Annotated in this window: 32 protein-coding genes; 15 read left to right on the plus strand and 17 right to left on the minus strand. The window is 72.0% G+C overall.

The features are described from left to right. Nucleotides 1–104 precede the first annotated feature (104 nt). Nucleotides 105–1,589 (plus strand): acyltransferase, encoded by a 1,485-nt coding sequence (locus AB0C15_RS18070; RefSeq protein ID WP_357353227.1) that lies wholly within the window; start codon nt 105–107, stop codon nt 1,587–1,589. Between the two features lie 67 nt (nt 1,590–1,656). On the opposite strand, the gene AB0C15_RS18075 is transcribed toward AB0C15_RS18070, so the two are convergent. From AB0C15_RS18075 to AB0C15_RS18085, 3 genes are all read right to left on the minus strand, one after another. Beyond that, nucleotides 1,657–2,904, minus strand: coding sequence for a putative sulfate exporter family transporter (locus AB0C15_RS18075; protein WP_357353229.1), 1,248 nt, complete (start codon nt 2,902–2,904; stop codon nt 1,657–1,659). After that, nucleotides 2,904–3,050, minus strand: a complete 147-nt coding sequence (locus tag AB0C15_RS18080) for a hypothetical protein (RefSeq protein ID WP_357353231.1) — start codon at nt 3,048–3,050, stop codon at nt 2,904–2,906. The genes AB0C15_RS18075 and AB0C15_RS18080 overlap by 1 nt, the downstream gene beginning before the upstream one ends. Before the next feature lie 367 nt (nt 3,051–3,417). Further along, entirely contained in the window at nt 3,418–5,292 is a 1,875-nt protein-coding gene (locus tag AB0C15_RS18085) for an adenylyl cyclase (protein WP_357353234.1), read from the minus strand. 317 nt (nt 5,293–5,609) lie between these two features. Between AB0C15_RS18085 and AB0C15_RS18090 the strand changes: the two genes are divergently transcribed. Beyond that, nucleotides 5,610–8,651 (plus strand): BTAD domain-containing putative transcriptional regulator, encoded by a 3,042-nt coding sequence (locus AB0C15_RS18090; RefSeq protein WP_357353236.1) that lies wholly within the window; start codon nt 5,610–5,612, stop codon nt 8,649–8,651. 7 nt (nt 8,652–8,658) lie between these two features. On the opposite strand, the gene AB0C15_RS18095 is transcribed toward AB0C15_RS18090, so the two are convergent. The 6 genes from AB0C15_RS18095 to AB0C15_RS18120 all read right to left on the minus strand — a co-directional run bounded on the left by AB0C15_RS18095 (nt 8,659) and on the right by AB0C15_RS18120 (nt 16,937). Next, nucleotides 8,659–9,270, minus strand: a complete 612-nt coding sequence (locus tag AB0C15_RS18095) for a dihydrofolate reductase family protein (RefSeq protein WP_357353238.1) — start codon at nt 9,268–9,270, stop codon at nt 8,659–8,661. Nucleotides 9,271–9,286: 16 nt separating this feature from the next. Beyond that, nucleotides 9,287–9,847 (minus strand): hypothetical protein, encoded by a 561-nt coding sequence (locus tag AB0C15_RS18100; RefSeq protein WP_357353240.1) that lies wholly within the window; start codon nt 9,845–9,847, stop codon nt 9,287–9,289. Nucleotides 9,848–9,864: 17 nt separating this feature from the next. Continuing rightward, on the minus strand, nt 9,865–11,646 hold the full coding sequence (locus tag AB0C15_RS18105) for a S9 family peptidase (RefSeq protein ID WP_357353242.1): 1,782 nt from the start codon (nt 11,644–11,646) through the stop codon (nt 9,865–9,867). 63 nt (nt 11,647–11,709) lie between these two features. Next, nucleotides 11,710–13,488 carry an N-acetylglutaminylglutamine amidotransferase gene (locus tag AB0C15_RS18110; protein ID WP_357353244.1) on the minus strand — a complete coding sequence of 593 codons (1,779 nt, stop codon included), beginning with the start codon at nt 13,486–13,488 and terminating at the stop codon, nt 11,710–11,712. Between the two features lie 99 nt (nt 13,489–13,587). Next, on the minus strand, nt 13,588–16,257 hold the full coding sequence (locus AB0C15_RS18115) for a carboxylate--amine ligase/circularly permuted type 2 ATP-grasp protein (protein ID WP_357353246.1): 2,670 nt from the start codon (nt 16,255–16,257) through the stop codon (nt 13,588–13,590). Between the two features lie 113 nt (nt 16,258–16,370). Next, complete coding sequence (locus tag AB0C15_RS18120) at nt 16,371–16,937, minus strand: DJ-1/PfpI family protein (RefSeq protein WP_357353248.1); 567 nt, start codon at nt 16,935–16,937, stop codon at nt 16,371–16,373. A gap of 52 nt (nt 16,938–16,989) precedes the next feature. On the opposite strand from AB0C15_RS18120, the gene AB0C15_RS18125 reads away from it, so the two are divergent. Further along, the gene (locus tag AB0C15_RS18125; protein WP_357353250.1) at nt 16,990–17,934 is read left to right on the plus strand and encodes a DJ-1/PfpI family protein; all 945 of its coding nucleotides are present in this window, start codon (nt 16,990–16,992) and stop codon (nt 17,932–17,934) included. A 113-nt stretch (nt 17,935–18,047) separates the two neighbouring features. Here the strand turns inward: AB0C15_RS18125 and AB0C15_RS18130 are convergent, their stop codons facing one another. Together AB0C15_RS18130 and AB0C15_RS18135 are read right to left on the minus strand one after the other, a co-directional pair. After that, nucleotides 18,048–19,418 carry a cellulase family glycosylhydrolase gene (locus AB0C15_RS18130; RefSeq protein ID WP_357353252.1) on the minus strand — a complete coding sequence of 457 codons (1,371 nt, stop codon included), beginning with the start codon at nt 19,416–19,418 and terminating at the stop codon, nt 18,048–18,050. Between the two features lie 111 nt (nt 19,419–19,529). Continuing rightward, nucleotides 19,530–20,132 carry a dihydrofolate reductase family protein gene (locus tag AB0C15_RS18135; protein ID WP_357353254.1) on the minus strand — a complete coding sequence of 201 codons (603 nt, stop codon included), beginning with the start codon at nt 20,130–20,132 and terminating at the stop codon, nt 19,530–19,532. A 202-nt stretch (nt 20,133–20,334) separates the two neighbouring features. Here AB0C15_RS18135 and AB0C15_RS18140 point away from each other — a divergent pair, with 202 nt between their 5' ends. Further along, the gene (locus tag AB0C15_RS18140; RefSeq protein ID WP_357353255.1) at nt 20,335–21,312 is read left to right on the plus strand and encodes an aldo/keto reductase; all 978 of its coding nucleotides are present in this window, start codon (nt 20,335–20,337) and stop codon (nt 21,310–21,312) included. Here the strand turns inward: AB0C15_RS18140 and AB0C15_RS18145 are convergent. After that, complete coding sequence (locus AB0C15_RS18145; protein WP_357353257.1) at nt 21,306–22,070, minus strand: DUF2071 domain-containing protein; 765 nt, start codon at nt 22,068–22,070, stop codon at nt 21,306–21,308. The genes AB0C15_RS18140 and AB0C15_RS18145 overlap by 7 nt on opposite strands. 37 nt (nt 22,071–22,107) lie before the next feature. Continuing rightward, a complete protein-coding gene (locus tag AB0C15_RS18150) occupies nt 22,108–23,283 on the minus strand; it encodes a winged helix DNA-binding domain-containing protein (RefSeq protein ID WP_357353259.1) in 1,176 nt (391 codons plus the stop codon). A 270-nt stretch (nt 23,284–23,553) separates the two neighbouring features. On the opposite strand from AB0C15_RS18150, the gene AB0C15_RS18155 reads away from it, so the two are divergent. From AB0C15_RS18155 to AB0C15_RS18165, 3 genes are all read left to right on the plus strand, one after another. Next, a complete protein-coding gene (locus tag AB0C15_RS18155; RefSeq protein WP_357353261.1) occupies nt 23,554–24,477 on the plus strand; it encodes a sigma-70 family RNA polymerase sigma factor in 924 nt (307 codons plus the stop codon). Nucleotides 24,478–24,589: 112 nt separating this feature from the next. Beyond that, complete coding sequence (locus AB0C15_RS18160) at nt 24,590–25,474, plus strand: alpha/beta hydrolase (RefSeq protein WP_357353264.1); 885 nt, start codon at nt 24,590–24,592, stop codon at nt 25,472–25,474. A 200-nt stretch (nt 25,475–25,674) separates the two neighbouring features. Then, nucleotides 25,675–26,136 carry a DUF5709 domain-containing protein gene (locus AB0C15_RS18165; protein ID WP_357353266.1) on the plus strand — a complete coding sequence of 154 codons (462 nt, stop codon included), beginning with the start codon at nt 25,675–25,677 and terminating at the stop codon, nt 26,134–26,136. 53 nt (nt 26,137–26,189) lie between these two features. Here AB0C15_RS18165 and AB0C15_RS18170 read toward each other — a convergent pair whose 3' ends face one another. Then, nucleotides 26,190–27,770, minus strand: a complete 1,581-nt coding sequence (locus tag AB0C15_RS18170) for a DHA2 family efflux MFS transporter permease subunit (protein WP_357353268.1) — start codon at nt 27,768–27,770, stop codon at nt 26,190–26,192. Between the two features lie 358 nt (nt 27,771–28,128). Here AB0C15_RS18170 and AB0C15_RS18175 point away from each other — a divergent pair, with 358 nt between their 5' ends. Next, nucleotides 28,129–29,553: an aldehyde dehydrogenase family protein gene (locus tag AB0C15_RS18175; protein ID WP_357353270.1), complete on the plus strand. Its 1,425-nt coding sequence runs from the start codon at nt 28,129–28,131 to the stop codon at nt 29,551–29,553. Nucleotides 29,554–29,804: 251 nt separating this feature from the next. Beyond that, nucleotides 29,805–30,638, plus strand: a complete 834-nt coding sequence (locus AB0C15_RS18180; RefSeq protein ID WP_357353272.1) for a helix-turn-helix transcriptional regulator — start codon at nt 29,805–29,807, stop codon at nt 30,636–30,638. Here the strand turns inward: AB0C15_RS18180 and AB0C15_RS18185 are convergent. Further along, a complete protein-coding gene (locus tag AB0C15_RS18185) occupies nt 30,546–31,448 on the minus strand; it encodes an AraC family transcriptional regulator (RefSeq protein WP_357353274.1) in 903 nt (300 codons plus the stop codon). The two genes, AB0C15_RS18180 and AB0C15_RS18185, sit on opposite strands and share 93 nt — an antisense overlap. A 50-nt stretch (nt 31,449–31,498) precedes the next feature. Here AB0C15_RS18185 and AB0C15_RS18190 point away from each other — a divergent pair, with 50 nt between their 5' ends. Together AB0C15_RS18190 and AB0C15_RS18195 are read left to right on the plus strand one after the other, a co-directional pair. Then, nucleotides 31,499–31,921 (plus strand): DUF2000 domain-containing protein, encoded by a 423-nt coding sequence (locus AB0C15_RS18190; protein ID WP_357353276.1) that lies wholly within the window; start codon nt 31,499–31,501, stop codon nt 31,919–31,921. Between the two features lie 95 nt (nt 31,922–32,016). Then, nucleotides 32,017–33,630: a lectin gene (locus tag AB0C15_RS18195; RefSeq protein ID WP_357353277.1), complete on the plus strand. Its 1,614-nt coding sequence runs from the start codon at nt 32,017–32,019 to the stop codon at nt 33,628–33,630. 51 nt (nt 33,631–33,681) lie between these two features. Here AB0C15_RS18195 and AB0C15_RS18200 read toward each other — a convergent pair whose 3' ends face one another. Further along, nucleotides 33,682–36,213: an FtsX-like permease family protein gene (locus tag AB0C15_RS18200; protein ID WP_357353279.1), complete on the minus strand. Its 2,532-nt coding sequence runs from the start codon at nt 36,211–36,213 to the stop codon at nt 33,682–33,684. Continuing rightward, complete coding sequence (locus tag AB0C15_RS18205; RefSeq protein WP_357353281.1) at nt 36,210–36,968, minus strand: ABC transporter ATP-binding protein; 759 nt, start codon at nt 36,966–36,968, stop codon at nt 36,210–36,212. The genes AB0C15_RS18200 and AB0C15_RS18205 overlap by 4 nt, the downstream gene beginning before the upstream one ends. 146 nt (nt 36,969–37,114) lie before the next feature. On the opposite strand from AB0C15_RS18205, the gene AB0C15_RS18210 reads away from it, so the two are divergent. The 4 genes from AB0C15_RS18210 (at nt 37,115) to sthA (ending at nt 41,695) form a co-directional block, all read left to right on the plus strand. Continuing rightward, nucleotides 37,115–38,308, plus strand: coding sequence for a histidine kinase (locus AB0C15_RS18210; protein ID WP_357353283.1), 1,194 nt, complete (start codon nt 37,115–37,117; stop codon nt 38,306–38,308). Continuing rightward, the gene (locus AB0C15_RS18215; RefSeq protein ID WP_357353285.1) at nt 38,305–38,943 is read left to right on the plus strand and encodes a response regulator transcription factor; all 639 of its coding nucleotides are present in this window, start codon (nt 38,305–38,307) and stop codon (nt 38,941–38,943) included. The genes AB0C15_RS18210 and AB0C15_RS18215 overlap by 4 nt, the downstream gene beginning before the upstream one ends. A gap of 275 nt (nt 38,944–39,218) precedes the next feature. After that, a complete protein-coding gene (locus AB0C15_RS18220; RefSeq protein WP_357353287.1) occupies nt 39,219–40,238 on the plus strand; it encodes a cellulose binding domain-containing protein in 1,020 nt (339 codons plus the stop codon). Between the two features lie 53 nt (nt 40,239–40,291). After that, entirely contained in the window at nt 40,292–41,695 is a 1,404-nt protein-coding gene (sthA, locus tag AB0C15_RS18225) for a Si-specific NAD(P)(+) transhydrogenase (RefSeq protein WP_357353289.1), read from the plus strand. Nucleotides 41,696–41,828 lie beyond the last annotated feature (133 nt).

Below are 41,828 nucleotides of genomic sequence, written 5' to 3' on the forward strand. Positions count from 1 at the left end.
CAAAAATCCGGACAAACCTCCTTTGCCCACTGATAATTGGCACATCGATCGGCAGCGCTCCGATCCGTCGTTCCGAACAGCTCAGTGATCAGAGGAGTCGTCAGGTGCAGCCGAAGTTGGACGAGCAGCGTTCCGCGACGCTGCAGGGCAGATACTCCGCCCAGCACAACGCTTTCGGCGTCCTTCGCCTGGCGTTGGCGTGCGGCGTGATCATCGCGCACGCCGGCCCGCTCGGCTTCGGCCAGCACAACCTCGGTGCGGCCACCTTCGGCCGGCAGAGCGACCTCGGCACCCTGTGCCTGTACGGGTTCTTCCTGATCTCCGGATTCCTCATCACCGACAGCGCGCTACGCTCCACGCTGCGCCAGTACGTCCGCGCCCGCCTACTGCGGGTCTTCCCCGGGCTGTGGGCCTGCCTGCTGGTCACCGCGCTCGTCTTCGCGCCGCTCGCGGCGCTCTACGAGAACGGCACCCTGGACGGCTTCTGGGGGCACCCGGAGGGACCCTTCGACTACGTCACCACGAACATCCTCGCCTCGATGGAGCAGTTCCCCATCTCCGGGCTGCTGGCCGAGACACCGTACGGACTGATCGTCGGCGGGCCGAGCGCCTTCGACGGGTCACTGTGGACACTACGCTACGACCTGGCGTTCTACGGGATCGTCGGCATCCTGGTGGTCACGTCGGTGCTGCACCGGGCCCCTCGTGCCGTGCTCGTCCTGACCGGCATCTGCTACGCCCTGATCCTGCGGGACTTCTTCACGGCACCGACCTGGAGCGCGCGCCCGCCGCAACACGGTGCGATCGGGCCGTTCCCGCTGCTCGGCGCGTTCGCCGCCGACTGGACGCTGATGCTCGGCTTCCTGTTCCTGCTCGGCGCCGCCGCCCGCCTGTACGCCCACCGCATCCCGATGAACAGGGACCTGGCCGTGCTGGCCGGCGTCGCGTTGGTCGGCTCCCTGTGGCTGGGCGGCTTCTTCGCGGTGGGTCTGCCCGCGTTCGCCTATCTGGTGCTCTTCGCGGCCGTCGCGCTCCCGAAGCGGCTGTCGGGCATCAGCCGCCGGCACGACTACACGTACGGCCTCTACATCTACGGCTTCCCGGTCCAGCAGATGGTCGCCCTGTTCGGCGGCGCCCGCTTCGGAATGGTCGGTTACATCCTGTTGAGCCTGCTCGGCGCCCTCGTGTTCGCCGTCCTCTCGTGGCATCTGGTGGAGCGTCCCGCCCTCGGGTTCAAGACCGGCAGCGGCCGCGCCCGGCACCGGCGCGCGAGCCGCACCCCCAGCCGTCGACCCCTGCCCATCCCCAGCCCGGTGAGCGTGGCGGATGCCGAGGCGCGTACCGGCACCGGCGGCACCGGTCGGCACAAGGCCGGCGCCCGGCACAGCCGCTCCACGAAGGACATCCTGGCCACGGCGGCCAAACCGCGCCGCGTCAAGCGGCCCACCGGAACAGCGGCGTCGTTCCTGGCGGTGCCGAAGCGACCCGGGAAGGACCTCCCGTTCGACCCGGTGCCGACACCCACCTCGCACACCCGAGCGGGTCGATCGCACCGCGCACCGACCACCTCGGTGACACCACCGGGCTGACCGCGACGGGGGCCGGAGCCAGCGTGGCTCCGACCCCGTCACCGTCGGCCCGGACGGCTGTGCCGACTCAGACCGAGAAGTTGCGGAACAGCAGGGACGCCAGGGCGAGCGCCAACGCCAGGTTGAACACCGTGGCACTCGCGAACACCGCCACCGGCCGCCAACCCGCCTCCCGCAGCGACGCGACCCGGACCTCCAGACCGATGCTGACGAAGGCCAGGATCAGGAACCACACCCGCAGGTCGTTGACGATGGCGATGGTGGCCTTGCCGTCCGCACCGGCCGAGTCGAGGTACCAGGTGGCGATGACCGAGGCCGCGATGAAGCCGAGGACGAACTTCGGGAACCGCGTCCACAACTCGCCGATCCCCGGCCGGGCCGCGCCGGGCCGTCGTTCCACTCGCAGGGTGAAGTACGCGGTGAGCGCGACCGCGACCACACCCATCAGGGCATTCTGGGTGACCTTGACGATGCTGGCGATCTGCAGCGCCTCCTCGCCGGCGAGGGCTCCCGCCGCGGTGACCGCGGCGGTGGTGTCGATGTTGCCACCGATCCAGGCGCCGGCCACGGCGTCGGAGAGCCCGAACACGTCGGCCAACCAGGGCAGGACGAAGATGGACGGCAGCGCGAAGACGATGACCAGACTTGCCGTGTAGGCCAACTGCTCCCGACGCGCCCGCACCGCGCCGGCAGCGGCGATCGCCGCGCTGACCCCGCAGATAGACACCGCCGACGCGAGCAGCGCCCGCAGCTTGTCGTCGAGACCGAACCTGCCGGCCAGCCACCAGGTGAACAGGAAGACCCCGCTGATCAGCAGGATCGCCTGGGCGATCGCCGGGCCGGCGGCACTGGCGATGACGGCCAGGTTGATCGACGCGCCGAGCAGCACCAGGCCGGTCTTGATGAAGAACTCGGTCCGGAAGGCGGCGGCGATCCGGTCCCGCCACCCGAGCAGGGTGACGGCGACGTTGCCGAGCAGGCCGAGCAGGATCGCGTAGACCGGGTACTCGATCGCCGCTCCGATGTCCTCGACGGCCGTGCCCTCGGCCCAGGCCGGGACGTTCTGCTCCAGATAGCGGGTGAGCGCGGCGAGACCGAGCACGACCAGTAGGCCGAGCGCCGTCCACGCCCAGAAGGTGCCGTCCCGCGCCACGTTTGTCGGCTCGGTGCTGCGCGACGAACTGCTGGGCTCGCCCACGCCGTCCGCGGGTGCGCCGTCGACGTGGGTCTCGTTCTCCACGCGCGTCTCATCGTCGACGCGGGGAGCGTCGGTCGTGCCGGGCTCGCTGCCCGTGCGGGTCGCGTCGGCGGTCATCAGGGCACCAGCCCGGCGGGGACGGCACCGAGCAGGACGAGGGCGAGCAGGGTCAGCCCGAGGATGGTCGCCACCCAGTCCTCGTTGAACGCGAGCCGGGTCTCGCCGGATGTCGGTGGGGTGGACGGTGACTGGTCGGCTGTCATGGCGTACCTCCATGGTCGTGAACCGATCCGGCGGTGCCGGATCGGTCGGGAGTGCGGTGGCGACCGTGCGGAGCCGCGCCGGTGCGCGGGGGTCACGGGTCGGTGCGTGAGCCGGCGGCGTGGCCGGAGAGGGAGTGCGGTGCTGCGGCGCTCAGTCGGTGCCCGGTGTGCCCGGACAGAGCTCGCTGGCGGTGCGCATCAGGTCGACGACCAGACGCGAGGTGAGGAGCGGCCCTACCGGCATTCACCTATTTTCCTACCGGATCGATAGGAATTCAAGCCCATCGACGCGGAATCTCCCCGGCCCGCACCACACGACGGTGCCGGAGCCGACGCCGGCTCCGGCACCGTCGGTACGCCCGAAGCGCTACGAGGTCGGGTACTCGGTCAGGTAGACCGGAGCGCCGACCTTGGTCATGTCGGCCGCGTCCCCGACGCCGTTGACCACGTGGTCGATCGTGCCGGCGCTGAGGTTGACGGTCATGATGTGGTGCAGCCGCACCCCCGGCCGCTTCGGCACCTCGAAGCCGTTCTCTGTGTGGATCGACGGGTTGTTCTGGTTGAAGACGTACACCCCGCCGCCGTACAGGGTGTGATGACGCACCCGGTCACCGACCTTGTAACCGGCCCAGCCCTCGACCGGGCCGTTCATCCAGTCGGCCTGCGTCGGCGGGTCGTACGGCAACTCGTTCTGGTAGAGGATCGTCGTGCCGTGCTCACCGTTCCAGACCGTGTTGTACCGCTGGAAGTGCTCGACGAACAGGCCGGTCGCGGTCACGCGGTCGCCGTTGATGACGGCACCGTAGCGACCGGTGTTGGTGCGCCAGCGGTCGGTGTCACCGTTGACACCCTCGGTGAAGCCCTCGACGCCATGGTCCCCGCGCCACACCCAGGTGTGGTCGATGAGCACGTCGTCGCTGTTGACCTCCAGTGCGGTGTCGGTCCGTCCGATGTGCGGGCCGCCGACCCGGAAGTACACGTCGGAGAGGGTGGTCGGGTTGTGCGCACTGCTCGCGTCGCGGCCGTGCCCGCGCCCGACCCGCAGCAGCACCGGCGACTCGACGGGGCCGGCGTCGATCGTGACACCGGCGACGATCACGCCGGGAACACCCGCCACGTCCAGCGGGATCGCGCCGTCGACCGCGGTGAGCGTGGCGTGCCCGATCCCGAGCACCACGGTGTTCGGGCGCCGGACCTCGATGCTGCGCGCGATGTCGTACGTGCCCGGGGTGAGCAGCAGGTGCTTGCCACGCGCCAACTGACTGTTGATGACGCGTACCGAGTCGGTCGGCTTGGCGACGAAGAAGTCGTCGATCCCGATGGTGCGCCCCGGGGTGATGCCGTCGGCCCAGGAGACGCCCCGGCTGTCGCGCTGCGCGGCGGGCACCCGGACCTGGTAGCGACCCTTGCCGTCGACGAAGAGGTAGGGCTTCTCCCGACTGATCGGGGTGGTCTCCAGGGTGGTGTACGGCGGGTCGGGGAACGAGGCGTCGTCCGGCGCGCCCTCGACCCCCGCGAACACCTGGTTCCAGACCGCGTTCGACCAGCCGCCGACCTCGCTGTTGCGGGTCAGCCACTGCTGCTGTGAACCGTTCGTCGTGGCCGGCAGCCGCGAGTCGGCGATGAACCCGCCGCTGGCGTACTGCGGCCCGGCGGTGCAGTAGTCCATCAGCGACAGACCGCCGCCGCCGATGTTCAGCCGGCGCATCGACACCGCCTGGGACACCGCCCAGAAGTTCGCCGACGACCGGCAGCCGTCCTGGCCGGCCGCGTTGATGGTGAGCGAGAGGTTGGACAGGGTGCGCCAGAAGTTGACGAGTGCGAGGCAGTTGCCGGTGCCACCGTCGGCGAGGCAGCGGTTGTAGACCTCCAGTTTGCCGTTGACGGTGACGTCGGTGGGCGACGCGCCCAGGCCGGACACCTCGGTGTAGTAACCGACCTTGGCCTGCAACGGCTGCGTGGCCGTGCCGTACGTGCCCGGCTTGAACAGGTAGGCGTGCCGGTCGGTGCCCATCTCGTTGTCGACCTGCCGGGCGTGCGCCGCGTCGAGGGTCTGCTGGATCTCGGCGACCGGCATGGACGGGTCGAAGATCGTCACGTTCGGGCCGAAGTCGGGTGCGCCGTGCGTCGGGCGGCCGGCGCTGGCCGCCGTGCTGGTCATCGTGACGGCGGTGGTCGCCAGAACGGCGAGCAGGAGGGTACGACCGGATCTCCGGCGCACCCGTCGGGACGGGGCTGTCATGTGGTTCGTCCTCTCCGCTGGCCGGGGACGTACGCCCGACACAGCTGGGGCGGTGAGAGCGCTCTCTGACACCTGCGGCCGACGGTGGGGTCGCACCGAAGGGTTGACATGTTTCTACCCCCTGAGCCGCCCGCACGCCATGACCACGAACGGCGAACCCGTCTCCGACCCGCGCGATCTTGCACTTTGTGTCGCCGTGCTGCGGCTTTCACGACATATGTCGCCGCAGAAAGTGCAAGATCGCCGGAGCAGAGGCGCGGGCGCGGCGGGTGCGGCACGGATCAGCGCCGGCTTCGGGTCGGGCTGCCAGCGCTACGATGATCGCCGTGCAGTTCGGGGTGCTCGGGCCGCTCGCCGTGACCACCGACGCCGGCGAGCCGGTGGTGGTGCCCGGCACGAAGGTCCGGGCGTTGCTGGCCGACCTCCTGGTCAACCGCAACCAGGTGGTCTCGGCGGACCGCCTCATCGACGACCTGTGGGGTGACGACGCCCCGGCCAACCCGGCCGGCGCGCTCCAGGTGCGGGTGTCGCAGCTACGCAAGGCGCTCAACGATGCCGAGCCCGGTGCCCGTGAGCTGGTGGAGTCCCGACCACCCGGGTACCTGCTGCGGGTCGACGCGGTCGACGTCGCCCGCTTCGACGAGTTGGCCCGCTGCGCCGACGCCGAGCGGCTGGCCGAGGCTCTCGCGTTGTGGCGCGGCGAGGCGTACGCCGACGTGGCCGACGCCGAGTTCGTCCGCGCCGAGGTGGGCCGCCTCACCGAGCAGCGACTCGTCGTTCAGGAGCGGTTGGCGCAGGCCCGGTTGGCCCGGGGTGAGCACGACCTGGTGGCCGCGGACCTGGCCGAGTTGGTCAGCAAGCACCCCTTGCGCGAGGGCCTGCGGGCGGTGCAGCTGCGCGCGTTGTACGCGGCCGGCAGGCAGTCCGAGGCGTTGGAGAGCTACGCCGAGCTGCGGGCCCGGCTCGCCGACGAGCTGGGCCTCGACCCCGGCCCGGAGCTGGTCGCCCTGCACCGCGGGATCCTCGAACAGGACGCCGGTCTGAGCGCACCGCCGAAGGCGGCGTTCATCCGGAACAGCCTGCCCGCCGCGCTCGACGAGCTGGTCGGGCGCGACGAGGCACTTGCCGAGCTGCGGGCGCTGCTGCCGGGGCACCGGCTGGTCACGCTCGTCGGGCCGGGTGGCGTGGGCAAGACCCGGCTGGCCACCGAGACGGCGCGCGCGGCGTCCTACCCGGACGGCGTCCAGCTCATCGAGCTGGCCCCGCTCCCGGCCGGTGACGGCCGCGTCGCCGAACAGGTGCTCGGCGCGCTGGGTGCCCACGAGGCCTCCGGCCCGACCCAGTCCCCCGCCGAGCGGCTGGTCACGGCCCTGCGGCACCGGCAACTGCTGCTGGTGTTGGACAACTGCGAACACGTCGTCGAACCGGTCGCCGAGCTGGTCGCCCGGCTGCTGCGCGACGTGCCCGGGGTGAGCGTGCTGGCCACCAGCAGGGAGCCGCTGGGGCTGACCGGTGAGCTGCTCTGGGAGGTACCACCGCTGCCGGTGCCGGACGACGGTGACCCGGACGCGGTCCGGCGCTCGGCGGCGGCCCGGTTGTTCGTGGCCCGCGCCGCCGCCCAGCAGCGCGGCTTCCGCCTCGACACGGAGACCGCCGCCGCGGTGGCCCAGTTGTGCCGCCGCCTCGACGGTCTGCCGCTGGCGTTGGAGCTGGCCGCGACCCGGGTCCGGGCGCTTGGCGTACGCGGGGTGGTGGACCGGCTCGACGACCGGTTCCGGCTGCTCAGCACCGCGCAGCGGGACGTGCCGCCCCGGCAGCGGACGCTGACCGCGGTGATCGGCTGGAGCTGGGATCTGCTGGACGAGCCCGACCGGGTGGTGCTCGCCCGGCTGGCGGTGTTCCCGGACGGCTGCACCCCGGAGGCCGCCGAACAGGTCTGCCAGACCGACCTGGACGCCCTCGCCCGGCTGGTGGACCGCTCGCTGGTGGTGCTCGACGACTCGGGTGTGGCCCCCCGCTACCGGCTGCTGGAGTCGGTGGCGGCGTTCTGCCTGGACCGCCTCACCGACGCCGACGAGGTCCGCGCCCGGCACGCCACCTACTACACCGAGCTGGCCGAGCGGGCCGACCCCGAGCTGCGCGGCGCCGACCAGCGACGCTGGCTGGCGCTGCTCGACACCGAGCTGGCGAACCTGCGCTCGGCGCTGGCACACGGTGGCGGGCTGCGCCTGGCGACCGCGCTGAGCTGGTACTGGTTCCTGCGCGGCCAGCTCACCGAGGCCCGGCGGGCGCTCGCCGTGCCCGGCGATCCGGAGCAGGAGGTCCGCGCGGCTCCCTGGCGCGTCGGCTTCGCCCTGTCGCAGGGCGAGGTGATCGCGCCGGACGACGTACGCGCGGCGGTGGCCGCCGACCCGGGCAGCCACGCCGCCTGGTTCGCGGCCAACGCGGCGATCGAACACGGCGACCTGGCCCTGGTGTCGGAGCTGCTGCCCACCGCCCCGGCCGACCCGTGGACCGAGGCCGCGGTGTTGACCTCTCTCGCCCACATCGCGCACGCCAACGGCGACCAGAGCGCCCTGGAGCGCACCGCCACCCGCAGCGCCGCGCTCTTCGCCGACCTCGGCGACAGGTGGGGTCGGCTCCGGGCGACCGAGTGGGTGGGTGGGTTGGCCGACATGCGGGGCGAGCACGAGCGCGCCGCCGCGCTGCACCGGGAAGGGCTGCGGTGGGCCGAGGAGTTGGCGCTGTGGCCGCAGGTCTGCGCCGAGCTGTCCTGGCTGGCGTGGCTCGCCGTGCAGACCCGCGACTACGCCCAGGGCCGGGAGCTGGCCGAGCGCGCGTACGACCTGGCGGTGGAGCAGGGCTCACCCGGCGCGGTGATCTTCGCGGAGATGAGCCTCGGGCTGGCCGCCCGCCGCGACGGCAAGCTCGACCTGGCCGTCACCCACCTCAGCCGCCTCGCCGACCTGGGCCGGGGTGAGAGCCAACCCGCGCTCTACCTGCCGATGATCCTGGTCGAGCTGGGCTACGCGGTCGAGTTGGGCGGTGACCCGGACGCCGCGCTGGCCCTGCACGTCGAGGCGTTCGAGGCCGCCGAGGCGATGGCGACGATGCGCGACGCGGTCGGCCCGCTGGAGGGGATGGCGGCGGCGGTGCGTTCCGCCGAGGTCGCCGCCCGGCTGCTGGGCGCGGCGGCCGCCGCCCGGCTCGCCACGCAGTCCCCCGCCGCCCCGGCCGAACTCGACGAGATCGACCGGGTGACCGCGCGTCTGCGGGCCGAACTCGGACCGGACCGCTTCGACTCGCTGCTCGCCGAGGGCGCGCGGCTGAGCCCGAGCGAGGCTCGGGCCCAGCTCTGACCGGTGCTCAGCGGCTCACCTTCGGCTGGTACCAGGCGACGATCACGCCGCTCTTGTGCACCCGGGTGTCGACCAGGTCGAACGACGCCTTGACGTCGGTCAGCGGCGTGGTGACGCTGGGGCCGCCCTCGAGCACGGGGTGGATCCAGAACCGGACCTCGTCCACCAGGCCCGCCCGGAGCAGTTCGGCGGTGACCGAGCCGAAGCCGTACTGGATGATGTTCTTGCCCGGCTGGGCCTTGAGCGCGGTGACCGCCTCGACCAGGTCGCCCTGGAGCACCTCGGTGTTGTTCCAGGTGGGGTTGGTCAGGGTGGTCGAGGCGACGTACTTCTTGACGTTGTTGAAGTACGCGGCGCCCGTGCTCGGGTCGCTCTCGTCCCGGGTCGGCCAGGCGGCGGACATGCCGTCGTAGGTGGCCCGGCCCATCAGCATGGCGTCGGCCTCCTCGGTCTGCGCGCCGGCGAGGCTGGCGGCCTCCTCGTCGAAGTACGGCATGGTCCACATCGGGTTCTCGATGACGCCGTCGAGGGTGATGTAGGTCGAGTTGATGAGCTTGCGCATCGGGATCTCCTGGGTGTTTGTCGTGCTCTGCGGTGACACCCAGAACTCTGCCGGCACCCGCTTACGATTCGCTTCAGGTGCCCTTACCGGCGTCGTCGGCGGGGCCCGGGCCGGTCAGCGGGATCGGCAGCGCCTGCGGGGTCACCGTGCCACCACCTGTCGAGTGGGCTGGAGCGGGGAGGTCACCGACCCGGCTGTGCAGCCGACCACGCCCCGCCGGCCCGGCCCGGCGGGTCACCTCGACGGTCACCATCCGCACCGGCGGTGGCGGTGCGGCGAACCGCCCGACGCCCCACCGCACCCAGATCGGGATCCGGCCGGCGTCCGCCTCGGCGCGCAGCTTCTGCACCGTACGGGCCCGGTCGGTGTGGTCGACCTCCACCACCAGGGGTGGGCCGTCGGGGCGGGCACACGCCACGTCGAGGACCGAGTGTCGCTGCTCCAGCGGCGGTGGCAACGGCAGCACGCTCGGCGCGCGCCGATAGACCCGCCAGCCCTGGGCCTCGGCCCACCGCACCACCGAGTCGATCACCCGTGCGGTGACCTCGTCGGTGTCCAGGTCGACGAAGGTCAGCTCGGCAAGCCAGCGACCCAGGTCCGCGGCCAACCGCTCGCCCTGCGCCGCGACGTCCATCGGCGCAGGATATCGCCTCAGCCGATGACGGTCACGGTGGCGCAGAGGTGCCGGGTCAACCAGCCGGTGGTGGCGGTACGGGCTGCCTCCGCGTTGGCCCGGGTCAGGAAGTCGTGGCCCTCACCGGTGAGCACCAGGTGCCCGTGCGGCACACCCCGCTCGGCGAGGGCCTGGGCGACCTGTGCCGACTCGCCGGCCGGAACGTTCGTGTCGTTGGCGCCGTGGATCAGCAGCACCGGAACGTCCAGCCGGTCGACGTGGGTCATCGGAGAGAGGTCGCGCAGCAGCTCGGCGTCGCGCTGCGGGTCGCCGTACTTGCTGACGGCCGCCGCGGCGATCCACGGCTCGGTGCCGGCGAAGAAGGTCCGGAAGTCGGAGATGCCGCACTCGGCGACGCCTGCGGCGAACAATCCGGGGAAGTTCACCAGCACCGCGAGGACCAGGTAGCCGCCGTAGGAGCGGCCCAGCACGCCGAGTTGACCGGGCCGGGCGACACCGGCGTCGACGAGGAAGTCGGCGCAGGCCGCCACGTCGGCGATCGCACCGTAGCGGCCGGCGAGGTTGTCGGCGGCGACGAACGAGCGGCCGAACCCGGAAGACCCGCGGACGTTTGGCGCGAAGACCGCGACGCCCTGCGCCACCAGGGCCTGAAACAGTGGGTGGTAGCCGGGACGCTCCTGCGCCTCCGGGCCACCGTGCAGGCTGATCGCGGTGGGCCAGGGGCCCGGCCCGGCCGGGCGGTAGAGCCAGCCGGAGAGCGGCAGCCCGTCGCGGGCACGCAGGTCGACAAGTTGCGGCGCGACACCGGCGTCGTCCCTGCGCGGGGCGGTGTCCGGCCGCAGCGGGCGCGGCGTGCCCGTCGACGGGTCGACGAGCCACACCTCCCGGGGTTGCACCGGCCCCTGCGCGGTGAGGCAGAGCAGGCCGCCGTCAGCGGCGAAGACGGTGTCGTCGAGCACCTCACCGGGGGCGGCGACGGCCCGCTGCACACCGCTTGCGACGTCGAGCAGGCTCAGCTCGCTGCGCCCGCCGTAGGTGTTCCACAGCAGCGCGCAGCGGTGCCCGTCCGGGCTTGGCGTGACATGTTCCAGCTCGGCGTCTCCTCGCCCGGCGAGCCGGGCCGGCGGCTGCTCCGGTCGGGCCAGGTCGACGCGCACCAGCGCGGCGAGCTCGGAGTACGCGTCGGTGCGGGCCAGCACGCTGGTGCCGCCCGGGCCGAACCAGCCCTGGTCGGTACTGCCCCGCCCGGTGTCCGGCAACAGCCGCCGTCGCTCCCCGGTGGGCACGTCGAGCAGTTCGAGCCAGCGGGCGTTGCGGGGCCCGCGACGCAGCAGCGCCACCCCGGCGTCCGGGGTCACGTCCAGGAGGGTGAGCAGGTCACCCTGGGCGAGCACCCGCCGGTGCCCGGTGGCCGCGTCGACCAGGAGTGCCTGCCCGTGCTCGTCGGTCTCGGTGACCATCATCAGCGCGCCGCCGGGCAGCCAGCCGGCCAGGGCCGCGCTGCGGCGGCCGAACCCGGCGACCTGGTGGCGTCGCGTGCCGTCCGGGCGCAGCACCCACAGCTCGGTGCGGGGCGCGCCGCCGGGGGCGACGACACAGGCCAGCCACTCGCCGTCCGGGGACCAGCTCAGCGCCAGGACCGGCTCGTCGCCCACCGGCAGCGCGACGGGTGCCCCCACGTCGGCCTCGCAGACCCAGACGCCGGGCGTGCCGGCCCGGTCGGAGAGGAACGCCACCAGGCGACCGTCGGGGGACGGCGCCGGGGCGAAGTCCTCGCTTGCGGGCACCGGCGTGGACATCGGCCGGTGGATTGCGGGTCGGGTCCGCCGATTGGTGCGCGGCGGCTCAATCCGTACGCTCATCTAAACCCCGATCCGCTGCAACCAGAGCTCCAGCAGCCCGAGCTGCCAGAGCGCGTTGGAGCCCAGCGTGGTCCGCCGGGCGTTCGGTGCTTCCAGCAACTCCTCCAGGTAGTCCTTGCGGAACAGGCCCCGCTCGCGCGCCGGACGGGCGGTCAGCGCGTCCCGCACGTCGTCGAGCAGCGGGCCGGAGAGGTGCCGGATCGCGGGCACCGGGAAGTACCCCTTCGGCCTGTCGATCACCTCGTCCGGGACGATGCCCCGGCTCGCCGCCTTCAGCACGCCCTTCCCGCCCTCAGCCAGTTTCATGCCCGGTGGACAGGCGGCGGCCAGTTCGACGACCTCGTGGTCGAGGAACGGCACGCGGGCCTCCAACCCCCAGGCCATCGTCATGTTGTCGACCCGCTTGACCGGGTCGTCGACGAGCATCACCAGGCTGTCCAGGCGCAGCGCCGCGTCCAACGCGGTGTCCGCGCCGGGCGCCCCGAAGTGCGCGGTGACGAACTCCAGGCTGGCGTCGTGGTCGAGCATCCACTCGGGCGCCAGGTGCCCGCCGAGCGCGTCGTGGCGACGATCGAAGAACACCCGGGCGTACGCCTCGACGGCGTCCGCGCGGGCCACGTTTGCCATCGGTGGGTACCAGTCGTAGCCGGCGAGGATCTCGTCGGCGCCCTGCCCGGACTGCACCACGGTGATCCGCTGCGACACCTCCTCGGAGAGCAGGTGGAACGCGACGCAGTCGTGGCTGACCATCGGCTCGCTCATCGCCGCGATGGCCTGGTGCACGGCGGGGACGAACCGTTCGGCGCCGATGCGGATCTGCTGGTGGTCGGTGTCGAAGTGGCGGGCCATCAGGTCGGAGTAGTGGAACTCGTCGCCGCTCTCCCCCGCCGCCGCCTCGAAGCCGATGCTGAAGGTGGCCAGCCCGGTCTGGCCCTGCTCGGCCAGCAGGGCGACGATCAGGCTGGAGTCGAGACCGCCGGAGAGCAGCACACCGACCGGTACGTCGGCGACCATCCGCCGTCGTACGGCGGTGCGCAACGCCGCCATGAGCCGCTCCTGCCACTCGTCGGCGGACATGGCGGGCGCGGCGGCCCGGTTGAACTCCGGCCGCCAGTAGGTGGTGTCCGTGCTCCGGCCGTCCGCGGTGATCACCCGCACGGTGGCCGGCGGCAGCTTACGGACCCCGGCGAGGATCGTGCGCGGCGGCGGCACCACCGAGTGGAAACTCATGTAGTGGTGCAGCGCCACCGGGTCGAGGTCGGTGTCCACGTCACCGGCGGCGAGCAACGCCGGCAGCGTCGAGGCGAAGCGCACCCGGCCCGGCCCCTCGGCCAGGTAGAGCGGCTTGATGCCGAGCCGGTCCCGGGCCAGCACCAGGGTGTGCGTCTCCAGCTCGACCAGGGCGAAGGCGAACATCCCGTAGAACCGCTCGACGCAGGCCGTCCCCCACCTGTGGTACGCCTTAAGGATCACCTCGGTGTCCGAGGTGGACCGGAAGGAGTAACCGGCGGCGGTCAGCTCGTCGCGCAGTTCCCGGTAGTTGTAGATGCAGCCGTTGAAGACCAGGGCCAGGCCCAGCTCGGGGTCGACCATCGGCTGCGCGCCGGCGTCGGACAGGTCGATGATGCGCAGCCGGCGATGCACCAGCGCCACCGACCCCTGCTGCCACCGACCCTCCCCGTCCGGGCCCCGGGAGGCCAGGGCGGGGAGCATCCGTTCGACGGCGGCCAGGTCAGGTGACGCCCCGTCGAGGCGGAACTCGCCTCCGATACCGCACATGGCACTCACCTCTCGTCGGCTGGATCCGCTCGGGGCCGCTGACCGGTCCAGGCTTGGCGGGCCGGGTTGCGTACCGATGACGGATGGGTCAAGCGTGAGTTACACCGACGGTTCGTCGGCTCCACCGAGCAGCCAGGTGTCCTTTGAGCCGCCACCCCGGGACGAGTTGACGATCATGCTGCCGGCCGGCGCCACCCTGGTCAGCGCCACCGGCGCGACCTCGGCGGTGTCCCCGAGGAACACGAACGCCCGCAGGTCGACGTGGCGGGGGGCGAGCGCGTTGCCGTCGAAGACCGGGTGGGTGGTGAGCGCGACCATCTCCTGGGCGATCCACCGGTGCGGGGCCGCGAGGATCTGCTCGCGTACGGCGTCCAACTCCTCCGCCTCGGCGCGGGGGCCGATCACCACCCGGTCACCGCCGTACCCGTCGACCGGTTTGAGCACCAGCTCGTCGAGCCGACCCAGCACCTCGGCCCGCTGCTCGGGCAGCCCACACAGGTACGTCGGCACGTCCCCCAGCAGCGGCTTCTCGCCCAGGTAGTACTCGATCAGCCGGGGCACGTACGCGTACAGCGCCTTGTCGTCACCCACACCGTTGCCAAGCGCGTTGGCGAGCGTGAGCCGCCCGGCGTGCACCGCGGCGAGCAGCGGCCAGCCCAGCGGCACGCCGTCCGCGCCCGGCGCGTGCAGCAGCGCCTCCTCGTCCATCCGCAGGTAGATCACGTCGACCTCGCGGCGGCAACCCTCGCGGACCAGCCGGACCCGACCCTCCTCCACCAGCAGGTCACTGGTCTCGGTCAGCGGCACACCCATCTCGTCGGCCAGCAGCCGGTGCTCGAACCACGCCGGATCACCCGGACCGCTGCTGAGCACGACCACGGCGGGATCGTCGGCGGCGGCGGGCGCGGCGGCGACAAGCGCCCGGTACAGCATCGCGGGCGTCTCGTCGGCGGGCAGCAGACCCTCCGGCACCGGCAGCTCCGGCAGCACCGCCTGGGTCAACCGACGGTTCTGCACCGCGTAACCGATGCCGGAGGGCACCCGTAGGTTGTCCTCCAACACGTACCAGCCGCCGTCCGGGTCCCGGACGAGGTCGGTGCCGGACACCTGGGCGCGGGTGCCCCGCCGGCCCATCAACGCCCCGGTCGGGCGCAGCCCGGGTGAGGACTCCACCACCCACGCCGGCACCACGCCGTCGGCCACCACCGCCCGGTCGGCGTAGACGTCGCGCAGGAACGCGTCGAGGGCGCGGGCGCGCTGCACCAGGCCGGTACGCAGGGTCCGCCAGTCGTCGGCGGGCACCACCCGGGGCACCAGGTCGACCGGGAAGAGCCGGGTGCTCGCCTCGCCGGCCACGCTGAACGTCACGCCTCGGGCCCGCTGTTCCTCGTCCCGGTCGTGTTCGCGTTGACGCAGGGCGCCGGCACCGAGCCGGCGCAGGGCCGCGAGGATCGGGGCGTACGCCGGTTGCGGTCCGGTCGGTCCGAAGACCTCGTCGGCGTCGTCGGCGTACGCGGACAGCGCCGGCGGTGTCGGCGCACCCGGCAGCGGGCCGCGGACCCGGCCCCGGGTCTCGTCGAGCAGCAGGTCGACCACGTCGGCCAACCGACCACGTCGCTCGTACGCCCGCCGTTGCCGCGCGGCGGAGCTGCCGCGTTCCAGGGCGTAGCGGGTCAGCTCGCTGACCTGCTCCCAGTCCCCGGTGGCCTCCAGTTGGGGGCGCAGGTCGCTCACCAGGCGGCGGACCGCCTGGGCGGCCGGCACCGGTCGGGCCGACCGGGGCAGGTCGAGCAGATCACCTTCGAGCCCGGAGCGGGCCGCCCGCCACAGCGCGGCGCGCAGCACGGGTGGTCGTACGGCCGTGCGCTCCACCCCGGCGCGCAGGGCGGCGACCTCCCGCCGGACGAGCGCCCGGAACAGGCCGGTGAGCAGGACGATGGTCTCCACGTCGGCGTTGGCGTCGGTGATCCGCAGCTCCACCGTGGGCACGTGCGCCGACGGCCGGACATCGAAGTAGATCATGGCTGGATCGGTGATGGTCTCCGAGGAGATCAGCTCGGCGACGAGCGCCTCGTGGTCCGCGGCGCTCGTCACCTCGCCCGGGTCGCCGGCGGTGGGCCACCGTTGCCAGACCAGGGACCGGACGCTGGCGTAGCCGCTGTCCTGGCCCATCCAGTACGGCGAGCTGGTGGAGAGGGCGAGCAGCACCGGCAGCCACGGCTGGACCCGGCGGGTGACCGCCACCGCCAGATCCCGGTCGGAGACACCGACGTGCACCTGCGCGCCGCAGATCAACTGCTCCCGGGCGAGCATCTGGTACTCGTCGAGCATCCGCCGGTAGCGGGAGGTGGGGGTGACGCTGGGGTCGCCGTCGGCGCGCAGCGGGACCGTGCCGGCCGCCACGATGCCCAGGCCCGCCCGGTCGGCGACCTGGACGGCGGCCTGACGCAGCCGGGTCAGCTCCACGCGGATCTCGTCGAGGGTGCGGCAGACCGCCGTGTTGGTCTCCACCACGCTGCGGTGTAGCTCGGCGGTGAACGAGGTCGCCGGCAGCCGGTCGAGCAACTCCCCGGCGCGGGGCACCAACTCCCGGGTGTGCAGGTCGACGACGTGAAACTCCTCCTCCACCCCGATCGTGGCCAGGTCCGCCGGGTCACCGTCGTCAAGCGACAGGACCGAGTTCGTACGGGGGGTGGGCAGCGCCCGGCCGTTGCCGGACCGGCCCACCGACCCGTCGTACGTCGGCGCGTTCGTGGTGTTGTCGGCCATGGTCACCCCGGTTCGCGTGTCGGTGGTCTCGACTGTCCGACGAGCGTTCCCAGGCTTGGTACCGGGGGTGTTTCCAGCGCGTTAAGGTGACGCGCCCGTTCTGTCCGGGCTGGTCAGCGTGGCGCAGCCCGGTACTCGATGGTCGCGGCGACCCGCTCGGCGGTGGCAGTGCCGAGCTCCCGTTGCGTGAGCCACAGCCCCAGGTCGAGCCCCGCCGAGAGCGCGCCAGCGGTGACCCGGTCACCGTCGTCGACGACCCGCTCGTCGAGGACGGTGACGTCGTGGGCGCGCAACTCGTCGTACGCGTTGCGGTTGGTGGTCGCCCGCCGACCCGTCAGCAGGCCGGCCGACGCGAGCACCAACGCACCGGTGCACACCGACGCCATCCACCGCGCCGACGGTGCCAGCGCGGCCAGCCTCGCCGGCAGCTCACCGCGCCGCGCCTGCGCCCAGGCGCCCTCGGCGGCCCGGTTCAGCCACCCGCCACCCGGGACGATCACGCCGTCGGCCTGATTCAGCACCTCGGGGACCTGGAGTTGGACACCACGCATGCTGGTGACCAGCCCCGGCCGTTCGACGGCGACCAGCGCCACGTCGAAGCCGGCCATCGACAACACCTCGAACGGCCCGAAGACGTCCAGTTCGTCGAAGCCGTCGAACACCACGATCTCGATTCGCACCCGGTCAGACTCCCCCCTCGGGCGGGCGGCGACGAGTGGCATTCTTGCCATCATGCGTAAGGGATCCGCCACTCATCGGGTGGCCGTCCTCGCCCTACCGAGGGTCGTCGCCTTCGATCTGACCATCGCGACGCAGGTGTTCGGCCATGAGGGCCACGGCCGGTACACGATGACGGTGTGCGCAGTGGACGGTGGTCCGGTCTCCACCACCACCGCGGGCCTGGACCTGACCGTCGCCGCGACGCTCGACGCGCTCGACGACGCCGACACGGTGATCGTGCCCGGATTCCGCCGTGGCCCGGCACCGCCGCGTGCCCTCGAAGCGCTGCGGCACGCACACCGCCGGGGCGTCCGCATCGCGTCGATCTGCACCGGCGCCTTCGCGCTGGCCCAGGCCGGTCTGCTCGACGGCCGCCGCGCGACGACCCACTGGGCGCACGCCGACGCGCTCGCCCACGAGCATCCAGGGATCTTCGTGGACGCGAGCGCGCTGTACATCGACGAAGGTGAGGTGCTCACCAGCGCCGGACTCGCCGCCGGTCTCGACATGTGCCTCTACCTCGTCTGCCGCGACCATGGGCAGGCCGCCGCCATCCAACGGGCCCGTCACATGGTCACACCACTGCACCGAGCCGGCGGTCAGGCCCAGTTCATCCCGGTCGGCGTTCCGGGTGAGGGCGACGAGTTGGCCGGGGTCATCACCTGGGCGAGCAGCAACCTGCACCGCCCGATCACCGTCGCGGACCTTGCCCGGCAGGGTGTGATGTCCAGCCGTACGCTGCACCGCACCTTCCAGAGTCGGTTCCGGATGAGCCCACGAGCCTGGCTGATCCAGCAACGGCTGCGCGCCGCCTGCACCCTGCTGGAAGACGGCGAGGTCACCGTCGACGAGGTCGCACGGCGCACCGGCCTGGGCACGGCGACCAACCTCCGTGCCCATTTCCAGCGTGCCTTCGCCACCACCCCTACCGCGTACCGGCGGGCCTTCACACCCTGATCCTCCGACGGTGGTCGCGGTGGCGGCCGGTGATGTCGGGGCGTCCCGCCGGCCTGGACACCCCGACATCAGCCGTCTCGATTCGATCACCCACTGTCAAGCAGCGGCCGGGGTCACCTCATGTTCGTCACCACGAACGGCGCGTGGCCGTGCAGATAGTTGGTCCACCCGCCGGTCACCGGCGCTCCCGGGCTGAGCAGGTTCGTGGTGTCGGTGCCGACGTCGAGCTTCCAGGCCGTCCAGGAGATGCCGTTCTGCTTCATCCAGTCGATCCAGGACTGCGCCTCCGGTAGGCAGGCCCGGCCGTCGAGGCCGCCGTCGGCGTTGCTGGCGCCCCACTCGGTGACGAAGAGCGCCAGACCCGCCCGGATGGCCGCGTCACCCTTGGCGCGCAGCGACGCCCCGTGCGTGCAGGAGTAGAAGTGCAGGGTGTACATCAGGTTGGTGCCGCTGACCGGGCTGGCCGCCGCGACGTCCACGTCCTGTGACCAGGTCGGGGTGCCCAGCACCACGATGTTGTCCGGGTCGGCGGCGCGGATCGCGGACACCACCGCCTGGTGGTACGGCTTGATGACATTGGTCCAACTGACCTGCAGGGGCTCGTTGTACGGCTCCCAGATGACGTTGGGCAGGTGGCCGTACCGGCGGGCCAGGTCACCGAAGAACGCCACCGCCTGCGACTGGTTGTTCTGCGCCTCGTGCGCGTGCCAGTCGACGATCACGTACACCCCGGCGGTTACCGCGTTGTTGATGATGGTCTCCACCTGCGCACGCGCCTTGTTCGGGTCGCTCAGGTACGCCCCCGCCGGCTCCACCCCCATGGCCGCGCGGATCACCTGGAGGTTCCAATTGTCCCGCATCCAGCGCAGCGCGCTGAGGTTCTCGGCGTACGGGGCGGTCTCCCAGTTGAGCCACATGCTGCTGATACCGCGTAGCTGCACCCGGGTGCCGGACCTGTCGCACATCGTGGTGCCGCACACCCGCAGTTGCCCGTGCCGCTCGACTGGCGTGCCGGTGGTCGGCGGTGGTGTGGTGGGCGGCGGGGTCGTGGGCGGCGGCGTGGTCGTGGGCGGCGGCGTGGTCGGGGGTGAGCCGCCGGCGCAGGACGCGCCGTTCACGGTGCAGTTGACCGGGGTGCCGGTGCCGTTGACGAGGAAGCCGAAGGCGGTGGAGGCGCCGGCGGCGAGGGTGCCGTTCCAGGACACGTTGGCGAAGGTGTAGTGGCTGCCCGAGGTCGTCTGCTGCGCGTTCCAGGACTGGCTGATGGTCGAGGAGGACGGCAGGTCGAACTCGACCCGCCAGCTGGTGATCGGTGCGGAGGTGTCGTTGGTGACGGTGACCTGCCCCTGGTAGCCGTTGCCCCAGTTGTTCGTCACGGAGAACACGGCGGTCGCCGCGCTGGCCGGGGTGGCGGCGACGATCGCCACCCCACCGGCGAGCAGGCCGGCGACGGCCAGAGTCGTGACGAGTCTCAGTGTGCGCATGCGGAACCCGCTTCGGATCGACGGTGGTGGTCTGCGGCGGGGCGGCGCCTGCGCGCACCATATCGATCGTCGACTATGGAAGCAAGGTAGAGGCACTTGCCCCGGCTGCGCTCAGGCCGCTCGGCGTACCCGGTAGGCCAGGTGGGTGACGCCGTCGCCCTCGACGACGCTGAACGGGCCGTCCAGCTGAAGTGGCGCGATCTTCAGGTCGGCGAAGAGCGGGATCCCGCTGCCGAGCAGGACCGGCACGAGGTCGACGTGCACCTCGTCGAGCAGGCCGGCCTCGACGACCTGGGCGGCGATGGTGCCGCCGTTGACGCCGACCTCCTTGTCGCCGGCGATCGCCTTGGCCCGGGCGATGGCGCTCTCGATGCCATCGGTGACGAAGACGAAGGAGTCGTTCTCGGGCGCCCAGCCCTCCGGCACGCCGTGGGTGACCACCACGACTGGCACGTCCAACGGATGCCGGCCACCCCACCCGCTGGTGATGTCGAAGAGCCTCCGGCCGACGACGAGCGCGCCGGTCCGCTCGGTGAGGGCCCGCAGGTGCCGGGCACTCACTGCGGACGTCCGAAAGGTCAGCTCGGGGTCGGCCGTCGGCGTCTCGACGTCGCCGTTCTCGTACCACTGGAAGAGGTACTCGAAGCCACCGTGGGACGCGTCCGCGATGTAGCCGTCCAACGACATCGTCGCCCCGGTCGTCACCTTCGTCATCGATCCACTCCTCGGTCCGTGCCGTGTCGGCTCGTCGGCGAGGCCGGCTGCCTCCGGCCCTCAACCAATGGTCGAAGCCGGCGCGACAGTTCTCGACACGTCCGCCGACCTTTTCCAGTGTCGGCCGTCGCCGTCATCGGCGCAGCGTGTTGTCCGCCGTCGGCGGGTGCGGGTCGGCCGGTCCGGTCGTAGCGTGGGGCGCATGCGAACCACCACGCTGGGCAACACCGGTCCCGAGGTCGGCGTCATCGGCCTCGGCTGCATGGGCATGAGCCACGGCTACGACATCACCGGCCCCCGCGACGACGACACGTCGATCTCCGTCATCCGACAGGCACTGGACCTGGGCGCGACGCTTGTCGACACGTCGGACGTGTACGGCCCGTACACAAACGAGGAACTGGTCGGGCGGGCGCTGGCCGACGGTCACCGGGAGCGGGCCGTACTGGCCACGAAGGTCGGCCTGGTGGCCACCTCCCCCACCGGTGGCCCCGGCAACTCACCGACGATCGGCAACAACGGCCGCCCGGAGCACATCCGCACGGCGATCGACGAGAGTCTGCGCCGGCTCGGCACCGACCACGTCGACCTCTACCAGTTGCACCGCGTCGACCCGGCGGTGCCCATCGAGGAGTCCTGGGGCGCGATGGCCGAGGTCGTCGCGGCCGGCAAGGCCCGGCAGATCGGGCTGTCCGAGGTGAACGTGACGCAGGTGGTGCGGGCCCAGGCGGTGCACCCGGTGGCGTCGGTGCAGTCCGAACTGTCACTGTGGACGCGCGACGTCTTGACCGAGGTGTTGCCGTACTGCGCCACGCAGGGCATCGCCTTCCTCCCGTTCTCCCCACTGGGTCGCGGTTTCCTCGCCGGCCGGATCACCTCGTTCGACGACCTGCCCGCCGACGACTTCCGGCGCGGCCTGCCGCGCTTCCAGCAGGACGCGCTGCGCGCCAACCTCGCCATCGTCGCCCGGGTCCGGGAGATCGCCGACCGGGCCGGCGTCAGCCCCGCGCAGGTCGCCCTCGCCTGGGTGCTCGCCCAGGGTGAGCAGGTCATTCCGATCCCCGGCACCAAGACACCGAAGTACCTGGTGGACAACTGCGCGGCCGCTGACGTGCGGCTCAGCGCCGAGGACCTGGCCGACCTGGACGCGCTGCCCGCACCCGAGGGCAGCCGCTACTGAGACTCCGGCGGCCCGGCAGCACGCGGCCGGGCCGCCACCGGCGGGCCGAACCTGACCCCGACACCTGGCGAGTAGAGCACGCTCACCGGCGGCCCGACCGGTGCCGGCAGCCCGGCAGCGGCCACCAGCTCGTCATCGAAGTGCAGCACCTCGGCCCGGTGCAGGGGCCAACTCGGATGCCAGTTCGGCAGGTGCAGCGTGCGCCCGTACGCCCGGGTGTGCAGCCCCCAGCGGGCGGTGAGGAAGTGTTCGAGCGGCGTCGGCTCGACGATCCGCTCCCCCACCCGCACCACCATCCGGCTCGTCGTACCCGCCGGGCCCGGCCAACGCCGCCGGCAGCGGTAGCTGCGACGGTCGCCCTCGCGATCCATCCGCATCGACGACCAGAGGTACGGTAGGCGCAGCGTCGCCCGTGCCACCAGCACCGGCAACAGGCGGGAGGCGTCGAGCGACCGGAAAACGACCGCTCGTCGGCCGGCGTCGTCGACCGAGTAGAGCCGGACGTTTGTCTCTGCGAAGGTGCCGAAGTACGGCACCCCCGGGCCACGGCCGAAGCCCAGCGCGACCATCCGGAAACCGATCAGGCCGACGTAGCTGACCCCGTCCACGGTGTCCGGACGGGTGCCGGCGGGCAGCAACGGCGCGACGAGGGCCGGAGCGACCGCCCAGTGCAGGAAGGTGAGGTCCTCCCAGCGCTGGCGCAGGAGCGCCCAGGGGAACGCCTGCCGGGGCGCGTGGTCGACCGGTTCGGGGTGCACACCCTCATCCTGGCCCAGGCGGTGGGCCGGCGTGGTCTCAGGCGTGCGGACCGACGCTGACGGTGCCGATGGTCAGCGACGCCCTACCCTCCAGGATGTCGCCGATCCGTTCGACCTCCTCCCCCAACGCCCGCTGCCGGGCGGCACTCAGTGTCTGTAGCGGTTCGACCGTGATGTGGATCGAGCGGCCGGAGCGGCGTTGGTGCCACACGCCGGCGACCACCCCGTCGACAAGCAGCACGGGATAGTTGCCGGCCTGGCCGCCGTTGAGCGCCCGCTCGGCGGCAGCGCCGGGGAAGAGCCGTTCGCGGGGGTGGCAACCGACCGTGTACGCGTCGAAGTACGGCAGCAGTCGCAACCCGGACGGCCGGTCGTCGGTGAACTCGGTGTCGTCGGCGTTCACCCAGGCCCGGCTGCCCTCCACCGCCACCTCGGTCAGATCTGCCGAGTCGAACAGCCCTGTCGCCCACCTCGGCTGCACGGCCATCCACCTGGCGAACTGTGCCGGGGTGGCCGGCCCGTACGCGTGCAGGTAGCCGCGGACGAGGGCGGCCAGGGCGGCGGGACCGGGCATCGGCGTGAACTCGGGCAGCCACCGGGCCGGGCTGGTGTACGTGCTGGCCCGACCGCGATTCGGCCCGAAGCAGATCACGCCGCCCCGCGTCGCGGCGGCCATCGCGGCCATCCACCGCGGCCATCTGTCCTGGAACGCCTCCATGACCAGGTCGCCCGCCCACGGGCCGGTGCGGGCCACGATCTCCTCGGTCAACTCGACGCTGGTCAGGTCGGTCTCGGCGACCGCGTCGGCGATGGCGGCGAGGACCTGATCGGTCTGCCGGGGGGTCAGCAACGCCACACTCCGCTCCCCGGGCGGGGCCGGAAACGCGGACAGCGCGCCGATCCACATCGGCAGGTCCGCCGCGGCGAGCAGGTGCACGGTGCCGCGCGGCCCACGGGTCTTGACCAGGGTGCGGTCGGACCACAGTGCCCGGCGCACCAGCTCGCGGGTGGCGCCCGGCACCCGCAGCCCGATGGACAACTCGGCGGCAGACGCGATCTGGGCGTGCGCGCCGCACATCGCCGACACCACGTCGGCGAGGCGTCCGGCACCCGGTGCCACGTCCGGGCCCGTGGTGGCGTCCGCCGCCGGTGCGGCGAGCCGGTGCCGCGCAAGACGTCGAGCGGACACCTGCGCCCAGCTCAGCTCCGTCATCGCGGGCAGCCGTCACATTTGCGGACGTCGACCGGGCACCACCGGAGTGCTTCGACAGCGCAGGTTCTCATGCCGCCCACGTTACGAGCGACGTGTGTCACTTCCGGCGACCGTCGCCGGCCCTGGGCACGGTGAGCCCCGACTCTTCCGCGCTTCCGGCTCGGAGCGGAGACGTTCACGCGCCGTAGGCTGGTAGCGGCGACAGGCACCGAGCAGGCGGCTCAAATCCCCTCAGGTGTGATGATTCGGGACCTGCGGGAGGACGTACTCGTGACGCAGAGCGACGCCGAGCTGATGGTGCTCGCGCAGGCGGGAGACGCGGCTGCGCTCGGGGCGCTGCTGACCCGGCACGAGGCCGGGATGCGTGCCGTCGCGCTGAGCGTCCTCGGTTACGGGCCGGACGCCGAGGACGCGGTGCAGGACGCGATGGTCGTCGCCCTGCGTCGCATCGGCGAGGTCCGCGACCCGACCGCCGTCGGCGGCTGGCTGCGGGCCATCGTCCGGAACAACAGCCGGATGGCGTTGCGGGGCCCCCGGGCCGTTCCGGTCGCCGAGCCGGAGTGGTTCAGCCGCCCGGCCGACACTCCCACCCCCGAGGAGGCGCTGGACCGGGCCGCGATGCGCGACTGGGTGTGGGACTCCATCGGCCAACTGTCCGAACCTGACCGGCTCGTCACCCTGCTGCGGTACTTCAGCGACGCGTCCTCGTACGAGCAGATCGCGGCCGTGTGCGGCGTGCCGGTCGGCACCGTCCGCAGCCGCCTCAGCCATGCCCGTCGCGCGCTCGCCGGCGGCCTCCGCACAGCGGCGAGCACGGCCCATGCGGACGTCGCCGCCTCCAACGACTCGCACTGGCGTGCCGGCCGCGACATGATCACCACGGCGATGGACGGGGACTTCGAGCGGGTGGTCCGCGAAAGCTGGTGGCCGGACGCCGAGATGATCGTGCCCGGCGGTCCCCGCGGTGGCCGTGACCTGGCGATCCACGGGATGAACCGCGATCTGGCCGCCGGAGTACGCCAGCGGCTGCGCAACGTGGTGAGCAGCGGCGACGTGCTGATCTGGGAGACCGACCTGATCAGCCCGCCCGACGACCCGGAGCACTGCCCACCCGCGGCGCTGTGGTTGCAGGTGCTGCGCGAGGGCCGGGTGCGCCAATTCACCCTCTTCCACCCGGTTCCGGCGCTGGTCTGAAAAACATCCCCGACCGAGCGAACTTTCCCCTCGGCCCGTGCATCTGGTCCGCGTCAGGGACCAGTCACCGCGTCGGCGGACGCCGCGCGGATCTCGGATCGGGAGAGCAACAATGAGTTCCACCAGCCACGACGCCAGCGCCCTCGCGCCGGGCGCGCACACCATCACCGTCGACGGCGTGTCACAGGTCTACCACGTCGCCGGCACCGGCCCGGTCTGCGTGGCGCACTCCGGCGGACCGGGCATCGAATGGTCCTACCTACGCGCGCCCGGCTTGGAGGAGCACTTCACGATGGTGTACGTGGAGCCGGTGGGCACCGGTGCCTCCGGACGCCTCGACAACCCCACCGATTACCGTCTCGACGCCTATGTCCGGTTCCTCCACGCGATCGTCGCGCACCTCGGCGAGCCCCGGGTGTATCTCCTCGGACACTCGTACGGCGGGTTCGTCATCCAGCGGTACGCCCTCGACCACCCGGACCGGGTCGCCGGTCTCGCCCTGTACGACACCTCGCCCGTCACCGGGGCGGAGTTCTGGGCCGAGGCGGTGGCCGGTGTCGCCGCGTACCCGCAGCGGCACCCGGACCGACCGGAGGCGGCGGCGATCCCGGCGTTCTTCGAGCAGCTCCACGCGGCGACCGACGACGAGTCGTTGGGCGCTGCGCTGCGCGCCGTTCTGCCGGTGTACTTCGCGGACTTCTGGGGCCGACAGCACGAGTTCGCCCCCCTTCAGGCCGGCGTCCGGATCTGGGCGGAGCCGGCAACCGCCCAGGATCCGGCCCCATTCGACATCCGGGACAGGCTCGGTGAGATCACCGTGCCCGCCGTGGTGATCGTCGGGGCGTACGACTTCATCTGTGGGCCCCGCTGGGCCGCCCAGCTGCACGCGGGGCTCGCGGACTCGCGACTGGTGACGCTCGAGCGGAGCGGACACTTCGCGCACATCGAGCAGCCGGCCGAGTTCACCGACGCCGTGGTGGAGCTGCTGAAGCGGTGACGCACGGCGGCGCCCGTCCCGCCGTCAAGATCCGCGCACGATCAGCGATGGTGCTGCCTCCCGCGCCTCGGAGGCCGCAACAACCGGGATGTTGCGGCCTCCGAGGCGGGTTCGTCACAGCGGGCAGGCCTCGGGGTGCGGTCGCGTTGCACGGTCATAGGCTGGGCACTTTGCTGCAGCGTGACGAAGAGGAGACCGCCGTGAGCCAGACCGAACGTGTGGATTCCGTCGACGAGTGGAACGTGGTCGAGGACGACGGGGTTCTGGACGCCTCCGACACCCTCGACGACGACCGGGTCGGCGACCCCCTCGACACCGGCATCGTCGCCGAGGACCACTGGACGGCGGCGAACCGCTTCGGCACCACGCCCGCCGAGGAGCGGGCCGGCGAGTCCCTGGAGCAACACCTCGCCCAGGAGGTGCCGGATGTCGACCCGTACGCCGAGGGTGGCGACGACGAGGACGAGCTGACCCGCCGGGGGTACGAGTCGGAGGCGCGTGCCGGTCGACTCGTCGCCTACGACGAGGGCGTCCGCGAGGACGACGAAGCCGAGTCGGTGGCGTGGGACGCCGGCATCGACGCGGGTGCCGCAAGCGCGGAGGAAGCGGCGATCCACGTGGTGGAGGACCCGGACGGGCCCGGCGACGGTCCGCTGCGCTGACGCGTACCCGCCGGGCCCGACACCTCGCGGGGTGCCGGGCCCGGCGGCGTCGGTCAGTGGATGACGACCGGCGTCTTGACCTGCTCGCCCTGCGGGTCGTCGAGCTGTGCCGGCTGACGTCGGCGCGGCAGGAACGCCGCCGGGATGATCGTGAGCACGACAAGCGCGAACGCGACCCAGAACGTGCTCGCGAACGACTTGGCGGCGAAGTCCAACCCGCGCTCGATGATCGACGGGTCCACCGGCATCTGCTGGAGCAGCTCCGGCCGCTGCTGGGACGCGATGGCCAGCCCGGCCTCGGTGATCGGCTTGCCGCTCTGGTCGACCAGACCGGGGATCGGCCGGGAGCCGTTCAGCTCGTTGGTGAGGATCACCGACATCACGGCGGCGCCGACCGACCCGCCGATCTGCTGGAGGATGTTGACGAGCGTCGAGCCGCGCGCCACCTCCTGCGCCTGCAACGTCCGCAGCGCCGAAGTCATGATCGGCATCATCGTGCCGCCCATGCCCAGGCCCATCACGAACAGCGACCCACCGAGCATCCAGTACGAGGTCTGCGGGTCGACCTGGGTGAAGCCGAAGAACCCGACGACGATGAGCCCCAGCGCGAACGGCACGGTACGCCCGATCGGCACCCGGTCGGCAAGCGTGCCGGCGATCGGCATGGTGATCATCGCGCCGATGCCCTGCGGGGCCATCAGCAGACCAGCGGCCAGCGTCGACTCACCGCGCACCTGCAGGAAGTAGCTCGGGAACAGCAGGCCGGCGCCCATGAAGGCGATGATGAACACGAACATCGTCACCGACGCGATGGTCAGGCTGCGGTTGCGGAACAACCGCAGGTCGAGCAGCGGGTGCCGGGGCTTGAACGAGTAGAGCACGAACGCCACCACCAACGCGCCGCCGACAAGCATCGGGGCCCACACCTTGGTCTCGGCGAAGGTGCCCACCTCCGGCAACGACGAGATGCCGTAGAGGAACAGGGCGAGGCCCGGCGAGAGCATCAGCATGCCGACGAAGTCGAACGACTCGGACGGCTCGGGCGCGTCCTTCGGCAGCGCGAACTGCGCGTAGATCAGCCCGACGACACCGATCGGCAGGTTGATCAGGAAGATCCAGTGCCAGCTCGCGGTGTCGATCAGCCAACCACCGAGGATCGGACCACCGATCGGCCCCAACAGCATCGGGATGCCGAGGACGGCCATCAGCCGGCCGATCCGGTGCGGGCCGGCGGCCCGGGTCATGATGGTCATGCCCAGCGGCATGAGCATGCCGCCGCCGAGGCCCTGCAGGACCCGGTAGCCGATCAGCTCGCCAATCGTGTCGGCGGTGGCGCAGAGCCCGGACCCGATCGTGAACAGGGCCAGCGCCACCATGTAGAGCCGCTTGGTGCCGAACCGGTCCGCCGCCCACCCGCTGAGCGGGATCACGGTGGCAAGGGCGAGGGTGTAGGCGGTCATCGTCCAGGCGACGCGGGCGTAGGACGCGTCGAACTCACTCTGGAACTTGGGCAGCGCCACGCTGACCACTGTCACGTCGAGGATCGACATGATCGCGCCAAGGACGACGACGCCCGCCACCTTGAGCACCGCGGCGTCGAGTTTGTCCGATGTCGCGACGGATTGCTGTGTCACTAACTCTCCTGAAGTCGATTGAGCCGGCCGATGGTGGGCGGTGGCGGCGATGCCGCGCCTACCGGGCGCGGGGCGCGACGAGCCTGGGCAGGGCGCGCGGAGGCAGACTAACTGCCAGGTGTGACGATTCGCCGCCGGATTTCGTGACCGCCGGAGCGCGTATCCGAACGGCCGTCCAATTGCAGCCGCTCGTCGGGGTGGCGGTCTGCCTCAGACGGTGACCACCGGCACACCGGGTGCCGCCACCGCCGGCCGGATCGTCCTCGCGCGTCGACCGGGGCCGACCTCAGCCAGGGATCGCGGAACCCTGGATGAACCGCACCTGGTTGGGCTTCGGCGGCGGTGCGACTGTCGGCCCATGACACCTTCCACCCACACCGTCGCCGGTCACTGGATCGGTGGCGAGACCGTCACCGGCTCCGCCGGCACCCTTCCCGTCGTGAACCCGGCCACCGGCGAGGTCGTCGCCGAGACCCCGGCCGGCAGCGCCGCCGACGTCGACCGCGCCGTCGCCGCCGCGCGGGCGGCCTTTCCCGCCTGGTCGGCAACCACCCCGCAGCACCGGGCGGACGTGCTGCGCCGCCTCGGCGCCGGCCTCGCCGCCCGGACGGAGGAGATCGCCCAGGCGATCACCGCCGAGATGGGCTCCCCGATCGGGATGTCCCGGACCGCCCAGGTGGCGTTCCCGGCCGCGGTGGTCGAGTCCGTCGCCGGCCTGGCCGACGACTTCGCCTGGACCGAGGAGGTCGGCAACTCGCTGATCGTCCGCGAGCCGATCGGGGTGGTCGGCGCGATCACGCCGTGGAACTTCCCGCTCCAGCAGATCGTCTCCAAGCTGGCCCCGGCCCTGCTCGCCGGCGACACGATGGTCTTCAAGCCGTCCGAGAACGCTCCGCTGACCGCCCGGATCCTCGCCGAGGTGACCGCCGAGGCGGGCGTACCGGCCGGCGTCTTCAACATCGTCTACGGCACCGGCGCGACCGTCGGCGAGGCGATCTCCGCCCACCCGGACATCGACATGATCTCGTTCACCGGCTCCACCCGCGCCGGGCAGCGCATCTCCGCGGTGGCCGCGACGACCGTCAAGCGGGTCGCGCTGGAACTGGGCGGAAAGGGCGCGAACATCATCCTCGACGACGCCGACCTGCCGACCGCGGTCGAGCGAGGGCTGATGATGGCGTTCAGCAACGGCGGTCAGGTCTGCGGCGCGTGGCCCCGGATGCTGGTGCCCGCCTCCCGGCAGGACGAGGTCGTGGCGCTGGCCGTCGAGGCCGCGAAGCAGTACACCGTGGGCGACCCCGGCGACGAGGCCACCCGGATCGGCCCGATGGCCTCCGAGGCCCACCGGCAGAAGGTCGTCGGCTACGTCGAACGGGGCATCGCCGACGGCGCCCGGCTCATGTTCGGCGGGCCGGAGCGGCCCGAGGGGCTGCCCGTCGGGGCGTACGTCCAGCCGACGATCTTCGCCGACGTCGACCCGACCTCCGCGATCGCCCAGGAGGAGATCTTCGGCCCGGTGCTGACGATCATCCCGTACGCCGACGAGGACGAGGCCGTCGCCATCGCCAACGGCACGGCGTACGGCCTGAACAGCGGCGTCTTCGGCGAGCCGGAGCACGCCCTCGCCGTCGCCCGGCGGCTGCGCGTGGGCCAGGTCGACGTGAACGCCGGCCACTGGAACCCCCTCGCCCCCTTCGGCGGCTACAAGCAGTCCGGCAACGGTCGCGAGTTCGGCCGGCTGGGCCTGGAGGAGTTCCTGGAAACCAAGTCCATCCAGCGCTGACCCCCCGCCCCCCGCGCCCCGCGCCCCGCGCCCCGCCCCCCGCGCCCACGCCCGCGCCCGCGCCCGCGCCCGCGCCCGCGCCGATCTTGCACTTTCGGATGCCGATGTGGGGCATTTCGCCCGTTATGGCGCGACAGAAAGTGCAAGATCGCGAAACCCGGGGGCGGGGCGGGGGTGGAACAGCGGGCCTGGGCTGCCGTGTTGTTCTCGTCGTGCCGGTCGACAGCCGGCACCCACCGATCGGAGTCACCGTGGACCGCGCTCAACTCGCCAGCTTCCTGCGCACCCGCCGCGAAGCTCTCCAGCCCGAGGACGTCGGGTTGCCCAGGGGCCCACGGCGGCGTACGGGAGGGCTGCGGCGCGAGGAAGTCGCCACGTTGAGCGGGATGTCCACCGACTACTACAGCCGGTTGGAGCAGCAGCGTGGGCCGCACCCCTCGGAGCAGATGCTCGCCGCGCTGGCCCGTGGCCTGCGGCTGTCGCTCGCCGAACGGGACCACCTGTTCCGGTTGGCCGGGCACGCCGTGCCACACCGTGCGGTACGGGCCGACCACGTCAATCCGGGGATGATGCGGATCCTCGACCGGATGCACGACACCCCGGCCCAGGTGGTGAACCACCTCGGCGAGACCCTGGCGCAGACCGGGCCAGCCGTCGCCCTGCTCGGTGACGAGACCCGGTACACCGGGCTGGCGCGCAGCGCGCACCACCGCTGGTTCACCGACCCGACGGTCCGGCGTTTGCACCCGGCCGAGTACCACGAGACGCAGAGTCGGCTGCTCGTGGCGCACCTGCACGCGGCGTACACCCGGGACGGGCGCGGATCGCGGGCCGCGGCGCTCGTCGACGACCTGCTGGCCCGGAGCGCCGAGTTCGCCCGGTTGTGGCGGGAGCACCCGGTGCCCGCCGGCTACTGCCCGCCCAAGCACTTCGTGCACCCTGAGGTCGGCGCGTTGGAACTGCACTGCCAGACGCTTGTGGACCCGGACCAGTCACAGACGCTGTTGGTCTTCACCGCCGCGCCCGGGTCGCCGAGCGACGAGAAGCTGCGGCTGCTCTCCGTCATCGGCGCCCAGCTCGTCTGACGACTGCGCGCTGCGGGCCGGGTAGCGGGCTGGGCTGACGCCCAGGTAGCGCCGGAAGTGGCGGGTCAGGTGGGCCTGGTCGAAGAATCCGGCCGCGACGGCGGTCTCGACCGGCCGCTGCCCGGCGAGGAGCAGGCGGCGCGCCAGCTCGACCCGGCGGCCGGTCAGGTACGAGTGTGGTGGCACGCCGTGCGTCCGGGTGAACGTCCGGACCAGGTGGGTGGGGTGCGCGTGCAGCAGGGCGGCGGCCTCGCTCAGCGTGACGCCCTCGACGGTCCTGGCGTCCAACAGTTCCCGCAGGCGCACCGCGAGGCCGCGTCCTGGCGGTTGCACACCGACTGGCGAGCGGCGGCGGAGTTGGCGGCGCAGCCGGTCCAGGATGAACGCGAGTCGACTTTCGGCCTCGAACTCGTCACCGGGTGCGGCGAGCGCCCGGTGCAGGTGGTGGATCCGGTCGCGGAGGTGCGGATCGGCCAGGTCCGGTTCGTCGACGGCCCGGCCGCCCAGCTCGGCGTCGAGCGCCGTGGTGTCGAGGTACAGGACCCGCTTGCGGAAGCCGCCCGGGGTGGCGGAGCTGCCGTCGTGCGGCACGTACGGCGGCAGCAGGGTGACCGATGTGCGCAGCGCGCCGTGCCGGTGCCGGTCGAGGTCGAAGCGGACCGCGCCGTCGTCGACGATCAGCAGCGTCCACACCTCGTGGATGTGCCGAGGGTAGGCGTGGTCGACGAAATGGGCGTGGAAGACCTCGGCGACCCCGGCTACCGTGGGTCGCCACGCGCTGACGTGCGAGCCCGCCGGGCGGGTGGCCACGCTAAGAACGTACAAGACCGCTAGGCGCCGGGGCGGGCAGGCTCGACGCCATGACCGAACCGATCCGCTTTCCCACGAAGATCGCCGTCCTGCTCCGTGACGACCTGGCGAGCTGGCAACGGCTGAACGTCACCGCCTTTCTGGTCAGCGGCATCGCGAGCACGTTGCCGGAGCTGCTCGGCGAGGAGTACCGCGACGCGGACGGCACCCGCTACCTGCCGATGTTCGGCCAGCCGGTGCTGGTCTTCGCCGGGGATCGCGCGGCGTTGGTCGACGCGCACTCGCGCGCCCTCGCCCGTGGTGTGCGGGTGGCGATCTTCACGTCCGAGTTGTTCGCCACCGGCAACGACCGGGACAACCGTGCCGCCGTGCGCGCGGTCGGACGGGAGAAGCTCGACCTGGTTGGCCTGGCGTTGCACGCGCCCCGCGCCGTGGTGGACAAGGTGCTCAAGGGTGCGTCCATGCACCCGTAACGGCATTCGTGGCGACGAAGACATTGATATCGGTCCGTACGGCTGTAATGATTAACACACTTTACAGTTGTTTCGTCGCCCGGAAGGACCCCCACATGGCGCGCCGACTGGCCGGGCTCGCGCCCCGCCGCCCCCGCATCAGGCTCACCTCCGCGCTCGCCGCGGCCCTACTCGCCGTACCGGCCGGCCTGGTCGTCGGCGCGACACCGGCGACGGCCGCCGCGACGGGCACCATCACCGGGTACGGCGGCAAGTGCGTCGACGTGGCCGCCGCGAACCCGGCAAACGGCACCGCCGTCCAGCTCTACGCCTGCAACGGCTCGACGGCGCAACAGTGGACGGTCGCCGACGACGGCACGATCCGGGCGCTGGGCAAGTGCCTCGACATCGCCGCCGCCAGCACCGCAAACGGTGCCCGGGTGCAGATCTACGACTGCAACGGCACCGCGGCGCAGCAGTGGTCGGCGAGCGCCGGGCAACTGGTCAACCCGACGTCGGGCAAGTGCCTCGACGCGACCGGCCAGAGCTCGGCCGACGGGACGCCGTTACAGATCTGGAGCTGCACCGGCACCGCCAACCAGACCTGGGCGCTGCCCACCGGCGGCGGCACCACACCACCGCCGTCGAGTGGGTTCAGCCACCCCGGCGTGCTGGTCAGCCGGGGCCAACTCGACTTCGTCCGGAGCCGGGTGCAGGCCGGCGCGCAGCCCTGGGCTGCGGCGTACAACCAGATGATGGGCAGCCGGTACGCCTCGCTGTCGCGCACCCCGGCACCCCGTTCGGTGGTCGAGTGCGGTTCCTACTCCAACCCGAACAACGGCTGCACGGACGAGCGGGAGGACGCCATCGCGGCGTACACCGACGCGCTGGCCTGGTACATCACCGGCGACGCCAGGTACGCGCAGAAGTCGATCCAGATCATGGACGCGTGGTCGGCGACGATCACCGCACACACCGGCAGCAACGGCCCGCTGCAGACCGGCTGGGCCGCCTCGGTCTGGCCCCGGGCCGCCGAGATCATCAAGTACACGTACACCAGTTGGCCCAACGCCAACCGCTTCGCCACCATGCTGCGCAACGTCTACCTGCCGGTGGTGCGCAACGGCTCGAACAGCAACGGCAACTGGGAACTGACCATGATGGAGGCCGCCGTCGGCATCGCCGTCTTCCTGGACGACCGGAGCGCCTACGACGCGGCGGTCACCCGCTTCCTCAACCGCACCCGGGCCTTCATCTACCTGCCCAGCGACGGCGCGTTGCCGTACACGATGCCCGGCAGCGGCCTGGACACCAGCTCCGAGATCATCGGCTACTGGCAGGGCCAGTCCACCTTCGTCGCCGGCCTCGCCCAGGAGACCTGCCGCGACTTCGTCCACACCGGGTACGGCATCTCCGCCATCTCGCACGTCGCGGAGACCTCCCGGATCCAGGGACGGGACCTGTACCCGCAGGTCGGTGAGCGGCTGCGCCAGGCGTTGGGCTTCCACTCGCGCTACCAGCTCGGCGAGGCGCCGCCGTCGTGGCTCTGCGGCGGCAGCCTCACCCGGGGCCTCGGGCCGATCACCGAGGTCGGCTTCAACGCGATGAGCACCCGGTTGGGCAACGTCATGACCAACACGCAGACCCTCACGCTGCAACAACGTCCGGCGGGAACGAACAACCTCTTCGTCGCCTGGGAGACGCTCACCCACGCCAACAACCCCAACTGACCACGCTGCCGTGGGGTGGCGCCGAGTGCGTGGCGCCACCCCACGGCGTGCTCAGTTGTCGGCGCCCAACGCCACCACCGGGCTGACCCGCGATGCCCGACGGGCCGGCAGCACCCCGGCCAGCGCGGTCAACAGAACCAGGGCCACGAACAGCCCGGCCAGCGGCAGCAGCGGCGCGGTCAGCGGTGCCTCGATCCCGAGAGTTCGAACCGCCAACCAGGCGTACGGGATGCCGAGCACCAGGCCGATCGTCGCGCCGATCACCCCGTACAGGCCGGACTCGACGGTCAGCATGGTCCGCAGGCCGGTCCGGGACAGCCCGATCGCCCGGAGTAACCCGGACTCGCGGACCCGTTCCACCACCGAGAGCGCGGTCGTCGAGCCCACGCCGACGACCGCGATCAGCACGGTCAGCCCGACCAGCCCGACGGCGATCCAGACCAGGGTGCGCACCAACGCGTCGTTCCGGTCGCGTTCGTCGGCGAGCACGGTGAGGCCCACCCCGTCGCTGCCTCCGATCGCCTGGCGCAGGGCCCGCACGCCGGCGGTGCGACCGTCCTCGCCGGTCGCGGCGGCGTCGGCCAGCAGACCGGTGTACGCGGCTGACACGTCGAGCCGGTCCAGGTCGGCCGGGTCGGCGAGGATGCCCGCGTGCAGCGGGCCGTCACCGGGCAGGATCGCGACCACCCGCACGTCGACCCTGCTGGTGGCGACGGCGAGCGCGACGGTGTCACCGACCCGCAGATCCGCGTCCCGCGCGACCCAGCTGTTGAGCACGATCCGGCCGGGGCCACGATCGGCCAGGGTGCCCTGGGCGACGTCCAGGTCGGCGGTGGTCGGCAGCGCCGCCAGATCCAGGTCGCTCGTCGGATAACCGGACTCGACGTGGCCGAGCCGGTCGGCGCCGCGCAGCAGCGTGGCGTCGCCGACCATCCGGTACGGCACCACCCGGGCCAGCGCGCCGGTGGCCGCCTCGGCCCGGGTCACGACTGCCGGCGGCAGCGTCCCACCGTTGCTGGTGACCTCGAAGTCGGTCGGGGCCGAGAGCGCCATCTCCCGGTCGGCGAGGATCTGCAGCGACGCGCCGCCGATGACCACTCCGGAGATCAGGGTCACGCCCAGCGCGACCACGACGGAGACCGCAGCCGCCCGGCGCGGCGCCCCGCCGATCCCGCCGACCGACATCCGCCCGAGTGGGCCGAACTGCCGCAGCGGCCAACCCACCACGGCCAGCACCGGGCGCACCAGCAGCGGCCCGAGAGCCACCAGGGCACAGAACGCCAGCGCACCGGACGCGACAAGCAGGAGCAGGGGCATCGTCGGGTCGTAGGTCGACTGGTCCGGATCCGGCAACAGACTGATCGTCGCGACCGCCGCCAGGACCGCGCCGACGGCCAGGAGCAGCCCGAAGACCAGGCGCAGCACGCCGATGCCACGCCGACCGGCGGTGGTGCTCGACGTGCGCAGCGCCTCCAGTGGGGAGACCCGGGCGGCGGAGAGCGCCGGTGCCAGCACGGCCAGCACGGTGACCACGACGGCGCCGATCACCACGGCGACCGCCGCCGCCAGCGGCAGGCCCGGCGAGGAGACCGCGTGGCCGGTGCCGCGCAGGACCGCCGGCAGCGCGTACCCGAGGGTGAGCGCGGACGCGACCCCGACGACGCCGGCCACCAGCCCGGTCAGGGCTCCCTCGGCGGTCAGGGCCGCCACCAGCGTGCCGCGACCCGCGCCGACGGCCCGCAGCAGGGCGAGCTGCCGCATCCGCTGGGCGAAGACGATGCGGAACGTCGAGGTGACCACGAGCGCCGCCGCGACGACCGCGATGGAGACGAACACGCCGACCAGGAGGAAGAGTTTCCCGACCTGCTCGGCTGCCGCGTTGGCCTCGGACTCGCGCACCTCGGCGCCGGAGCGGATCGGCTGGCCCGCGACCGCCGCGGTCACCCGTTGACGGACGACCTCCGTCGCGGTGTCGGGGGCCACCCGTACGTCGACGCGCTCCACCGCCGTCAGGCGCGCCCAGGCGATCACGGCCCCGTCCGGGGCGTACGCGTCGTAGCCGGCGTCGGCCGCGGCGTCCACCAGGCCGGTCACGGTGAGCGGGGCGGGCGCGGTGAGTTCGCCGCCCACGGCGCGGGTGGTGGTGCCGACCGACAGCCCGAGCCGCTCGGCGGTACGCGGGGTGATGGCGATCTCGCCGGGCTGGTCCGGGTAGCTGCCCTCGATCAGACGAACGGTGCTGAGCGGGCCGGTGCCGGGATCGGCCTGGAGGTTGAGGTAGTCCTCGCCGATGGAGACCCCGGTCGCGACCCGGGCCACCACGTCGGCCACCCCGGGCACCGCCCGGATCTGCCGCAGGTCTTCCACTGTCGGTGGCGGCACGTCGGTGCTGCCGATCACCAGATCGGTGACGGCCGGGGTGGCGCTGAGGTTGTCCCGCACGGTCCGTTCGGTGATCTGCTGGACCAGCACGGTGCCGAAGACGACGAACGACGCGACCAGGATCGCCAGGCCGGTCAGGATCAGCCGGCCGGGCCGTCGGGCCGCGGCGGTCGTCTGGGTACGCAGCACCGTCGCCCTCATGCGTGGGCCGCCAGGTCACGCAGGGCGTCGGTGACCGACACCTGGTTCGGCCTGTCGATCTCGCCGGCCAGCCGCCCGTCGGCGAGCAGCACCACCCGGTCGGCGTACGCGGCGGCGATCGGGTCGTGGGTGACCATGACGACGGTCTGGCCGAGGTCGCGCGCGGAGTCGCGCAGGATGGTGAGAACCTCCGTACCGGAGCGGGAGTCGAGGTTACCGGTCGGCTCGTCGGCGAAGACCACCTCGGGCCGGGCCACCAGCGCCCGGGCCAGCGCGACTCGCTGCTGCTGGCCACCGGACAGCTCACTGGGCCGGTGGTTCAGGCGGTCGCCCAGGCCGAGCACCCGCACCAGGTGTCCCAGGAGTTCGGCGTCGGGCTGCCGACCGGCCAGGTCGAGCGGCAGGGTGATGTTCTGCGCGGCGGTGAGCTGCGGCAGCAGGTTGAAGGACTGGAAGACGAAGCCGATCCGCTCCCGGCGTACCCGGGTCAGCGTCCGGTCCGACTGGCCGGTCAGCTCCGTGCCGCCGAGCAGGACGCGACCGGAGGTGGCCGTGTCGAGGCCGGCGAGGCAGTGCATCAGGGTCGACTTGCCGGACCCGGACGCGCCCATGATCGCGGTGAACCCGGCCCGGCCGAAGCCGACCGAGACCCCGTCCAGAGCACGGACGGCGGCGTCGCCACTGCCGTACACCTTCACCAGGTCGACCGCGGCGACCGCGGCGTGGCTGGTCTCCGGCGGGGCGTGGGTTGTCATCGTTCCTCCAGTGGCTGCGTGGTGACCTGCAAAGCCTCGCCAGCACCGCCGGTCTGGCGCATCGGCCCGGGGCCGGGTATCGCCGACGCCGGGTCTGCCTTTTGGCCGATCCGCCACCTCCGCCCGGCTGGCTACGCTGGGTCACCATGAGCACGCCGGATCTTCGACGACTGTGGGTACGCCTGGCCCAGGCCGCCGGACTGGTGGCGATCGGGCTGCTCGCCCTCTTCGACCTCCGGTACAGCTCGCCCAGCGGCCTGACCGCCGTGCTGCTGGTGCTGGTGCGGGCGGGGCTCGCGGTGGCGACGGTGCCGCTCTGGCTGCCGGTGCACCGGCCGGGCTCCCGCCGGCTGCCGTGGGCCGCGCTGGCCCTCGCCTCGGCGTCACTGGCCGTGACCGCGGTGATTGTGATCGTTCCGGACGGCCACTTCGGGCTCGGCGGTAGCTGGGGCCTCGCCGAGTCGGCCGGGCTGATCGGGGTGGTCTTCGTGGTGGCGCGCTGGGGGGCGCCCCGACTCGCTCCGGCGGCGGCGGTGGTCGCCGGGCTCGCCGTCGCCGCGTTGCCACTGCGCTCCGGTGCCGAAAGCCTCCTGGTGATCTTCGGTCTGCTTCAGGTGATCGCCGCTGCCGGAGCCGCCGGCGCGGGGCTCTACCTGCGCATCGTGGCCGCCGGTCGGGAGCGGGCCATCGCGCTGGTGCGGGCCGAGCAGCGTGCCGAGTTCGCCCGGGATCTGCACGACTTCATCGCCCACCACGTCACCGGCATCGTGGTGCAGGCGCAGGGTGCCCGGTTCGTCGCCGAACAGGACCCGCAGCGGGTGATCGTCGCCCTGGAGCAGATCGAGCGGGCCGGCGCCGAGACGATGGCCTCGATGCGACGGATGGTCGGGATCCTGCGCAACCCGGACGCGCCGCCCGACGCGCCGCTGGCCCCCCTGGCCGGAGTCACCGAGCTGGCGCCGCTGCTTACCGGTTTCAACGGCGCGGCGAACGCGCCGGCACGACTGCACGTCGACGGCGACCTGACCGGGCTGCCGGTGGAGGTCTCGACGTCGGCGTACCGGGTGGTGATGGAAGGGCTGACAAACACCCGCCAGCACGCACCGGACGCGCGGTCCGTGCAGGTGGCGGTGCGGCGCACCCCGGACTGGCTGCTGGTCCGGGTCGCCGACGACGGGGCGTCGCCGCGCGGCACACCGGCCCGGGGGCACGGCTTCGGGCTCATCGGCCTGAGCGAGCGGGTGCGTGCCCTCGGCGGCACGGTCACCGCGGGGCCGGGCGTCGCCGGGGGTTGGGTGCTCGACGCGGCGTTCCCGCTGCAGGTGGTGGTGCTCCGGTGATCCGGGTGCTGATCGCCGACGACCAGGCCATGGTGCGGACCGGCTTCGCAATGATCATCGGGGCCCAGCCGGAGATGGAGGTGGTCGGCGAGGCCGCCGACGGGGTCCAGGCGGTCGAGTTGGCCCGACGACTCCGCCCGGACGTGGTGCTGCTGGACATCCGGATGCCCCGCCTCGACGGTCTCGAGGCACTGCGGCTGCTCGCCGGGCCGGGCGTCGTCGATCCGGTCCGGGTGGTCGTCGTGACGACCTTCGACCTCGACGAGTACGTGCACACCGCGCTCTCCAACGGCGCCTGCGGCTTCCTTCTCAAGGACTCCGGCCCGGCCCTGCTGGTGGAGGCGGTGCGCGCGGCCGTGGCCGGCGACGCGCTCATCAGCCCTTCGATCACGGTACGGCTGTTGGAGCACCTCAGCTCACCCGCCCCGGCGCGCGACGGCGGTGGGCTGTCGCCACGGGAACTCGACGTCGTGAAGCTCGTCGCCCGGGGCCTGACCAACGCCGAGATCGCCACCCAGCTCTTCATCGCCGTGGGCACGGTCAAGACCCACCTGGCGAGCGTGCAGATGAAACTCGAGGCCCGCAACCGGGTCGAGATCGCCGCCTGGGCCTGGGAACGCCGCCTCGTCGCCTGAGCCCTCACATCCACCGAAACGGTCGAGAGGTCGAATCGACGACACCTGCTGCACCGACCGCATCCACAGCACCGACCGCACCGACCGCACCGATGTCGTAGACGATTCAGCTCCAAAGGCAGCGATCGGCACAACATGCACCAGCCCTGAGCCGAATCCTCGCGCCGAAGTCAGCGTCCGACCCCCAGCGGGGCAGCCTCCCGAACCACGGTGACCTAACATAGACAGAGTTGGATTGATGGTGATTGGCGGGCGACCGAGGCGGGGGAATCATCATGTGTGATCGTCGAAATCGAGGAATCCGGTCGAAGGCCGCCGCGCTGGCCGCCGGCGTGCTGGCGGTGACCCTGGTGGCCGTCGGCGCGACCCCGGCGTACGCCGCCGAGGACACCGAACGCCCCACCGCCCCCGGCCCGATCACTGTCGCCGCCATCGACACCACCTGGGTCGAGCTGACCTGGGCTGCCTCGACCGACAACGTGGGAGTGGTCCGTTACCCGGTGTCCGCGCGGTTCGAGGACAACGGCCTGACCTGGTCGACCGAGACCAACAGCATTCGGATCACCGGCCTGCGGCCGTCGCGCACGTACACCTTCTTCGTGTCGGCGCTGGACGCGGCCGGCAACGGTTCACCATCGACCGCGCCCCTGCGGTTGACCATGCCACCGGGCGACGACCAGCCGCCGGGTGCGCCGGGTCAACCGGTGGCGTTCGACGTCACCGCCACGGTGGTCCGGCTGCGTTGGGCGCACGCGGTGGACAACGCGGTGGTCGAACGGTACGAGGTGTTCCGGGTGGACACCGGCGGCGCGCTCACCCTAATCCGCGACGTCTCCCAGTACCCGCCCGTCAACAGTGCCCAGATCAGCGGGTTGACGCCGAACACCACGTACACCTTCGTGGTGCGCGCCCGCGACGAGGTCGGACTCCTGTCCCCGCTGTCCGCACCGGTTACCGTCACCACCCTGCCGCCGCCGCCGAGCTGCGCGGTCCGGTCGATAGTGGGTCAGTGGCCGGACGGTTTCGTGGCGCAGCTCGCGGTCACGAACACCGGTCCGACCCCGATCGACGGGTGGACGATGAGCTGGCGGTTCTACGCCGGCCAGAAGCTGCGCAGCCTGTGGGGCGCGGAGCTCGTCGACCGCGACAGCAGCTACCTGCGGGTGCGCAACCTCCGCCACAACAGACTGATCCCGCCCGGCGGCACGGTTTCGCTTGGCGTCGCCGCCAGCGGCGCGCAGGCGCCGCAGGAGGTCAGCGTCAACGGCGGCCTCTGCACGGTGGCAGACGAATAACACTCGGGTACGGAGTCTGGCGTGCGCCGCGACATCTTGCGACGCTAACGCCTGTGTATGACTACGACCTGTTGGTGCTGGGCTCCGGGCCCAGCGGTCAGAAGGCCGCGATCGCCGCCGCCAAGCTCGGCAGGCGGGTCGGCATCGTGGACCGCCGCGACATGATCGGTGGGGTGTGTATCAACACCGGCACCGTCCCCTCCAAGACGTTGCGCGAGGCCGTGCTCTACCTGACCGGCCTGAGCCAGCGGGACCTCTACGGCAGCAGTTACCGGGTCAAGGAGGACATCACGGTCAGCGACCTGGCGGCCCGGACCCAGCACGTCATCACCCGGCAGACCGACGTCATCCGCAACCAACTGTCCCGCAACCGGGTCACGATGATCACCGGCACCGGGCGTTTCGCCGACGCGCACTCCATCTGGGTCGACGGCGGCTCCGGCCGCGAGTCCAAGGTGACCTTCGACAAGGTCGTCATCGCCGCCGGCACCCGCCCAGCCCGGCCGGACAGCGTCGACTTCGACGACCGGACGATCGTCGACTCCGACGGTGTCATCAACCTCCAGGCCGTCCCCCGCAGCATGGTCGTGGTGGGCGCCGGCGTGATCGGCATGGAGTACGCCTCGATGTTCGCCGCGCTCGGCACCAAGGTGACGGTGGTGGAACGCCGCGACCGGATGTTGGACTTCTGCGACGACGAGATCGTCGAGTCCCTCAAGTACCACCTGCGCGACCTGTCCGTGGCGTTCCGCTTCGGCGAGGAGGTCGCCGCCGTGGAGAAGCACCAGACGGCCGCGCTGTGCATCCTCAAGAGCGGCAAGAAGATCGTCGCCGACACGGTGATGTACTCGGCCGGCCGGCAGGGACAGACCGACGACCTGGCCCTGGAGGCTGCCGGGCTGGAGGCCGACCGACGCGGCCGGATCGCCGTCGACGCCAACTACCGCACGGCGGTGGAGAACGTCTACGCCGTCGGTGACGTGATCGGCTTTCCCGCGCTCGCCTCCACCTCGATGGAGCAGGGCCGGCTGGCCGCGCAGCACGCCTGCGGCGAACCGATCCGGGAGATGCACGGCCTCCAGCCGATCGGCATCTACACGATCCCGGAGATCAGCTTCGTCGGGCAGACCGAGGCGCAGCTCACCGAGCGCTCGACACCGTTCGAGGTGGGCATCGCCAGGTATCGCGAGCTGGCCCGGGGTCAGATCGTGGGCGACTCGTACGGCATGTTGAAGCTGCTTGTCTCCCCCGACGACGGCCGGCTGCTCGGCGTGCACGTGTTCGGCACCGCCGCCACCGAGATCGTCCACATCGGGCAGGCGGTGATGGGGTGCGGCGGCACGATCGACTATCTGGTCGATGCGGTGTTCAACTACCCGACGCTCGCCGAGGCGTACAAGGTCGCCGCCCTGGACGCTTCAAACAAGATCCGCAACATCACCCGCATCGACGGCTAACCACCACCGCCGACCTCAACCAGCCCCACCCCACCCCCACCCCACCCCCACCCCGCCCCGCCCCGCGCCCCGGTGATCAAGAGGTTTGCGTCACGACACGCCGAGCGCGATGACGCAAACCTCTTGATCACCG

The organism is Micromonospora sp. NPDC048835 (genome assembly GCF_040649995.1).
Lineage (GTDB): Bacteria > Actinomycetota > Actinomycetes > Mycobacteriales > Micromonosporaceae > Micromonospora.

Coding starts and splice junctions, on each gene's coding strand:
- AB0C15_RS18075 (WP_357353229.1), bottom strand. CDS start 2,904: ATGACCGCCGACGCGACCCGCACGGGCAGCGAGCCCGGCACGACCGAC.
- AB0C15_RS18080 (WP_357353231.1), bottom strand. CDS start 3,050: ATGACAGCCGACCAGTCACCGTCCACCCCACCGACATCCGGCGAGACC.
- AB0C15_RS18085 (WP_357353234.1), bottom strand. CDS start 5,292: ATGACAGCCCCGTCCCGACGGGTGCGCCGGAGATCCGGTCGTACCCTC.
- AB0C15_RS18090 (WP_357353236.1), top strand. CDS start 5,610: ATGATCGCCGTGCAGTTCGGGGTGCTCGGGCCGCTCGCCGTGACCACC.
- AB0C15_RS18100 (WP_357353240.1), bottom strand. CDS start 9,847: ATGGACGTCGCGGCGCAGGGCGAGCGGTTGGCCGCGGACCTGGGTCGC.
- AB0C15_RS18105 (WP_357353242.1), bottom strand. CDS start 11,646: ATGTCCACGCCGGTGCCCGCAAGCGAGGACTTCGCCCCGGCGCCGTCC.
- AB0C15_RS18110 (WP_357353244.1), bottom strand. CDS start 13,488: ATGTGCGGTATCGGAGGCGAGTTCCGCCTCGACGGGGCGTCACCTGAC.
- AB0C15_RS18115 (WP_357353246.1), bottom strand. CDS start 16,257: ATGGCCGACAACACCACGAACGCGCCGACGTACGACGGGTCGGTGGGC.
- AB0C15_RS18125 (WP_357353250.1), top strand. CDS start 16,990: ATGCGTAAGGGATCCGCCACTCATCGGGTGGCCGTCCTCGCCCTACCG.
- AB0C15_RS18130 (WP_357353252.1), bottom strand. CDS start 19,418: ATGCGCACACTGAGACTCGTCACGACTCTGGCCGTCGCCGGCCTGCTC.
- AB0C15_RS18135 (WP_357353254.1), bottom strand. CDS start 20,132: ATGACGAAGGTGACGACCGGGGCGACGATGTCGTTGGACGGCTACATC.
- AB0C15_RS18140 (WP_357353255.1), top strand. CDS start 20,335: ATGCGAACCACCACGCTGGGCAACACCGGTCCCGAGGTCGGCGTCATC.
- AB0C15_RS18150 (WP_357353259.1), bottom strand. CDS start 23,283: ATGACGGAGCTGAGCTGGGCGCAGGTGTCCGCTCGACGTCTTGCGCGG.
- AB0C15_RS18160 (WP_357353264.1), top strand. CDS start 24,590: ATGAGTTCCACCAGCCACGACGCCAGCGCCCTCGCGCCGGGCGCGCAC.
- AB0C15_RS18175 (WP_357353270.1), top strand. CDS start 28,129: ATGACACCTTCCACCCACACCGTCGCCGGTCACTGGATCGGTGGCGAG.
- AB0C15_RS18190 (WP_357353276.1), top strand. CDS start 31,499: ATGACCGAACCGATCCGCTTTCCCACGAAGATCGCCGTCCTGCTCCGT.
- AB0C15_RS18195 (WP_357353277.1), top strand. CDS start 32,017: ATGGCGCGCCGACTGGCCGGGCTCGCGCCCCGCCGCCCCCGCATCAGG.
- AB0C15_RS18200 (WP_357353279.1), bottom strand. CDS start 36,213: ATGAGGGCGACGGTGCTGCGTACCCAGACGACCGCCGCGGCCCGACGG.
- AB0C15_RS18205 (WP_357353281.1), bottom strand. CDS start 36,968: ATGACAACCCACGCCCCGCCGGAGACCAGCCACGCCGCGGTCGCCGCG.
- AB0C15_RS18210 (WP_357353283.1), top strand. CDS start 37,115: ATGAGCACGCCGGATCTTCGACGACTGTGGGTACGCCTGGCCCAGGCC.
- AB0C15_RS18220 (WP_357353287.1), top strand. CDS start 39,219: ATGTGTGATCGTCGAAATCGAGGAATCCGGTCGAAGGCCGCCGCGCTG.